Raw genomic sequence first — 57671 nt, 5'->3', positions numbered from 1 at the left:
CCCCGAAATAGATATGTTGATTTTTATATAAATATACTTGTTATCGAATCAACAATCCAAATTATTAACAATTAAAAAAATTGCTGGCCATTGTTAAGAATTTAACTGGTCATAGTTAGGATTTAGTTTTTTTTTCCTCATTTTTTTGGATCTGATTCCTCTTTTCAGATTACAGGGCTGCAGAAAAAAACCAGAAATACGGTTTGATATTTGAAAAATTACACCGAATTGTGTAACAGGCAATAAAAAATAATTTTACTGAAATAAAAGTTAAAGTAGAACATAGGCAAAATCAGAGTATGTTTAGAACTCAGTTGCGGAAATAGAAATGGAAATAGAGATAGAAATGGAAATAGAAATAGAAATGGAAATAGAAATAGAAATGGAAATAGAAATAGAAATAGAAATGGAAATAGAAATGGAAATAGAAAAAGGAAAGGAAATAGAAAAAGGAAAGGAAAAGGAAAAATATCCTTTACCCTCAGATAGGTACTGAGCTGTGCAACTTTATTTCGGTCTCACAGATTTCTTTTGTGTCCCTTGCAATGGTCAGTTCTTCGTTGGTCGGGATAACAAGCACCCTTATTTTTGCATCTGGAGTACTGATGTCGATTTCCTGACCCCTGATCTTGTTCTTTTCTTCATCGATCTCTATGCCGAGACCATCAAGGTTGGAAAGGATTCTCTTCCTGATGCTTGCGCTGTTTTCCCCGATACCCGCAGTAAAGACTATTGCATCTGCACCATTGAGCACGGCTATATACTCACCGATGACCTTCTTAATCTTGTATGCAAAGATTTCAAGGGCGAGTTCGGCTCTCTGGTTGCCTTTGGAAGCTGCTTCATCGAGATCCCTGAAGTCGTTGCTGAGCCCGGAAACTCCAAGCACACCTGACTTCTTGTTCATGAGGGTATCGATTTCTCGGGTTGTAAGGCCTTCTTTTTCCATAACGAAGGGGACTACTGCCGGGTCAATCGAACCGCACCTGGTACCCATTGCAACTCCTTCGAGCGGGGTAAAGCCCATTGTGGTCTCAACGGATTTTCCGCCCTTAACGGCCGTAATGCTTGAGCCGTTCCCGAGGTGGCAGGTGACGACCTTGACTTCTTCTTCGGGTTTTCCGAGCATAGCGGCAGCCCTTCTGGCAACGTAAAAGTGAGAAGTGCCGTGGAAGCCGTATTTTCTGATCCCATACTTTTCGTACAGTGCGTACGGCAGAGCATACATGTAGGCATAGGCCGGGATTGTCTGGTGGAATGCTGTATCAAAGACAGCAACCATCGGGACACCTGGCATGATTTCCTGACAGGCAGTAATTCCCATCATGTTCGGAGGGTTGTGAAGAGGAGCCAGTTCAAAGCAGTCCTTGATTGCCTGTTCTACGCCTTCGTCAATCAAAGCCGAGGAAGTGAACTTTTCTCCACCGTGCACAACTCTGTGCCCGACTGAATTGATTTCGTCCATACTACTGATGACACCGAACTCGGAATCCGTGAGAGCCTTGACGACTTCCTCAAGGGCAACCTTGTGGTTAGGAAGGTCGGTCTGCTTTTCCAGTTTCTTGCCGTCAGACCTCTTCTGGGTAATGATCGAGTTGTCGATGCCTATCCTCTCACAGAGCCCTACTGCAAGAGGGGACTCGTTTGTCATATCAATTAATTGATATTTGAGAGAAGAACTCCCTGCGTTTATAACCAGTACTTTCATGTGTAAACCCCAGTTCAATCCATTGTTTTCCAATCACATTTAGAGTTTCCGGATAGAATTATTATGTATGAAAGTTAATAAAACGCTTCCGAAACGTTTTCGATTATTTGTCCTGGGCTGCGGCCTGGACACAGGTAATCGCAACAGCACCGACAATATCTTCGTCGCTGCATCCTCTGGACAGGTCATTAATCGGCTTTGCCAGTCCCTGGGTGATAGGACCGTATGCTTCAGCCTTGGCAAGCCTCTGGGCGATCTTGTATGCGATGTTTCCAACGTTCAGATCCGGGAAGATAAAGACGTTGGCTTTACCTGCGACAGGGCTTCCGGGAGCCTTTGAAGCTGCAACTTTGGGGACAATTGCTGCGTCAACCTGAAGTTCTCCATCGATTGCTACATCAGGGGCGAGTTCCTGTGCAAGCTTTGTGGCAGCGACTGTTGCCTCGGTCAGTTTGCTGTGTGCACTTCCTTTGGTGGAGTAGGAAAGCATTGCAACATATGGAGTGTCCTGAACCAGCAGTTCGAAGGTCTTTGCAGAAATAACTGCAATGTTTGCAACATCCTCTACACTTGGCATTTCAACCATACCCGAGTCGGCAAAGAGGAATGTCCCATCGGATCCGTATTCGCAGTCAGGTACGGCAATGATGAAGAAAGCGGATGCAAGTGCTGCGCCTGGAGCAGTCTTAACTATCTGGACAGCAGGTCTCAGGGTGTCTGAAGAAGAGTGGGCAGCGCCTGATACTACTCCGTCTACTTCTCCGAGTTTGGCCATCATAACGGCGAAGTAAACGTAATCGCTCATAATTTCAGCTGCACTTTCGGGGGTGACGCCTTTGTGCTTTCTCAGCTCATAGAAAGTGTTAATGTATTCGTCTTTTTTCTCATAGGTTTTCGGATTTACAATTTTTGCTTTCGAGAGATCAAGATCTCCTGCGAGCGCCTTAATGTCGGCTTCATCACCGACAAGGACAACTTTTGCAATACCTCTTTCAAGGATCTTGGCAGCTGCCTGGAGGGTTCTTATATCTTCAGTTTCAGGTAAAGCGATTGTCTTGTTGAGTTTTTTTGCTCTTTCACTGATCTTCTCTAAAAATGTTACCAATCAACCAACCTCCTATATAATTAGAGTAATTTAAGTTAGCTGGGTCTTGATATATAAATTTACGTAAAAAGCATAGGCGAATATATAAAAATAAGAAATATATATTTCAAACACCCAGTATATATTTCGAATTAGATATTAATTCCCAAAATATATAAATATTTGAGATAAGTGTTACGCCAAAGGTGTAGAATTAAAACAATTGTTATGAATATAAATGACAAATTGATATAAAAGAATTCCGGAATGATACGAATGAAAATATTAGGGATTTCAGGCAGCCCGAGAAGGGGTCAGAACTGTGAGAAAATGATTGGAGTTGCTCTCGAGCTTGCAAAAGAAAGGGGTTTTGATACCGATATCGTTTTACTCTCAAACGAGGATATTGCCCCCTGCAAAGCGTGCGGAGCCTGCAGAGAAAAGGATTTCTGCGTGATCGATGACGATATGGGGGCAGTTTATGAAAAGATGAGGGCAGCCGACGGCATAATTGTTGCAGCCCCAGTATATATGGGAAATTACCCTGCCCAGCTCAAAGCTCTTTTTGACAGGAGTGTCCTGCTTCGCCGCAAAGACTTTGCACTCAAAAATAAAGTTGGAGCAGCTCTTTCAGTTGGAGGCTCAAGAAACGGAGGACAGGAAAAAACCATTCAATCCATCCACGACTGGATGCACATTCACGGGATGATTGTGGTCGGAGACAACGCCCACTTCGGCGGAATTACCTGGAACCCGGCAGAGGAAGATGCCGTAGGGATGCAGACTGTTTCCGAAACTGCAAAAAAAATCTGTGATGTGCTGGAACTTATTCGGAAAAATAGATAAATAACAATAGCTATAAATTCAATAAGTCGAAAAAGAATAAAAGAAAAAATATGATTTTCAGAGGAAGGAACTGGTCAAATAAACAAATTTATATATTTTTAAAAGATACATTTAAATAAATGCTCGAAATCTTCTGGGGCAGAAAAAAATTTTCAGGAAAATAAAATTCAGAGCCCTGAAGATTTGTTTTTGCAAAGAGAGTTTCAAGCACAAAAAATTCCCTCGAGGCGCGAACATTTGGAAGTTGATCCAGAGTCCAGATTCAGATTCCACAGCATAAGAGAATACCCAAGGCTAATGGAGTATATCACCCGATTTGATACCGAAGCTACAAGGGTTAACTCAATTGCAATTCTAATCGGACTCCTGACAGGCCTCGTAATAGGAGTTTATGACCGCACCCTCCAGTACAGTAATACTCTTTTCGGGATGCAGCAGGGATCCTCTTTACACGAGTTCCCATACTATTATGTAATATTAATGCCTGCCCTCGGAGGGCTGCTGGTAGGGTTAATCTCCCACTTCCTTATAAAAAAGAGATATGGCGTTGAAGGGCTTATAGAAACCGTAACCCTCCGAGGAGCAAGGATTAAGCTAAGGGATGCTTTTCTGGAAGTCTTTGCTTCAATAATCACTATCAGCTCGGGAGGCGCTCTGGGAAAAGAAGCCCCGGGAGTCCTTGCCGGGGCCGGGACAGGTGCTCTTGTGGGGAGAATCCTGAAGAGCCCGGAAAGACAGCTCCAGACTCTTCTCGGTTGCGGGGCTGCCGGCGGGATTGCAGCCGCATTCAACGCTCCGCTTGCAGGTGTGGTTTTTGTAGTAGAGGTAATTTACGGAGAACTTGAAACCAGGACTTTTATTCCGATAGTAATCTCCTCGGTCTTTGCAACCCTGGTCTCAAGCACGCTTTTCGGGATAAAACCTATCCAGATCTCCCCCTATCAGCTGGTCAGCCCCTACAAAGAACTCGGGCTCTACCTTGTCCTTGGCCTCCTTGCAGGGCTTGTCTCGATATTGCTGATCCGGACACTCTATTACACAAAAGATCTCTTTTCGGAAATCCCCCTCCATCCGGTCTTCAAACCTGCTCTGGGAGGGCTTGCAGTAGGGGTAATCGGCTTTTTTTACCCCAGAGTCCTGGGAATGGGCTATAATGTAATAATGGATGCCCTGAACAACGAGTTTACCTTCCAGCTCCTGCTTGTCCTGCTCTTCCTCAAGATCATTGCCTTTTCCCTGAGCCTGGGCTCGGGAGGTTCGGGAGGAACGATTGTCCCCTCCCTTTTCGCTGGTGCGATGTTAGGAGGAGCTTTCGGGACAGCCGCAAATGTACTGTTCCCGGGGACAATAGCAGAATCGGGGGCCTATGCAATGGTCGGGATGGGTGCAGTCTTTGCCGGGACTGCCCGGGCTCCTCTTACCGCTATCCTGATCCTTTTTGAGATTACCAGGGACTATAGTCTCATCCTCCCCCTCATGTTTGCCTGCGTGCTGAGTAACGTGATGTCAAATGCCATTTATTCCGAGTCCATTTTCACGGAAGGGCTCCGCAGGAGAGGGTTTAAGATAAGGAAAGGCCGGGAAGTCGACATCATGGTCTCCATGCTTGTAAAAGATGCCATGGTCACACATGTCCAGACCGTCTCCGAAGAAAAGAATGTGGGCACCCTTATCGCCCTCATGCAGGCAAGCCGTCACGCAGGTTTTCCTGTCCTTGACTCCAAAGGCAAACTCTCGGGGATAGTTACACTCTCAGACCTCCGGAGCAAAGTAAAGTACGGAGAAGTCGACAAAAAGATAGGGGAGATAGCCACTCACGATGTGGAAATCGCCTATCCAGACGAAACCCTTGAAGCCGTCCTCAAACGCCTTGGCTCAAAGCAAATAGGCAGGCTCCCGGTAGTGGACCGCCTGGATAAAACTAAACTCCTCGGCCTCATCACCCGGAGTGACATTGTAAATTCGTATAACAAGAAAGTCGTGGAAAAAGTCCGGGACACCGACTGAAAACAACAGCCTGGAAAAGCCCCGGACAAAAAAACGCTTCGATTATATTCGCTTGATATTTTTAGCCGCATGTTGTTAGTTGCCTTTATAACCAGGCTCTTCACAGGCTGCTAACAGGCATTTCTGACCTCTTCAAGGTATTTCTGGACCTCTTTGAGGCGTTCTTCTTCTCCCAACATAGTAGCTTTTTTGTAGGACGCTGTTTATAATTATGAAGGGGATAGGATACAGAGTAGACTATATAACGTATTATCGGATGGCCTGGAAAAGGGAATTAAGTTTTCATACATAGGTCTGGTTACTGGAAAATACTCTGGTCTGGCCCTTCAATGAATCACGAGAGTCGGGGGGAAAGCATGGACCTACCTGAATGTGGAAAGTGCTAGCTTGCGAAAAAAAATCTTTTTTGGAGAATTCATCATGACAAAGAATGCGACTGATGAAAGGAACAAGGAAGTTGCAAGCAACTATGCTTGCGTTAATGGTCTCAATATGTACTACGAACTGCACGGAACCGGCAGACCGCTTATCCTGCTTCATGGCGGCGTCGGTGCGAGCGAAATGTTTGGCCCGATCCTGCCAAAACTTGCTGAAAACAGGCAGGTCGTCGCAGTCCATTTACAGGCCCACGGGAGGACAACCGACATCGACCGACCTCTAAGCTTTGAGTTAATGGCCGATGACATTGCGGCACTGGTGAAACACCTGGGAAGTGAAAAGGCCGATATCATGGGCTACTCTCTCGGCGCTGGCGTTGCCCTGCAGACCGCCATCAGGCACCCGGATCTGGTCCGCAAGCTCGTGGTCGTCTCAGCTCCCGTCAAGCGGGACGGATGGCACCCCGAGGTTATGGAAGGCATGGCACGGATGGGCCCGGAGACTGTAAAAGCCATAAAGCAGAGCCCACTCTACCAGCTCTATCCCGAAACCGACTGGGAAGTGCTCTTCACCAAACTTGTCGACTTGCTCGGGAAGGACTATGACTGGTCGAAAGACGTGGCTGCGATTAAGTCCCCCACGAGGATCATCTTCGCGGATGCGGATGCTGTACGTATGGCACACATAATGGAGTTCTTCGCACTATTTGAAGGCGGACAGCGGGATGCCGGCATGGACGGTTCCTACCGGCCGATGGCACAGCTTGCTATTCTGCCGGGTGTGACTCATTATAATGTCTTATCTTTCCCCTCAATGACCGCCCTCATAACAAAATTCCTCGACGAGCCCGCGCCTGAGGTCGAACGAGTATGAACTTACAGGTTGCCTGAACGAACCAGGAAACTAAGGGGAAAAAAGAAGAATAAATTCATTGACGGTCAGTAGGTCACGAACTCATGGTTTTCGGAGCACAGTAGTAGATAGAAAGGAAGGAGGAATGTAGAAAGGAAGGAGGAATGATTATTTCAGACAACAATACGCAACTCCAACAGCAACCTGAACCTGATCCCGCACTCAAGCGCCTGGAAGGATTTGTCGGCACGTGGAGTATAAAAGGTCGTACGCTCGACTCTAAGGTCGATAACGTATCTGGGCGGACTACTTTTGAGTGGCTACCGGGACGATTCTTTCTAAAACAGAGCTTCGAGGCTGACTTCATGGGTATGAAAATCCAGAGCCTGGAACTCATCGGCTACGACCCGGCGAGCGATACATTCCCTTCACTTGTCTATTCCAACCTGGCAGGGGTTCCGATTCCATATAGATATGACGTTAAAGGCAAAAGTGTAACAATCACTACGGATCTCGGGGGAGGGGCAAGGATGACAGGTAAAATCAGTGAGGACGGCAGTACGTTCTCTGGCGGCTGGAGACCTAACCCGGGAAAGGGAGACCCCGGAAATGTAGCATACGACTTTGTCGGAACCCGGATAAAATGAATATCGTAGGGCAGGATTTGGCACATTCCGGCAGTTAATCCTGTAAAAACCAATAAATTCATAGAAAAAAATTCGCCGCCAAAAAGGAACTCCATATGAACAAAGACGAACAGAAAGCTATTGTCCTTCAATTTAATGAGTATATTAATAAGCAAAAAATAGATGAGCTAGCAACGTTAATGACAGATGACCATACATTCATTGATTCTGCCAATAACATTATTCATGGTAAAGAAAAGACACTGGAAGCCTGGGGAAGATTCTTTGCGTTTTTTCCCGATTATCGAAACATCTTTGAGGACTTCCAGCTCCGAAATGGTTTTGTCGTGATAATCGGACACTCGATCTGCTCTGATAAACGACTGGATGGACCAGTTCTCTGGAAAGCCAGAGTAAAAGGCAATAAAGTTGCAGAGTGGCATGTTTACGATTGCACATCTGAAAACCGAAAACAGCTGGATATTAGGTAAGAAATATTATTTATTGACAAAAATATTAATAAAAACTTAAATTTTCGCTAAAAAGTAAAATTATTTTTGATTTTGAGAGCTGGTTTGGCTCGCTAAAAACTTGAAAATGGCAAGATTTGGAAAGCACCAGATTTCAAACAGTGATGAATAATGATTGAAGACTATCATTATTTTAGTATCGCAGAAGCAAGCGAACCGATACGCCGGAAAAAAATATCGCCTGCAGAACTCGTTACAGGATGTTTGAAACGAATAGAGCAACTCAATTCGGTGCTTAATGCTTTTATCACGATGACGGCCGACCAGGCGTTGCAAGAAGCAAAAAAAGCCGAACAGGAAATAGAAAATGGCCAGTGGAAAGGCCAGTTGCACGGCATTCCTACTGGCATCACAGGCGAAAAAAGGGTTCTGGATATAACGTGTGTATTTCAGCAATCGACAGACTGGCATCTGAAACACCAATTGACTAATAATCCAGATTAAAAGGAAATGAACGCTTCAGAAGTTATCAAACTGCGTCTTCATAACACCGGTTTAAGTCATTCTCCGTTTAAAAGTGTAGCTGATGCTGTTTCACATCTGGGTGCGGTTCAGGCACAGAATTTTGCCGCTGCCAAATGGGCGCTCGGGCTCCGTATTAAAAATTCGACCGATGAAGACATTGAAAAAGCTTTCAACGAAGGTACAATCCTGCGCACTCATGTGATGCGGCCTACCTGGCATTTTGTCGTGCCAGAGGATATCCGCTGGATGCTTGAGTTAACGGCCCCGCGAGTGAAAGCACTTCTTGCGCATTACAATCGGAAAATCGAACTCGATGACGCTTTGCTTGCCAGAAGCAATGCAGCAGTTGCCAGGGCACTGCAGGGCCATACATATCTCACCCGGCAAGAGCTTAAAACGGTGTTAACGAATACGGGCATCGAAACCGACGTTCAACGCCTGGCCCACATCATCATGTGGGCGGAACTGGACGGATTGATTTGCAGCGGACCGAGGCGTGGGAAACAATTTACCTATGCACTTCTGGAAGAACGCGTGGGGGAAGAAAAAAAACTGAGTAGAGAACAGGCTCTTGCCAGACTGGCGCTAAACTATTTTACAGGTCACGGACCAGCTCAGCTGAAGGACTTTTCCTGGTGGTCGGGACTTGCTGTTAAAGACGCAAAAGTTGCCCTCGATTTAATCGAATCAGAGTTAAAGCAAGCAACGTTTGACGGCAAGACATATTATTGGTCCTCTACTCAAACAGGAGCAGCAACACCGAAGATGCCATCCGCATTTTTACTCTCGATTTATGACGAATACACGATTGCCTATAAAGACAGAAGCGATATCAGTGAAGCGCGAGACATTGAGAAAATGATCTCAATGGGTAACGCTTTAACTGCAGTTATCATCTTAAACGGCAAAGTGGCAGGTACCTGGGATAAAACTTCGAAGAAAAATATAATTGAAATCAGGCTAAATCCGTTTCGGAAATTGAAAAAAGATGAACAAGAGGCATTGGAATCCGAGGTTGCTCGATATGGAAAGTTTGTGGGAATCCCTGCAGTTCTCGTTAAATAACTGACAGAATACGTAACTTATGATAAAATATGCAGCCAATGACAGAATATGTAGCCTTTTTGCGAGGCGTTAATAGTGGCAAGAATCCAGCGGTAAAAATGGAGGTTTTACGAAAGGCCTTTGAAGCTCCTGGTTTCAAGAATATCAGGACGATACTTGCCAGCGGGAATGTACTCTTTGAAACCGATTACACAGATGAGAATATACTGGAACAAAAAATAGAAAAAATGCTTCAAGAGACGATTGGTTTTAATAGCGACGTCATCGTCCGTACAATTGATGACCTTCACAAACTCGCTCTTTTAAACCCGTTCAAAACTACTGAAGTAACCCAACACACCAGATCCTGTGTAACGTTCGTAAAAGGGAGACCAGAGACAAGTCTTAGATTTCCGGCGAGAGGAAAAGGCTATACGATTTTGGGGATTTTTAATGGCGTTGTGTGCAGCGTTGTGGATCTTTCGGAAGTAAAAACGCCCTCTTTAATGCAAATACTTGATAAAGAATTCGGAAAAGGTATTACCACAAGAAACTGGAACACAGTGGAGAGAATATTGAAAGTCAGTTAAAAGTTCATGTTAATCTTTGACCGACGTAATATTTGACCAACGCCTCAGCTCACTGGTACGAGCCCACTATCCTGCGGCTGAGCCGTACCTATAGTGAGGCCGATATTCTCCGTATATTTCGTTATCTTTTTCTTAGTGTCTGTCTTTTGACAGTGATTAAGCACCTTGTCGTTCCGGATGCCTGAAGACCATCAGCTCGCCATGGACATACTTCATTGATTCCCATCCCCGGTCCGAAGCGCCAGTGTGATTACTCCGGTAACGCCCGGAACCTGTGCAAAATCGAGGAGGGCATTTCCAAGGTCAACAGGAGAATTCGCAGCAATATGCAGAATCACGCCGAATCCGGGCGCATTTCCTATCACCAGTTGTTTAGCGTTCCCCAGAGAAAGGCTTTTGAGAGCTTCTTCACTCACTTCTTGTCCTTCGATCAAAACCAAACTTAGTATCATGTTATTTCCTCCCAACAGTTAGTTTCGACAGCCGCAGCTTAACGTCAAAGTTCAGCGGCTGGCCGTTTATCGGCATCTGCTGGAGCGTCCTGTTATGGATATTTTTCAGCTACCAGGCCGATTATTACTATTTTTATTATTACTTTGGCCTTTTTGGTGCAAGAATCTTAGATTGAGAATTTCTCCAATTTTACTCAACCGATTTTGATTCGAGAATCCCAGGGTTCTAGCGCTTAACAGTAATCCCGGAATTCACCATAAAAAATAGGATTTTCGCATGCTCATGTAAAACACGACAGATATTAGACGACAGATATTAGTCATCAATACGAAAATAATCAGTATTGAATGTAGCAGAAAAATAATTCAGGATTAAAGGTATCCAAATAATTAAAACTCCCGATTATCAATTAGCCCTGATAAGAAAGGAGAAATCACCGTGACAGAGGACAAGATAGCAAATGCCGACGAGAGTGGTTACGCGTTGGTAAATGATCTCAATATGTATTACGAAATTCACGGCACCGGCAAGCCGCTCGTCTTATTTCACGGCGCTTTGTCAGCAACTGACACCTCTTTTGGAAAGCTTCTGCCGTCCCTTGCCAGGACGCGGCAGGTCATCGTTATCGAGCAGGCTCATGGGCATACGGCTGGTGCCGGTCGCCCGCTAACCATAAAACAAATGGCAGACGATACGGTCTCTCTTCTCAGGCAGCTCAATATTGAGAATGCCGATTTCTTCGGCTACAGCCTGGGAGCCGGAATCGCTCTGTATATAGCCATCCGGTACCCGGATCTGGTGCGAAAGCTCGTGGTCGCTTCGGTTACCTACAACAATAGCGGATTCCGCCCCGGGCTCCTTGCAGGAATGGAGAAACTGAAACCCGAAAATTTGGCTGGTACCCCATGGCAGGAGGAATACGCCAGCATAGCTCCGAATCCGGAAGATTGGCCCACGCTGGTCGAAAAAGTGAAACAACTGGATCTGCATATTCCGGACTTGCCGGCTGAGGGGGGTCAGTCGATAAAGGCACCCACCCTGGTGATAGTCGGGGATTCCGATATCGTACTCCCCGAGCACGCCGTAGAGATGTTTCGCCTGCTCGGTGGCGTCCCGGAAGACATCGATAGCATTCCATACTCCCAGCTTGCAGTGCTCCCGGGTACGGCTCACGTTACATTAATGGAACACTCCGATTGGCTGCTTTCAATGATCGGAAGGTTTCTTGACTCGACAGTGCCGGATATGAAGTGATCGACTATTCCGGAAGGCTAAAGATAAATCGTAGTTCATAAACGAAGAAAAGTCCCCTGACAAAAGAATAGAAATGGAAAAACGAGAATATTCTTTATAAAATTGGGAGGGCTTTATGCGGGAGGCTGAAAGAAATTTAAGCGGGGAAGCGGAAGAATATATGAAAAACATAATACTTGAAGCCGCAGATGAAATGCCTGATTTCTACATTGAAATGTCTGCCAGAGAAATACTACCTGTCACACGCCGGATTTTTGAAGAAAACACTTTTCTCGCCCATGAATTTAAAATTTCCCAGCTTGTAGAAAAAGAAAAGCGCCTGATAATTTACGGAGAGGCAGGTTCGGGAAAAACAAGTACTCTCAAGTGGTTGAATGCCACCTGTGCCAGAGAATGCCTCGAGAAAAAAGAAGAATACGTCCCTATTTATGCAGCCCTTGATTCTTATGTTAAAGGTTCTTTTTATGCTTATTTGAAAGCAAAAGCAGAACAAAAAGGGATTTTGGAACCTGATTTCAGGGAATTACTTGAAGGAAAAGCCCTGCTGCTTTTAGACGGGCTTGGCATGCTCACATCTTCCGAGAACTTTTCTCCCCTTGATGAACTCTCCGATTTCATTTCCGATCATGAAGACTGCAGATACGTTATTGCCTCAAGACACGGCCCTACCGGGAGCATAAAAAGTACGTTTGCAGTTTGCGAACTCGAGAAATTCTCAGATGAGAAGATCAGGCTCTTTATAGAGAGTTCCGTCCCTAACCGGAGACAGGCAAAACTTCTGAAAACCGGAAGCCTGAATGAAATCGATTCACATCCTTTTCTCCGAAATCCCCTGCTGCTCAAACTCTGGATTAAAGTTTCAATCGCCGGAATGGGGACAACGGGAAAAAAGAAACTTAATCACGAACTTATTTCTTTTGATCCTGATTTTATCCCCTCCAATCGGGCAGAACTTTACCTGGCTTTTATTTCAGAGCTTTTCAGGAATTCCGGGATAAAAGAAGATCTCTTCAGTGCCGAAAGGATACTTTCCCCGAAAAAAAGCAAGGATCTGGAAAATTGCGATCCTGGAAGCGAAGAGTCAAGAAGCCCTGAAAAGCCGCCTGCTAAAAGTGCTCAGAGAACAGGTTCGGAAAAAATAGATTTCGAAAGGGCAGAGATTGAAAGGTTTCTGATGGATCTGGCATTCAGACTCCAGTGCGAGCACAGGATTTCATGCAAGTACGGCTACGCCCTTGGGATCGCAGAAAAGTACGCAAAACAAAATCCTGCAAAACAAAATTCATCTGGGAAAACAGAATCTAAAAAAACAGAAGCCAGAAAGCTTCTCAAGGCCTGCTTCGGGTTAGGACTCCTTACCAGAAACCGTTCTGAAGTAAGGTTCGGGATAAACCTTGACCTTCAGGAATACTTTGCAGCTTTAAAACTGAAGACATACCTTGAGCACGGAATGGAGACCTCAGAAGCATTCGGGCACCCGGGATGGGAAAACGTTGTAATATTTATCTCGGAGATGGTCGAGTCGGGAGAGGAATTGGTAAACTCCATTATTTTGAACGAAAACCCGGACCTTGCTTCAAAATGTGCCGGGAAAATCAGCCTCGAAACAAAAGAAAAATTATGTTCATTACTTGCCGGAAAACTCGACAGCAGGTACGCGCTGGAAAAAATGAGGGCAATCCAGAGCCTTGGGAGGCTTGGAGATTGCGGAATTGAAGCCATTTCAGGAGTACTTGAACACGGAGACACGGGAGTGAAAAGAGAAGCTGTAAGGGTTCTCGGGGAGACAAGATCGGAAATGGCCCTTGTCCCTCTAACAGCTGCATCCGGAGATGAGGATTACTCTGTGAGGATCGAAACCGTAAAGGCTCTCAGTATGATCGGGTCTGAAAAAGCTGTCAAGCTGCTGAAGAACGTACTGGCGGATAAGAACAGGGCTGTCCGCCTGGAAGCAACCAATGCGCTGATGCAGATAGGATCGGAAAAGGCTCTTGAAGTCCTTGTTTCCGCACTTGGAGATAAAGACGATTTTGTCCGTTTTGGGGCTATGGGAGCTCTTGGCAGGGCAAACCCGCAAAAAGCTGCAACCCTTCTCATAAAAGCATTTAAGGAAGAAAATAAACTTGTTCGGCTGGGAGCTGCCGAGGCCCTGGGACAGATGAGATCGGAAAGAGCTGTTGATCCGTTCATAAACGCCCTGCAGGATGAGGACGAATTTGTACGATGGATAGCTATAAAGGCACTCGGGAAAATAAAATCGGATAAGACTCCTGATACCTTTACCTGTACACTTGGCGATAAAAGCCATTTCGTCCGAAGAGAAGCAGCAAAGGCACTCGGAATGGTAGGTTCGGAGAAAACACTTGATCTCCTTGTTTCCGCGCTTTCGGACGAGAACGAATTCGTAAGAAAGGCAGCTGCTGAAGCCCTCGGGGAGAGAGGGACCGAAATTGCAGGCTCAAAAACAGCTGCTGACGCACTTGTAAAGAGGCTCGGTGATGAAAGCCATTTAGTCAGGCTGGAAGCGGCAAAGGCACTGGGAATGGCAAGGTCCAGGGAAACTGTTGCCCCTCTTCTTCTGGTACTGGGGGATGAAAACCGGTTTGTCCGAAAAGAAGCAGCAAAAGCACTCGGGCAGCTGGAACCCGAAAAAGTCCCTGAACTGCTTATTCATGCGTTTGAGTCAGGTAACCATCTTATGAGACAGGGGGTAGTAAGAGCCCTGGGACAGATGAGTTCTGATGAGACCCGGAGCCAGGTATCGGATGAAGTCTTCGACATTCTTGATAATGCTTTTCAGGATGAAGATAAGTTTGTACGGAGGGAAGCAGCCAGAGCTCTGGAAAATATATCCAGAAACAGGCCTGAAAGAGCCTTTCAGGCCCTGATTAATGCGCTTGACGATGAAGACGAGGAGGTCAGGAGGCTGCTGGCCGGGGTACTGGGGTGCCTGGGTTCTGAGACAGCTGTTCCCCGGTTAATCGGTGCTCTCAAGTCCGGAGACGAAAACGTGCGACGGTTTGCAGCTGAAGCCCTCGGGCAGATAAGGTCCGAAAAAGCCCTGAAGCCCCTGATAGATACCATGCTTTTCGATGCATCTGGAGTTGTGAAAGGAGAAACGGCCAGAGCCCTTGGAAAAGTAAAATCCAGAAAAGCCATAGAACCGCTTATTGATGCACTCCTTGATGAAAACAATGAAGGCAGATGGGGAGCTGCCGAAGCCCTTGGAAGGATTAAAGCTGAAACTGCAGTTGGCCCCCTTATTCTCGCTCTTGCCGATAGAGACGACTTTACACGGTTTGCTGCGGCAAAAGCTCTTGGCAGAATAAGACCCAAAGAAGCTATCGAACCTTTGATAAACGCACTCTATGACCGGAACCGTTTTGTAAAAGCAGAAGCTACCGGAGCCCTCATTAAAACCTGTACGAAAGAAGACAAAGAGCGGATGCAGGTTTTACTTACTTCAGAAAATGAGCTTGCGGCAAATCTCGCGTTCGAAATCCTGGAAGAAATTGAAATGCAGGAAGTATCAAATACCAGACTATTTCCGGACTTGCAGTAAATCCAGTATCGATTAAAACAATTGGTTAAAAAAGCATTGGAGCCAGAAAAATGGAAAGAAATCTCAGGAAAAATTTTCTTAACGCTCTTCGCGGAAATCCCGTTGACAGGATCCCTGCCCTTTCTGTCACCCAGACCGGAACTGTTGAGCTTATGGACCTGACCGGCGCCGCCTGGCCGGAAGCTCATTCCGACCCGGAAAAGCTGGCAGCCCTCGCCCTTGCGGGCCACGAAATTGCGTACCTTGAAGCCGTGCGCTACCCCTACTGCCTGACAGTGCTTGCCGAAACCATGGGTTGCAGCGTGCGGATGGGCACAAAAGATATCCAGCCCTCAGTCCTGTCCCATCCCTTTTCCAAAGGGCCGGAAAAACTGAAAGTCCCTGAAGACCTGCTCGAAAAAGGAAGAATTCCCACAGTCCTTAAAGCAACGGAAATCATTGCAGCCCGGGCCGGCGGAGAAAACGGGAAAGAAGAAGTTCCTGTCATCGCAGGCATGGAAGGCCCTCTTACTGTTTTTACCCATCTTGCAGAAGTCAAAAACTACCTGATCTGGACCATCAGAAAACCTGATTATGTCAATGCCTTCATGGAGACCTGCACCGAGATCTGCATCGAGTACGCAAACGCCCTCTTCGACTGCGGCGCAGATGTCCTCTCTATGCCCGACGGCGGGATAGTCGGCTCAAGAATGATGCCTCCCTCTGTCCTTGAAGATTCGGTCAAACCCTTCTACAAACGCCTCTGCAAAAAAGTAAAAGGCCCTGCAATCCTGCACATCTGCGGCGATGTCGGCGATTCCCTGGGTACTCTTTCGGAATGTGGTTTCGAAGCCATCAGCATCGAAGAAAAAGTAAGCATAAAAGCCGCAAAAGAAGCTATCGGAGGCAGGGCAAGGTTAATCGGAAATGTCTCCCCCTCAAAAACCCTGCTCTTCGGGACCCCGGAGGCTGTGAAAGCAGAAACAAAACAGTGCCTCTCAGCCGGCGTGGACGTCCTTGCCCCGGGCTGTGGGATTGCCCCGAGGACTCCGCTTGCAAATATCAGGGCGCTTGTGGGAGCAAGGGATGAGTGGTATGAGGAACAGGAATGAAGAACAGATGAGGGGAAAAAGTAAGGAGAAAATTCAGACCGGCTTTTTAGCTGTCTCCAGCCAGTTACGTAGTGCACATATTAAACGGACTCCTGTTCCATTAAGCAGCATGAAACTCTTCAATGTTCACAGTTCATGACCATTAAGCAGCATGAAACTCCTCAATGTTCACAGTTCTTGAACATTACGTAGCATGAAACTCCTCAATGTTCATAGTTCTTGACCATTACGTAGCATAAAACTCCTCAATGTTCACAGTTCGTGAAGCTCTTATACCTGCCGAAATACCCTAAAAGTCTTTTTTAAGACCTCCATTTAACCAAAAAAGTTGTGACTAAGAGGAATAAGGCATATAAAGACTCATTCATCTTTTATTATTAAAATTAGTTAATTTTAAGTCTATTCATGATATTATATACATAGTTAATTATGAAATTACAGAAGTCATAAAAGAAATTAGAAATAGTAAACAGTTTTTAGTCAAGTTTCATAATAAAAATTTGTAAATTATTCAAAATTAGTAAGTGCATCAGGGGGGGAATTATGACAGAGAATGAGTACTTGAAAAGATGTAGCAGGTGTATCCTGCCCGAAACAACACCGAATATTACTTTTGATAAAGATGGTGTTTGTAATTTTTGCCATTCTCACATGAAAGTCCAGTATGAAGGGGAATCAAAACTTAGAGAATTGTTGTACTCGCATCGCAAAGATAGCAACAAATATGATTGCGTTGTAGGAATCAGTGGTGGGAGGGATAGTAGTTACACGCTCCTCAAACTTGCAAAAGATTATAACCTGAAAGTTCTGGCAGTTAACTATGAAAATCCATTTACCGATCCCCAGGCTAAAGCCAATATTGAAAATGCCGTAGACGCGTTAAATGTCGACGTTGTTAGTTTCAAATTGAAGAATAATATTCATGAAAAAACATTTAAACATAATTTTACGTCATGGCTTCAGAAACCATCTCCTGCAGCTATACCAATGATGTGTATTGCCTGTAAATTGATTCTTCCGAATGTAATTAAATATGCAAAAAAGTATGATGTAAAATGTGTAGTTACAGGTGCCAATCCATATGAATACATATCTTTTAAAAGGGAATTACTAAACATTTCAACAGATGAAAATTACATGAATATCCTGACAAAAAGTTTTGGCATAAAAGGGTTCGGAGGAATTGCGAATGAAGTATTAAAAAATCCTCTTTATTGCCATCCGATGTGCATTCCCACAATGATAACAGGATTTTTGTATGGAAATCCTTACAGCTTCGGACCCAGATTTTTGTCCCCGAATATTGAGTTTATAGACATATTTCACTACATTCCCTGGCAAGAAGAGGAAGTTTTGTCAAGAATCAGGCAGGAATTGAACTGGGAAAGCCCGCGCAGGTTCAGTTCATCCTGGAGATTTGACTGCACTGTAAGTCATTTAAAAGATTTTATGTACATGAAAACCCTCAACCTGACCGAAAAAGATGACTTTTATTCAAAAATGGTGAGAGAAGGTCTAATTACTCGTGAGGAAGCGCTCATCAGGCTAAAAGATGAAAATAAACTTCATATGGATGAAATACGAAAATTACTTGATAGTACCGGAATCACCGATATTCCCTACTTAAAAAAGGATAAAGAGGAGGTAATTCGGAAAGAATTACTGGCTGAATAAGACGGATATTTTTATCTTTAAGAGCTTCAAAAACGACCATGTTTAAGAGCCAATAAACCTTATTTAAGAGCCAATAAACCTTGTTTTGAAGATTAAATATGCACCAGTGGTTCACACTGGTGCTTCTCCAATAAAATTATGGATAAGCTCCCTCGTTCAATACAGAATTTTCCAAAGACTGCAACAGGAACGATTGTATGACTGATTTCAAGGGCGCTGGCTTCAAATTCTATGCTGGCAGGGGAGAGAGTGTATTTATTGTCAAAGTCGGAAATGCCGTCCCGGTCAATGTCTGCAGAGAGAGGATTCGTGTCAAGATCAGTTCTTCTAAGTCGAAAAGAGTAGCACGTAAATGAATAAAAAATATATTTTACAGGAATTTTACAGGAACCAAAAATTGGCTGCCTCAAAAAGATGAAAAAAGCGGAACTGAGATTTGTCAGGTCACACTTGTAGAGATTATCTGGTATATCCCTGAAGCCACAAAATGCCCTCAATATCGTCCCCTACTGAAGGAACGTAGCCTTTTGTCGCGCTCGCAAGTGCAAAAATAAAGATATCAATATCCTCGTCATTCAACCGAAAAAGAGGAGTTTTTATTCGATAGATAGTTCTATTTCCGAATTCAGATTCCAAGACTTCCTTAACTGGAGCCTGAAATACAAAATCATCGATATCTCCTTTTTCAAAAGGGGAAAAAGCAGCCACCCCTTTTGTGGAAAATTCCCTTCCTTCCCTGTCTTTCAGAGTTTTTGGCTCGGCTTTTGTCAGAGAATAAGCCAGCGCGGATAACAGGAAATTATATTTTTTCCCCTGCTCATAGATACATTTGTTCTTGAAATACATTATATCGAAAAATGCAAGAGAAGCGTCTCCCAAAGAACAGCGAATTTGGGCTTCCCGCTCATTTATCCATTCCTCAATACTGTCTATTTTAATTTCATGTGCTATTCCAGCCGCAGCAAAAGGATAAGCTGTCCAGAGTTGATTGTTAACGGTTATGGTACATATTTTTAGCATTTCACCCTGCGAGAAATAGGCGTTGATTTTGTTGCTGTTTTGATTGAGAGGCTCCAAAAACTCCGGATTTTCGATAGATTCGATTACAGAGGACGGAATCTCATCGTCAGATTCTAAAGCTGTCAGCCAGTGCTCTCCATGCCCACCGGCTTTCTTTGGCTTTATTTCTTCCTCAGCCTTCTTTATGAAGCAACTTAATATTCCCATTGAGTGACCCCGTAATTTTTTGATATATGTACAAACGCCGAGTAAGGTTAAAAACTTATTGATAAAAATGGTATTGTTCAGAATATAGATATGGAATACTGATTAGCAGAGCCACATTATTGCCAATAACTACTTTTATTATTTAGTCGGAAGTAGAAAAGTAGAGAAAAATCAGACCACCCAGACTTACAAGTTTTATTCCTACTGTTCTTACCCCGCTCACAGGTGGGCGGTCTTTCCGTGAAAACAGAAAAGACAGTTTTAATGTCAACAAACCCGGCAAGGATCCAGCCTTCAATCCCGTGTTCCCCAAAGAATGCACCAGGAACGATTGCACGACCGATTTTAAGGAGACGAATTGCAAAGTGAAAGTGATTGTGAAGACGAGAGACGAGTGGCATGAGGAGACTAATTGAAAAAAGAAAATGGGATATGAGTTAAAAATTGAAAAATACGCCAGTTTTTGTGAAAGAGACAAATAAAATAGTTGATTGTATGGCTGTTATGAACGGGAAGGGAAGAGACAATAATTTGAAGAAAAATTAGAATGTTTTGCATTTAAAGAACAAACTATTAGGAATAGTAAAAAACATAAAATAGTGGAGCAAGAATATACAGCATTGCTCCCAGCATAAATGTTTCACTAAAGTTGTTAAGATTGAAAGAGGCAATATATGACAAACATCCCCACCCTTGGCGGACTTTTATTACTTTTGTTTATTCCAATTTTTATTCCATTTTTAACTGCCTTTGTTATATCCTATGTGATGTATAGACGATTGAAAATCGGTCTACTGGGAGGATTAACCGGAATTGTTTCTTTTGTCCTTATATCAAGCCTGCTGGATTCTGTTTTATGGATACGCGGGATAATTGCAGGAATATTTGGAGGCGCGATTCTGGTCATAGCGCTTTCAAGATATTATAAGCTTCATAGTTTTAATTTTAAAGTTGATAAAAGAACGATTGTTTCCATACTGGTAATAGCTGGGCTAATTTTATCAATTTCTTTATATTATCTATCTGAAAAAACTAATATGGAATTCTGTATAGACGACCCTTCAGGGGATGTCAGTTACTCTGGTTATACAGAACCTAAAATAAGTGGACACGACAACATTGACATATTAAGGTTCGAATCTCTCGTTGTCGGAGACTCTGTGATTCTGGAGATGGAGCTTGCGGGAGATATTGATGAGAATAGTGCTGCAGAATATATTTTTTATATTGACACTCAGGGACGGAGTCTCTGGACTCTCACTATAGATGAAAAAGATATGGAAAAGGAAGGTAACATTCTTCGAGCATACGTTCCAGTCGAATCCCTAAAAAACCGAAAAAGCTTTCATGTACTTGCCGTTGCATCTGAATATGATATGTCTACTGATTTAAATCTGCATGATAGTTGTTCTAACCGGGGAGACTTTTGGGGAATTCTGGGGATATTGACCTCTTAATTCGACTTTGTAGAAATTCTAATATATTCAATCCGCAAATCCCAGTTCTAATTTTCTTCATTCCAGTACAATCCAGCAATCTGTTTTTACATCTCAAAGAACTCCTTCATGTATCAAATCTCCCATTTTAAGTTACAATCACTCCATCAATTCCGTATCCTCATGCGAATATGCCGGCGCACAGCAACAGAGAATTTTCAGCTCCTTTTCGCCGGGATTTCTGACCCTGTGCGGAGTTCCGGGAGCAATACGGATGGAATCCCCTTTTCTGACCTCAAATTCTTCCGAACCGAGGGTCATTATCCCGCTACCTTCCGTGATGTGATAGATTTCTTCGGTCAGCCGGTGTCTGTGAAGAAGCGTTTCCCCTCCGACAGGCACGATGGCTTCGGCAAGGCTCTGATTTGAGTTGCCGTGGACTGCCGGGTGCATGAGTTCGCGGATGATTGACCCGTCTTTTGTAATGTAGGGTTCTACCATTTCATATCTTGTTTTTGGCTGCATTCAGAACTACTGACACTGACAACTATATAAAGATTTTTGGTTTAAAGAGATTGAGATACCTCGTCTTCCTGTAAAAGCTCTGAAAAAAACGTAGGGCAGTCCGGGATCATTCTGACATCTATCAGGATCAAATTGAGGTAGAAAAGTCCTCCGATTTTGATATCCACAGGAGATAGATCCAGGAATTCCATTATGTCGGCGGGATGCTCAAGAAAAAACTTCTCAAGCTCCGGGCGGTTTAAGTTTCCTTTACAGGGGAAACCTACGGCATAGATTGTGGAATCCAAAAGTTTTCTGGCTCCTGCGTCCAGAATAAGGGCAAAAAAGGAATATAGCCCGTGCGGAAGATCAATCATATACCTGGTGTCTGCATCAAGCTCGGATAATAAAAGGTTCCGGGTCTTTTTCCTGTACACCATCAAAAGCAGTACTTTATCTTCGGAAAGGAGTTCCTGGACAGTATCCGGCAGGAAAAAGCTCCCGAAGACGAACTCGCACACTTCATAAGCCGAAACCGCAAAATCGTTTCTGACAAACAGCATACCGTCCTGGTCCGAAAGTGAATACCCCATATTGCCCTGAAGATCGATTATAGGGTATTTTCCCGCAGCGGTATCTTTCCAGAACCTGTCAAGAGCTTTGTCCTCTATTCGGGACACCAGATGTATACATTTTCCAACAGCGATACTTTCCAATAGTAACTCCTCCCACTGATTCCAGGGCTCATTTCCAGCCCGATTTTCCCGATCAAAAACCCCTTTTGTAGAATTAAAAAGGTCCCAGGAGATTAATCGCAATATAAAATATAAGCGTCATAATATAAATGTCTGGACATGAAAACAGATCCAATAATTCGGAATTTAAGATAAAAATCCAGAAAATAGATCCAAAAAACGTACATGAAATTCTTTGAATACAGGCACAAAAAATGAAAGTGTGAAAAGCACTTTCATGTCAAATCAAATTGCGTGCGGCCACCCCACCCTAAAGGATGGGGTATGCTTCGGGCCGCACGCCCGGTTACTCAGAAAGATTTACAGTGTTCTTTAACAAGGTTTCCTTGATCCAAGTTATTGAAACTCTGCTATAGAGACCCTGTTCGATTTCCGATCATTTTACAAAGAAGCAACGATGAAGATATTTAAATCGAAAACAAAAAGAGGCGAGGGTTCACTTCATCCCCGACCTGAAGGGCGGGGTATTCGTGACCCTCCGCGCTCCCTTTGTAATAAATCAGGAAAAATTATCGAAAAAAAGAAAGAACCTTGAATTTCAAGGTATATGAAGAAAATCAGATTTTACTCGATTTTTTCTATTTTCTCTTTCTTGACAAAGGGTTTACTGATTTTCGCTGGCATCCATTCAGGCCTGTTTTTTGGAGCTGCGACAGTTTGCTTCCATGCCTTGAAAACGTGAACTTTCTTTGTCCCGCGTTCCCTGAGTCGGATAATATCCGGTTTTGATTTGGTTCCGGCGCCCCTGTTTGCAGCTTTAAGGGCGGCCTGCCGAGGCTGTTTCCCAGTGAAAACTCCGTGCTCATTGCCATCTGCGTCCCGTAAAACAAAATTTCTTGTGTCAGACATAAGGATCATCTCCTGAAATATGTTATTAAAGACTAATAAAATTGAAAGTATATATAATTTTCTTTGGATGTCGTCGATAGTTAGTGGTTTACACAGAATTTTCTTCAATTTATTAATTGTATATACATTCAATTTGGAACTGGTCATCCCAGGAAAAAACAACATCAATAGACGTATTCATTAAGATTAGATGGGCAAATTTCAATGAGATGGCTTTCTTTAATTCTTGATTATTGGTCAATTTTTTTTCTTTGTCAACCAGTTAGCGATCAAGAGTACATGTTGCGCCAAAATCAACTTTATACGAGTTACGAAGAACCCATTAAAATACGGATAAAAATTCAGATAGAAAAAGAGATGACAAATTCGATAACAGAATTATAGCGGAGGAGGAAATTGGAATCCGAATATAAACCAGCTATTATAAACCCGTTTTATACTTATTTAGACCCATTTATGACAGTTTATAACAGTTTATAATAGGTTATAACAGTTTATACCAGACCATACCTATTATTATAGGTTAAGAATTTTGAAATTCATTTTACCTTTTCCGCCCTTTTTTTAAGGGCGCTGTTCATATCCCCGAAACTGCGTGTAGTACCTTTCTCTATAGACCATGAAACGCTGATAAAAGGAATTGCGATTCCACTAAATTTCTCTTTCTGGATAAAGCGTACCCTGTGGCCTGAAATTTCTTCCAGGATAAAGCTATGCTCCCCATCGAGCAACCCCGGGAAGAAGAAATTTCCCTTCCAGGTAAACTCTTTTTTTGGCTCCAGCCGGATGATTCTCGGGTGAAGGGTTACGCCTTTTTCCCACTCCGGTTTCATAAAGACTTTAATTTTGCTCCCCACCTGTGCATCCCCGCTGATTTCCCTTATGTAAGGGTTCCACTGTGGATAAGCGGCAAAATCCATAAGGATCTGCCAGACACGGTCCGCAGAAGCAAAGATCTCAATTTCTGTGCTGATTTCTTTTTTGAACCCGATAGTTGCAACTCCTCTTTCATTTTTTCTGATTTTTCTTAGTCTATCAAAGGCAAACTTATTAACTCTGCTTATTTGAACCGGGAGCAGGGAAGAGAAAGTATGAAAAAGGGCTCTGGCGATACGGTAAATTCTCGTTCAGTTAGCCAATTCAGTCAACTGCTAATTCAGTCAACCTTTTCGGTTAGTAATTCTTCAAAGCCCGGTAAGGAATCATAATTTTTGCTTAAAGGGTAAACTGTTTGCTTAAAGGGCATAAAGCCTGCTTAAGGACCATTTTACTAAAAAGCCTTTAAGACCTGCCGAAGAGTTTTTTCTTTAACTTTCGTTTCATGCTTCCTGACATCTGTTTCAGGATTATGGAAGTGGGGGTACTTTTCCCTGCAGGGGCGACTTTTCCGTCCCTGATTGCTCTGAGCACTGCCTCAACTGTGTTTTCGGAAGCCCCGATTTCAGTATATGCCTGCCCTACCATTTCAGGGATATGGGAGTCGCTCCCAGCAACGGCCGGGATTCCAAGCCTTTCTGCCTCGGCGAAGGCTTTCCTGTTGGCGCCGTTGAAAAGGCAGCGCGAATTGAAGACCTCAACAGCATCCGTATCAAGCCCTTCAAAACTCCCTATCCCGTGAGAACTGCTCTTGAAAGGATGGGGGATAATGACCGTGCCTCCGAGTTTTCTAGCCCTGCGGATAGTTTCTTCCGGACTTAGCCGGGACTCGATATCCTCTTTGATTCCCAGAACCAGGATATGCCCTTTTGAGGAGCTGACTTCCACACCGGGGATGACAGTGATTTCGAGGCCAAGTTCCAGGGCTTTTTTCGCACAGGCAAGCCCGCCTTCAACCGTATCATGGTCACAGATAGCAAAGCCGTCAAGACCCCTTTTGAGGGCATTCTCAAGGATATCCTCATGGCTTGACTCGCTATCTCTTGAATACTCGGAATGTACGTGGAGATCGAATTTCATGCTAATATAAAAATGCGAATTGAATTTATATAAATTTTGAAACGGACACGAAGAAAGAGAAAAGAGAAAAGAAGAAGGCACGTTACAGAAAAAAAAGTAGTGGAAAAAATCGGGAAAGAAAATATGAAAAAAATAATGGAAAAAAATAATGGAAAAAAATGACAGGTTTTGATCTGGAAGGAAGAGCTGCGGAACATCCCAGGAACGTTTCGGGAACTTTTCGGAAGCGTTTCGGGAACTTTTCGGAAGCGTTTCAGGAACAACCTTTACGAAGGGCCTTTTTAGCGAATTCTTTTGTGAGTTATACGAATCAACAAACATGAGTACAGGAATCAAAATACAAAAAGCAAGATCCTGTAAGCTGAGTTTGGAAAAGAGGATCAGGGCAGATGGAGCAGGACAAGCAAACTGAAATAAAACAAAAGGAGGAATCACGAACGGGCACATGCATATCAAAAAATCTGGTGTAGGGGTAGTTAAGGATATTAGGAGGGTTTGGTGTCTTCAGTAGACGCCCGTTCGCAAATAAACAAACAACTTCCGGGTATAAATGTCTTTCGTAGATATACGAACAATATTCAGGCTCTACAAAAAAATTTCCGAAAAGAAAGAAATTGGGAAACGTGTTTGTAATATACTAACGTTTTTATATAATTAGAAAAGCTTTTTATTCCCCCCCATCTAGGGAGAAGTCACCAAAAAACGTTATCCAGTGTCATTCCTTCTGATTAAGTTCCAGAGATTTTATTCTGTTGATGACCTCTGTTCGGGCTTCATAGTCCACTGAAATCCGTTCTCCGTACTCAACCCTGTGCACAATGCCTTCATCGTAGAGCCAGGAAAGGACTGACATCCCTTTTTCCGAGTTAGGCAGGGAAAAGGAATAAAAAGACCAGGCAGGCAGATGCTTGACGATCTCAGCTTTTAACTCCCACATTCCGTTCTTTTCTTTTGCGGAAACGAATACCGGATTGGGAGCCATATAGCCAATCTCCTCCATAACAGCTTCAAGTTCGGATTCCTCAAGCAGGTCTGTCTTGTTAAGCACGGTGATCACCGGGACTCCCTGGATGCGGTCCCAGAGAGTATCGTGGGAGGTGGAAAGTTTCTGAAGGATTATCTCGGGCTTTTCGCTTACATCGACAACAAGCAGGATAAGGTCGGAAAGAAAGATTTCATCGAGGGTCGATTTGAAGGCATCGACCAGCCAGTGCGGGAGCTCCTCTATGAACCCCACGGTATCGGTCAGAAGAGCCTTTCTTCCGCCCAGGTCAAGAGCCCGGGTGGTCGGCACGAGAGTTGTGAAGAGCTTATCCTGGGCTTCGACACCCTCATCGACAATCGCATTGAAGAGGGTGCTCTTTCCGGCATTAGTATACCCTGCAAGAGAGACCAGAGAAAAACCCTTCCTGTGCCGGAAAGCCCGCAGGGATTCATCGTCTTTTTCTGCAGACTCAAGCTCATTTTCAATCCTTGCTATCCTTTTCTTCAGATCCTGCTCATAGGCGTCCTCGTAGTCCCCGAGCCCCATGAAACCAGCCCTTTCTTCCTTTTTCACAAGAGAAACAATAGCTCTTGCCCTGGGGACCTCATACCTGAGCCTCGCAAGCTCGACCTGAAGCTTGGACCTGCGGGTAGTAGCCCTTTTTGCAAAGATCTCAAGGATAAGCTGAAACTTGTCTATTACCTGGCACCTGCAGATTTCCGAGATATTGAAAAGCTGAATTGTAGAAAGCCTGTTATAAAAAATGACCTTTGAAGCCCTCTTTATCCTCACAAGTTCGGCAAGCTCCTCTATCTTTCCCTTCCCAAGCTGGTACCTGGAATCCGGGAATCTTGTCTGCGTAAGCTCCCCGACAGGAATGTAGCCTGCAGTCCTTGCAAGCTCCCGGAGTTCCTCAAAGAGGTATTCCCCGCGTTCAGGGTCAGCCCGCGGATTGGTTCTTTTTACGAGAATTACCCTGTTTTCAGAATCTGTTTTTTCAGATGGAATTTTTACGCCTCAATATTAAGTTCTTTAATAAGTAGATTTCGAGCGCTCAGAGAGATATGATGAGCAAGCTCGATAGCCCTTCTCTCAGCCATGGATTCCTGGTATTTAAATGCCCTTGAAAACATACTTTCCGGCACCCAGAGGGGCTGGTTGTACATATCCCCTTTTTCGGCCACAATCGTCCCCTCAAAAGAAAGCTGGTTAGCCGTATCCTCAATCAGCTGCACGACGTCAAGCAAACCGGGGGCTCTTTTAAGCCAGAAAGGAAGGATTTTCACCTGCTTAACTTTCTCTATATGGTCAGCAGAAACAGTAAGGGCTGCAGCTGCACAGACCATATAGTAACCGCCTTTGATTCTGTGCCTGCCCGAAATGTCCACTGCAATAATATCCCACATTTATGCTTCACCTTCCTGTCTGGATAAATAAATTCGGTTTTTACGGACCTTCAAGAGAACGATGGATGTGTTTACTCAGGCAATAACCTGCCAGGCCAATTAATACTTACTCAAGTCTGTTCGAAGAATATATACATAATCTATAGAAACATGAAGTCGGATTTATAGAAACATGGAGTAGGATCTATAGAAACATGAAGTAGGATCTATAGAAACACAATCGGAATCATATTATGGAATTACATTTTGACTCTGCCGATGTCCAGATACTCGACTTCTTCCCCTTTCTCGACTGCAAAGAGCATTCGTTTGCGCACGCTGTTTGCAAGCCGGACAGCCCCGGACATAACCGGAAGCCTGAACTCGTAATCAGCGGGAATTACGTTTACAAGATACTCGGAATGGGGAATTTTTTCAATGGACTCGACTTTCCTGTAGACCCTGAAATGGGTCCCGAACTTAAAACCTGTCTTGACCACATGCCCGGAGTCTCGCAGAGCTTTATACGCGCTGTATTTCCGCAGAAAAGAACCCTCGATTTCCGAAGCTTTCTCAACAAACTCTTCGAATGAAAAAACCTTGCCTTTCCTGTCCCTGACGACTATGACCCCTCGCGAAAAGAGGTAGAGGGACTCAACAAGAGAGAGTTGCAGCCTTTCGGGGTCAAGCATTTTCCCGTAGAAGCCTCTGGCGTAAAGAGCCCCGGAAGCCTCAGCATCCCAGGCTATCACCCTGTCTTCGAGGAAAGTCGCATCGGTTTTGACTGCAGGGTAGGGCTCAGGCATCTCCCCTTGAGGGGCAGCGGTCTTAATCTCGTAGAAGGTGAGGTCACTTTCTTCGTCCACCACAGCCAGGATAAACTGCTTGTGCACGTTTTCTGCCGAGATTACCGAGTCTTGCAAAAGCTTTACGGGAAGAAGCTGCCTTTCGGACAGGACGTGGACAAAGATTTTTGCCGCACTTTTTCCGGGGTGACTGCCTCTCGGATATACCCTGAAGTCCGCAGCTGAAGGCTGGACATAATATCCCCTTTCTTTGAGGTCTTTATAGACGATATACTTCAGCTCGAAGTTCGGCTGCCTCAGAGAAGCCTGCTCGAAAAAAGCCCTGAAATCAAGCTTTCTTCCTTCAAGTTCTATCTCGAGTTTTCCCCTGAACTGGAGGTATGCGGCTTCCACGAGGGAGAGTTCAAGCCCGTCCGCCCTGGGCCGCCCGAAATAACCTGTTTTGTAAAGTTCAGCTACCGCTTCCTTTCCGGCAAGGACCCGGTCTCCTTTAAGTTGTGTTTTCAATAGGTTCACCTGAGAAGAAAATAGAATGAAAATAAGTTTTACAGGAATCTGTTTTGTAGGATTCCGAATTCTAACAGTCTGGTTTGCAACAATCTGGATTATCATTCTTACTTTAAATAATCCGACCTGTATAAGCCGATCTTTAACTGGTGTGTAATAATCTGGCTTAATATAATATTGTTTTTTCGACCAGCAGAAACAGAGCTGCAGGTTCAAGCTTTCGAGACAATCCTGAAAGAGCAAATTTGAGAGAGCAAATTTGAGAGAGCAAGTCTGAAAGAGCAAACCTGAAAGAGCAAGCCTGTGAAATCAGAATTGCAAGAACAAGCCTTCAAGAACAAGCTTTCAAGAACAAACTTTCAAGAACAAGCTTCCAAGGGTAAGCCTTCAAGAACAAACTTTCAAGAGTAAGCCTTCAAGAGTAAGTCTGTACAGCCATACTTTTACCGGGAAGCCCTGGAGACCCTGAACTGTCGGGCAGCCTCGACAAGCGAACCTGCAAGTTCCCTGTATGCGACTCCGTGCAGGTGGGCGTAAGAGCCAAGGGTGTTTCCGACAATAAGCCCGTCCATATCGCCTTTTATTCCGGTGCCCCGTGAAAGAGTTATTGCAAATTCCGCATCCTCGGGGATTTCCCGTATTTCGGAGTGATGGAATTCATGCCCCTTGAAGCTGTTGCCTTCCTTTCCGATAAGGCAGTCCCGATCAAGGGTCCCTATATTGTAACTGACTACTCTTGTCTGTCCCATGATCGTATGCCCGGAAAGCGCTCCAACCATTGCATAAGTGGACTCTGGCATCGAAGCATCGTGGTATGTGCCTTTTCCGGGGACTCCGGTACTGATTTTTTCCGTAAGGAACATAAGCCCCCCGCATTCGGCGTAGATGGGCATACCTGCAACTGAAGCTTCTTTAATGCTTCTTCGCATGGACTCGTTGGCTTCGAGTTCGGCGGCAAAAAGTTCGGGGTAGCCGCCTCCGATATATAGCCCGTCAACCTCAGGAAGCTCCAGGTCATTTACCGGGCTGAAGTAAACAATCTCTGCACCTGCAAGTTCAAGCAGATCGATATTGTCGCGGTAGTAAAAGTTGAAAGCCTCGTCAAGGGCAATACCTATCCTCGGCCTGGGAGAACCTGCACCGTCAGCAGGGGAAAAAATGCTGTTTTCGGGGCTGGTCAGGGGCTTTGAGCTCCCCGCGATTTCCAGGAAACGGTCCACATCAATCCCTTTATTGATGATCTCTTCAATACCCCGAAGCCTGTCCTCGAACCCTCCGTCTCCAAGCCGCCTCCTGCCTTCAAGCGCAGGCATGAGCCCGAGGTGGCGCATGGAAATCTGCATGGAGGGGTCTCTCGGGATGATTCCTATAACCGGCACGCCGGTATAGTGTTCTATTGCCTCTTTTGCTTTCTGTGCGTGGCGGCGGCCTCCGATATTATTCAGGATAACCCCTGCGATTTCCACGTCAGGGTCGAAATTCTTATAGCCGCTTATAAGGGCTGCCGCAGAGCGAGTAATGCTGCGGGCATTGATTACGAAAACCACAGGACATTTGAGGATTTTTGCAATCTGGGCGGTACTCCCGAGGTCGCTGAGGCTTTCAAAGCCTTCGTAAAGTCCCCGGACACCTTCGATAATTGCAATATCCGCCCCACCCCCGGTTTCACAGGCATGGGAGTAGACATCAAGAATCCCGTTCTCATCCATCAGGTATCCGTCAAGGTTCCGGCAGAACCGGCCCGTGATTTCGGTATGGTAACTGGGATCGATATAGTCAAGCGCGACCTTGAAGGGCTGGACTTTATACCCTCTTGAAACAAGGGCAGCCATAAGCCCCATGGAAATTGTGGTCTTGCCTGAAGAGGAACGGTCTGCAGAAATAAGGACTCTGGGAATGCTCCCCGCCTCTGCTCCGGATTGTTTGCTGTGGGTCATGCTTTCAATACCCTCTGGTCTGGCTTCTCCGTTTATTGCGGCACAGATAGTTTTTGCGGTTTACACCGATTTTCATAATTTATTTTTGATTTACCGGTTCTTTCCGGCTCTTTCCGGTTCACTTTGTCATTTCCCTTAACCGTTCATCGCTCAGATGGGATGCCATAACCTTCTTTTCGTTTGTAAGGATTGCTTTTCCGAGCTGGCGGTAGACCTCGGCAATGTCGGAGTCTGGAGCTTTCTCCATAACAGAGTAACCTTCCCTTTCGCAGTCCTGCACTTCCTGCCGCTTCGGGATGAAAGCCATCAGCTGGCTGCCGATTTCCTCGGAAAACTTCCTGACGATTTCCTCTTCCCGGCTTGCGTTTCTGGAATTGCAGATAACCCCGCTAAGCGGCATCCCGATCTTGGAAAGCCCTTTGCAGATGTTGTTTGCTGCATAGAGGGGCATGTACTCTCCGGAGGTAAGGACATAAGCCTCATTTACATAACCCTTCCTGACAGGGGCAACAAACCCGCCGCAGACAATGTCCCCCGGCACATCGTAGATTATAAGGTCCTGTTCTTTAAGGAGGTCTCCGGAAATACTCTTGAGTTTCTGGATTGCAACGATGATCCCGCGCCCTGCACAGCCTATCCCTGGCTCGGGACCTCCTGCTTCCACGCATTTAACGCCTGCATACCCTTCAAAGACCACGTCTTTTTCCTGTACATCCACCCCTTCCCTGAGGAGGTCGAGAATGGTAGGGATTCTTTTGCCTCTGAGAAGGGTTATCGACGAATCGCTTTTGGGGTCGCAGCCTATGATCATGACCTTCTTACCTGCTTCCGCACAGGCAGCTGCAACATTTGAGGCCGTACTTGACTTGCCTATGCCGCCTTTTCCGTAAATTGCAACGATCTTTTGTTTTTTCAAAGGATCTTCCTCCCGTTATCCGATTTATCCCGGATTTTATCCTTACTTTTGTCCAGGCTTTTAATCCTGGTTTTTATCCTTACTTTCATCCAGGCTTGTATCCAGACTTTTATTCTTACTTTTGCCCGGGCTTCTACCCGGACTTTTATCCAAACTTCTTTCCTGGTTTTTGCCCTGACCAGTTTCCGTTCAGGCTTCCTTTACAACTTCCCTTAATGTGGCTCCGAACTCGGATTCCACTATTTCGCTGACTCCAAGGGTCTTTGGGTGGAGGTCGATCTCAACAAGGACATGCTCGTGCCCCATCTCTTTTAAGGGCAGGACCTGCCTTGGCCCGTTCGTAATCGAGATCAGTTCCATGTGCTGCAGGCTCTCCATAGGGATTGCATGAGGGACACCTGTTATAACCGCGAAATCGTAATCGCCGTATTTTTCCATGATAAGTTCACTGACCTTTTCCCCCGCAACCGGGTACTCATCCATGCCGCCGATGATTTCATGGATCTCAACCCCGTGAGCTATGAAGTCCCGCATAATATATTGGGCATGCTGCCTGACCCTCGGAAGTCCCAGTTCGGGGTCGATGTTTGCCATATTGACCAGATTTTCCTTTTTCCCGAACATGGCTGCGACCTCGTTGACCGCAAGGGTGATGTCTGCAAACATGTAGCCGGTTTCTTTTTTGGCGTTCATTATGATGAGCCCTTTCTTGCCTTCCCTGAGGAGCTCAATCAGCCGCTTTGCAACCTTATATTTGAGGTCTCCCCTGGAAGGGGCAAGGTACTCTTTACTTGCAGCTCCGAACCTTTTTTCGACCTCTGTGGCTTTTATGAGAAGGTATTCCTGGCGTTCGAATTCTTTATGGTCAATTATCCCGGCATCAAGGGCTGATTCAAGGGCAAAAAGTACACCTTTTGTATTGTTGTGGTAGCCCGCGTGCACTTCGACTTCGATAACAGGGATATCCGGGTTTGCTTCGAGCACGGCTTCGTGCATTTCCTCCCCTATGATCATGCTGGCACAGGTGCCGACAACACCCAGGATTTTCGGGTTGAAGAGCTCGATGGACTTGTTGATAACCTGTACAAGCCGGTCGTGCCCTCCGAAAACAAAGCCGTTCTCGTCAAGCCCCGTGGTAACTACATGGATCCCGTCTTCTTCAAGCAGCCTTGCATGTTTGAAGGAGCAGCCGGGGGGGCCGTGCAGGATTGCAACATCGACGTTTAAGTCCCTGAGGGTATAAAGAGCCGCAACGATCGAACTCGGGCGGGGGTGAATAATTGAGATCTCTTTTTGAGTCATGACGAATCCTCTTTTTGATTATACGAATGTTGATATGGGTTTCACCCGGGAGATTCCGGAATTCCGCGGGACTGTAAACCCCGCTGAACAGGAAGAAGGTATCCGGAAGCAGGATAAGTTGAAAGTTAAACAAGTAATGGAAACGAATACAGATTGGAAGACCCTGTATAAAATTGTATCATAAATTTCCGGTAGAAAGCCTTCAGCCAGACCCGGAACTCCTGCCAGTTTTCCAGAGCCGGACGGAGGATTTTCGAAGGAACAACCTGCACGAAGCAGCACGAAGCAGCACGAAGCAGCCTTTATGAAACCACCTGAATGAAACCACCTGAATGAAACCACCCGAATGAAACCACCTGAATGAAAGATCATGTTGGGGACATTACTTAACGGAAACATTTCACTGATGAGAGAATTATATCTTCCGCACCTGCAAGTTCCGAAGCCTTCAGGAGCCCTTCCGAAAGGCTGCCCGCATAAGAGGCATTTTCAGCAGTTACTGCCTTCATTCTCTCACCCACAAGTATAATATGCCTGCACTTCGTACCGAACTTTTCTACAAACCCCTGCACTGAGCCCGGAGGCAAACCTTCACAGACCTGGGAGGCTTCTTCTCCGAGGATAAGGATTATACTTCCCTTTTTTTCGTCCTTTTTCTTCAGGAGAGCGTACTCAAGGGCTTTTTCTGCGGAAAGGATGTCCATTCCGGAGTTGGAGTTATCAACCAGGGCAACCCCGTTAAGCTCCTTTTCCTGCATCCTGCCTGAAAGTCCTCCGAATTCCTCGAGCACCGAAACAACAGCTTCCCGACCGACCCCGAGTTCAAGAGCGGCTGCAGAAGCTGCGACGAAGGCTGTCCTGTATGCCGAACTGTTATATCCCGGGCGCAGGGAAGCTGAAAAAAGTTCTTCCCCCCTGTAGAGAAAATGCAGGGTCGGGCCTGAAGCCTCGGGAGCAGTTGACGATTCATTGGGAACTGACAGTTCATTGGAAACTGACGGTTCTTTGGAAGACGAATGTTCTTTGGAAACTGACAGCTCTCCGGAAGCTGAGGATTTATCGGTCCCTGCTTCGGTTTCAAGAACAAAATCAGGAGCTTCAGATAGCTTCAGATTGGGCTCTGCATAAAATGGGTCCTTAAAAGTGAGAACCTTTGCAAGGCTCCCTTTTGCAGCTTCAAGGGCTTTTTCTGCCCCGGCGTTGAGAAGAAGGGTGCTTCCCGGTCTGGCGTTCAGGATAAGCTTGAGCTTTGCATCGCTTGCAAGGGAAGTATTGTTTGCAATTCCATAATCCGGGGAAAGGGTTGTCAGGATGCCGAGGTCTGCAGTACCCGTACCCCCGATCGAGATTTCAAAGATGAAGAATTCCGGCCGAATTCCGGCCTCAAGATTTTTTTCAACGGCTGTCAGGATACTTCCCGGAGTAATACTCAGGCCCTTGTGAATAAGAAAAGAGGTCCCTTCTTTCCAGGCTTCAAGCCCGCGCGAGGTATGGAGCACGACTTCGAACCTGCGGGAGAGCATGTCGGCGAGCAGGGACGCTGTACTTGTCTTTGCTTTTACGCCTGTTATCTCAACTATTTTGATTTCCGAAAGCCTGGGGTCGGCCTGCAGGATTTTTCCCACGACTTCATGGTGTGAGAGAACAGTTTTTCCTTCGGACCTGGCTTCCGTAAGCATGGGATAGGCAGGGTCCAGGTGTACGGGCGCTATCAGGAGATCGAATTCGGATACCGGGAGAGGAGCTTTTGAACAGCGTATGCCGTACTTTTCCTCAAGCTCCCCGAGCAGCGCCTGATCCACTGTTCCATAAACGTCTACTCCGGAAACGTCATTTCCCAGAGCTGCGAGTTTTTTTGCGATAGGAATCCCGCCGTGGGTCAGGTCAAGCACGGCGAGCTTCTTCCGGAACAGGTCCATGATAATACCGGACCCTGAGCCTTAAATTACAGGGCTTCCTGAACCCTCTTGAAAACGAGGTCTGCAATCAGTTCGTCGGCGCCGAGGGGTTTTGCATAGCAGAGGGGGACGTCCTTTCCATCAATATTAAGGGTTCCACAGCCTTTTTCGTCCAGACTCAGGATTCCGGGGATGTCCTTTGTGATGTGGACACCCGATGCCAGGAAGACCGGTACTGCTGCAATCTTTGTTACGCCTGTACCTGCAAAGCCTGCAATTGCTTCTTCCAGGGTCGGTTCACTGTTTTCCATAAACCCTGCTCTGACAACAACATCAGCGTGCTTCTGGGCGATGTAATCTGCGATCTGGCTGACTACTTCCTTGTTGTAAGGAAGCTTGCTCCCGTGGCCGATGGCCAGGATTCCGAGTTTCTCAGTCATTTTTGAAACCTCATTTTTGATCTAAACTTAAAGCGGTTATTCGGATTATGTTCATTCGGATTGTGTTTAACACAATTGTTCGAATTTGTAACATCAATGAGATTAACATAGTTAGGATTTATATGATATAACCTTTTTGAAAAAAAGAAACAACGGGAGAAAGTTTTGAGAGATAGGAAGAGAAAACATAGTTGCAGTAGTTATTCCAATGTTAGGCATCTACAATTAAGCTAACCCTTAATGTTTTGTTTTCAACCTAACTGATTTCAAAATCCCGAGTATTCATTTTTAGCCAAAAAAAGATACTTAACTTATCTCTATCGATATTGTTTCATAATTTTAAAAAATCAGATCTTGTGGATCTTAACTTATCTCTATCGATATTGTTTCATAATTTTAAAAAATCAGATCTTGTGGATCCGAATATTTTTGCATCAGGCCCGTCATTTTCGCCAGAGGTTTCAAGTTGTTATTTCAGTCTAATACCCATGCTTGCCAGAGATAGGGGCACACCACGCAAATTTAGTTTATTAATATTAAAGTTAATTTTCATACTTAGTATTAAATCACAACTGTTTTATGTTATCTAAATATATAGCTGTTAAAATATCAGGATTTAATTTATTTGGTAGATACAATGACGGAAAACGCTTATAAAAATTCAAAAGAAAAGAATATCCGGAGCCTTATTACCCGTTACCAGGATTTTTTACTTGATCCCGGAACGTTATTTACTATGGCAAGCGGGCTTATTCTGATAATAGCAGTAGTTGCTTATCCGCAAAATATGCTGTCAGACGGCAATGCTACGGATGAGGGTAACTGGTTATATCTATTATCCGCATTGATCGGATCATCATTTATATGGTGGTCTGCTTACCAGGGGATTAAAGAAAGAGATTTTACGGCTGATATCCCTGTTACCATCGCAACAATTGCTGCTATTGCCATCGGGCAGTATTCAGCCGCTGCTGTCGTAGCCGTGCTTTTGCTCCTGGGGGGTATGCTGGAGGAACTTGTTTCCGCGAGAGCGGGAAAGGCACTTGAATCTCTGGCAAAATTATTGCCTGATAGAGTCACTGTCAGGCGTGACGGACATGATATTGTAATTTCGCTTGAAGATGTTCAGGCCGGAGATACGATTCTGGTAAAGTCCGGGGAACGGATTGCTGTTGACGGAACCGTCCTTTCAGGTACTGCTTCGGTAAATCAGGCTGCTATTACCGGAGAAAGCCTGCCTGTTGACAAACAGTCCGGAGATACGGTTTTTGCAGGAACCCTTAACGAAACGGGAGCAATGGAAATACTGGCCACTAAAGTAGGAAAAGAAACGACCCTTGGACAAATCCACCGTTTGATTGAGGAAGCGCAGACTCAGAAGCCAAAAATAGAAAGGCTCCTGAATCGGCACGCTAAGGTTTACACCCCTACTGCAATTATCTTAGGTGGCCTGCTCTGGTGGTGGAGTGGGGATCTGACACGAGCAATAACCATGCTAATTGTCTTTTGCCCATGCGTAATGGTGCTCGCTACACCTACAGCACTGGTAGCTTCGGTTGGTAACGCAGCGCTAAGGGGCAATCTCATTAAAAAAGGAGCTACCGTAGAATCCATGGCCAGGATAGACACCGTTATTTTTGATAAAACAGGGACACTGACCCACGGGGAACCGAAGCTTTCCCGAATCATACCACTGAAAAACAACGATGAGAATGGCTTATTGTTATTAGCGGCTATCGCAGAAAAATTTAGCGAGCATCCGCTTGGAAAAGCTGTTGTAAGAGCCGCAGAAGAGAAGGGATTCTCGGTTCCGGACCCCGAATCTTTTGAATCCGTATCAGGGGTTGGCATAAAGGTTAAAACCAGCGGAAAAAACATCTTTATAGGCCGCCCTAAACAAGTATCCGGGTTGGATTTCGCGATTTCCGATGAGGTTGAAGAAAAAATTGAAAAGCAATCTCAATCGGGCCACAATACCGTTCTAATGGGGATCGACAATGAAATCGTTGGATTATTAACATTTGAAGATAAAATTAGATCGGAATCAAAAAAGGCTGTTAAGGATCTCCACAAACTGGGAATTAAGACGATAATGGTCACCGGTGATAGCAAAGCGGTTGCGGAACGGATAGCTAAAATCCTTGGTATAGACGAGGTACATGCTGAAGTAATGCCTCAAGAAAAGGTAGAAATCGTAAAAAGTCTACAGCTGGAAGGCCATAAAGTTATATTCGTAGGTGACGGGGTAAATGATGGTCCGGCACTTGTAACGGCTGACGTAGGGGTAGCCATGGGACTTACGGGGACAGATGTGGCAATAGAGACAGCAGAAGTTGGGCTGCTATCAGATGACCTCTTAAAAATTTCATATCTCATAAGCATATCAAGGAAGGCTATAAAGACTATCTGGCAAAACGTTGCCTTCTCACTTAGTGTCCTCTCTGTGGCAGTCGTATTAACTATACCGGGGATACTTACCCCGATAACCGGAGCATTATTACATGAACTATCCTCAATTCCGGTGATAATGAATTCAGCGAGGCTGATTACATACGAACCCAAAGATTGAGAAAGGATGAAAAACTTAAAAATATTTTTGGCTTTGTAGAAATTCTCCCTTAATGGACGGAGGTAGATTTTTATTGGACCACTAAAATCCACCTCTCTATTTTCAATCCAAAATAATTTAAATGCATTGAATAAACAGAACTTCTACAAAGCTGTATTTCACTAATGAAATGAAGTCAGAAAAAAGCCTTCACAAAATGTCCTCAATTCAGACCAAGTCTTTTATTGGCTCGGCATTATTTCCTCCGGGAACCATTCCTGGATATCCGCAGGCATGTTACTCTTTACGTCTCCGAGCTCACCTTCCCCCATGTGCCGATACATGACCCGCAAAACAGCCCTGATAACCGTTTCAGGATTCAGGTCGGGATCAAACTGGAGTTGCTCGTGAACCCTTCTTGCAAACTCCTCTTTTTTGAATTTCTCCGGCTTATCCACCGGGGTCCAGCCATCATAATATACCCCTTTGATTAAAAGAGGCAACTGGGATGCGAGGTGGGATGCCTCTACTACCTGGAGCCTGTCCCTGAGGACATGCAGTGTGCCCCGCAGCGCCTGGTATGCTCTGATCCTGTTCTGAAACTTCAACTGGTCCATAATATCTTTCAGCCAAACATTTGTCAAATCGATACTGCTGTCAAGATTGCTTACTCCCGTAGTCATTCATAACCCCCTATTAAGTTCAAAAATCAACATCATTCGGCAGAATCAGGTTAGGAGTTGTATTTATATAATTATTTCATAGAATAAAATTAGAAAAGGAAAAAATAGCTGAAACCCAGCCCTGAAAAAAGAGCTTGAGCAAGGGAATTTTCATCCGAATTACAGGGATGCGATTGCCGTTTTGAACAGCAAAAAAGGATTAAGCTCGCCAGCAATCTTACCAGTGACCTTAACCGGCAACTTTAACCGGCGATCTTAACCAGCAATCTTAACGGCAACTTTAACCGGCGATCTTAACCAGCAATCTTAACGGCAACTTTAACCAGCGATCTTAACCGCAATCTTAACCGCAATTTTAACCAGTAATCTTAAACACCTTCGCTGCTGCTGACAGCTTCCTTTGCACGGTTTATTTCACTTTCCTGAGAAGCTACTCTGTCAAAGTCCCCACGCAGAGCTTTCAGGGCATATTTTTCCACGTTGATTTCCTGTTTCGTACGGATCCCGAATTTTCTGAGCACAGGTACCGGAGGGCACCAGCCACGTATAGAATATTGAAGCAGGAAGGTTGCAGCAATTAGGGGCAGGATAAACCATTTCCTGCTCTTTTTTAAACCAAGCACTACCCCAATCATGGAAACTAAACCAGCACGAAATTCAATATAACGTCCGATATCCCACTCATTATCGAGCTCTTTGATCCTTTTTGAAATCTCGTAATGGGTCTTGTCCGCATAGAACCGGACTGTTGCTGCAATTTCGCGGTCGATTGCCTCATTAATTTCGGGGGAGGTGTGGGCTCTTACCCTATCTCCCCTGATAAACTCTCCAAAATCGGTTATCAATGCAAAATCCCCCCTCTGATAACACACTCGATTTTTTAACCCGATAAGAACAGCCTCTATTCAAGCCTGTTATTAAACGAGTGGAGGTATGACCATATAAAATTAATCATAAAAATTTATTCGATACTCATTATCCAGGTAAAAAAGTGAGTAAGAACGAGAATCGAAAAGATCAGGGCGACAGAAATGTACAGCTGAAAATTAAAATCGGTTTATGGGTTAGATAAAAATTTCTCTTGGACCGGGGAAGTTTTTCAGTGTTTTATCTCTCTCAATTGCGGTGTCGGTTTTTAGGTCGCTTTTCATCCGGCTGACGGCTGGCCCATTCCCTGTGCAGCGAAGGAAGAGGAAAAAATGAAAGATTTCCTCCAGGATTCCGAAAGAGATAAACAGTTAATCAGATGCCGCCAGGGGGTTAAGCAGAGAAAAAACTGCGTCTTTTCCTGCTTCAGAACTCGATCAGACCGTTCGGGTAGTATATAACACATGTCCCACGGAAGTATTCGCCTCCGGGATGTCTGTACCCGTTTGACCCGCTCCAGTCGAAGTTGAGCCAGTACTGCGTCGTCTGCCCGTCTTCAAGCACCCTTTCCGAGTACCAGACATTTTCGGCATAGGAGTATCGATCTGCGACATAGTCCAGTATGGCGTAAGCCGTCTCCCTGTCGTCCCCTATGTAAAGTTCGGGATAAGCATGCCCATAAGACTCGTTGTATGCCGTAACCACCCTTGTATTGAAGCCCATATTTTTCAAAAGGGCAGACATTACAATGGAGTAGTCGTCACAGTCTCCCGAATATCCGCTGTCGATCGTCTGTGAAGCCCCGAAGAAAAACTCGGCATTTTTGTCGTACCTGTATTCCCATCGCCTGTTTACGTAATTGTAAACGTCACATGCATCTTCCATATTATATCCTGAAGTTTTCCCTGTGATATTGAAGACCTCTTCTCCTATCCTTTCCTCTCCTGAGCCTATGGCTCTCTGAAAGTTCAGGGAGAATACCCTGTATTCTTTGGGATAAACGATGCTTGACTTATCTTCGGGATATGTGGGCACTTCAGGGATACCTGAAGGAGTAATACTTTCTGCATTTTCACTGCTGCCTGTAAGGTCTACATCTCCAGCGTTTAACTCATTTTCCGGGACCGTACCCTCAGGCAGCAGTTTATTCACTTCATCACTGACAAGCCCCCCATTAAGGCTGTCAGTATCCATACAACCTGCTACCAGGGAGACAAGAAAAATAAGAAATATAAATTTGAAAGCCTTCGCACAGGCCACAAAATCAGCTCCAGAAGTAATATAAGTTCTAGAGGGAAATAAACTTCTCTAAAGGTAATAAATTAATAAAGTGATACATTAATAAAATGATAAAGGAAGAAAGCAAATTCATTGATTCCAGCATTAACCGCGGGTTTCAATATAGTATTTATTCTTCCCGTTTTCGTTTCAAAAATATCCCACATTTGGGATAATCGAGCCCCTCACAGTATTTTCCCTTAGCCTGGAATTGGGAGCATGATGAAGAATATTTGCATTTAGGACGGAAGATGATAGATAAAATCCCCATATATGGACTCCTCTATATATTGAATATCAAATATGTCCATATATATCAAATGTTGCATTGTTCTCACATCAAGCCTGAATCGGCCCTGTTTCAGTTCCTGATAACCGTGCACTTTCTGAAGTAACCTCGGTTATTTTAAAGTACGGAAGCCCTTTAACTGCCAGTTGGGCCATAGAGTATTCGAGATCCTGAACAGGACTCTTAATTTTGGCAGGACTGGCTATGACGTTGAGCAGTTCCGCAAGGCTGGGACTGTTCGATTTCCATGTCCCGTCACTCTGTGTTTCAGCTGTAAAGATTTTCCATTCTATTTTCACGGACATTAATTTTCTCCCCCTTAAATATTCATTTTATTGAGCCGTATGCCCAAAAAATAAATCATTTTGTACTCTCATTTAAATATTTTTATATGTTTGGATCTATAACTTTATACTACCCATATAATTTTATTATCCCCCTTCCAAAGCCTGAAATTATTGCCCGAAAAAGAAGCTGCAGAACAGTATCAAAAGAGACTGGGCCCGCTGCAAGGAACTAAAAAAGTAAATTTTACCTGCCATTCTGAGGCCTCACAGTCGGCTCAGGAAATCCAACACAATCTTACTAAATTCAGCAGGTTTTTCCATATTTGGCAGATGAGCAGTATCGGGAATGACAACCTTTTTTGCCCCTTCAATCTTGTTAGTGAGCAGGGTGGCTGCGCGCAGAATTTCAGGATTATCAAGAGCTCCGGCCACGACCAGTACAGGAACACCTATATCTCCAAGCCGCCCTTCAGCCGGTGGGCTGAGAGGGGAAAGTGGATTTGAATCGGCTATGGCCCAGGTTCCATTCTCGACTGGAATCCGGTTCATTTCAGTTACCTGCTGACGAACGCGCGAGTCCACCTGCTCAGGCTGACGGAAACTGCCATCAACCCGGAGACGGATTTGCAGGTCACTTACGCGGACCAGATCCCCCTGTTCAAGAGCCTGCAGCATCTCCAGAAGCCGGGCTGGGGGCTCACCCCGCATTTCAAAACCGCCCGGGACCGTACCGACAACGATCAGCGAACGCACCATCTCAGGGTGCTTGAGAGTAAAGTCGATAGCTGTTTCTCCCCCCAGAGAGCAGCCCAATAGATGTGCGTGTTCTATCCCGAGTTCCTGAAGCAGGCGGTACAGACTGACGGCGGGAAACCGGGCCTGTTACAGGGTCGGATTTCCCTAACCCGCGCATATCAAAACGAAGCGCCCTGTAATGCTGAGTAAAGGCTTCCCATTGCCCGTCCCACATGCGGCTGTCAACAAAGCCCGCATGGATAAACACGAGAACCTCACCGTTTCCCTCTATTTCGTAGTAGAGCCTCCCATCTCCAAAGTCAGCGTATCCGGCAGTCATTCCTTATGTCCCCCTGTAATTTCAGCCCGGACCTGATATTAAGCCTTATCTTTCTCCTTCCGGACCCTTTCATAGACCTTCCGGGCATATTTTTTTAGCAGGTAATTCAGACTTTCTTTTGATATCGGTTTCGATTTTTTAACTATCATTACCGGCTTTCGGGAATGCCTTGCAATCCTCTGCGAGAGCGGCCCGAGTAGAGAAATCTTAAATCTCTCGCTCGAATCGCCAATGATTATCAGGTCGTAGCCGTTTGAAACTTCCAGGATGGCATCTTCGACAGAGTACCTTTCAAGCAGTTTGTAGCTTGCAGGTATGGAAGTTATCTTTTTGACCAGTCCTTCAAGTTCTTCGATAAGTTTTTGCTTCTTTTCCGGATCTTCATCGGGGCTTATAATACTGAAGATTCTGATTGAAGCCCCGGTGTTTGAAGCAATCTTTTTTGCCAGATAAAGGCCGTGTACCGAGTTTTCTTTACCGTTATATGCTACGAGGATTTTCTTGATGCTGTCAGGCAAATTGCCCTTTAAAAGAGCGATCTGGCTTTTTGAGGAAAGGAGAACATCATTAGTTACGTCTCCGAGGGAGTACTTGAACCGCTTTGATTCGTGCCAGCCCATGATAATCATGTCAGTGGCTTCGATTTCAGCCTGTTCAATAATCGAATTTGAGATTTTATGGTCAAAGGCAATGATATATTCCTTTTTGCTTCCGAATTTTGCAGGATAAAGCTCGAAATTTTCCTGGAAACGATAGTCCATCTCCATTTTTTCCCCGTGGTAGGCTTCCTGAGCAACCATTAAGGTTGTCTGGCGCGGAACTTCAATTACGTGCAGGCAAATTATCTCACTTCCCAGGAAATCTGCCAGTTTCAAAAGATCGCTCTCATGGCCCGGATTGGAAACCGGCACGAGTACCCGGCTAAGAGACGTCGGCTCAACGCTCACCCTTTCAACATTGTTTTCCAGGAGGTCAAACAGGTTATATGCAGGCATAGCTTTGCCCTTTCCGTAGAACATGTACCAGCCGGCTCCGGCAAATATCATCAGTACGGAAAACAATAGAGGCAGACCTCCAAGAAGAGGCAGCAATAAGAGACTCCCTACCACTCCGAAGATTTGCGTGAAGGGAAAGAAAGGGTCCCGGAATGTCGGATCATATCCGGGCAAAGTCCTGTTTCTGAGGATGATTACTGCCATATTGAGCAGGATGAATATCAAAATGTTAAAAGCCCCGCCAAGCCTTGCCAGCTCCTCGATGTCGAACATAAACAGGAGCACAACCATTACAGTCCCGGTGACCAGAATAGCATTGTGAGGAGTCTCATACTTTTTATGGATCAGGACAAACCATTCCGGCATAAGGGCATCTCTGCTCATCGCAAAAGGAAACCTTGAAGAGGACAGTATGGCGCCGTTGGCTGTGGAAAGAGTTGCAAGCAGGGCGGCAATGGCAAGGAAAAATTTCCCGGTATCTCCTGCGATCAGGCCAGCTATATCTGCCAGCGGAGTGACCGTTGTTACAGTCCCTTCAGGACCTGAAAATCCTACAACTACTGCCATTATACCTGCATAGAAAAGGGTTACTACAACCGCGGAAGCGATAAATGCCCTCGGAAGGTTCTTTGACGGATTTTTAACTTCCTCGGAAACCGCAGCAGCTTCTGCAAGCCCGAGATACGAGATGAAAACAATCCCTGTTGTTATGAAGATTGACATTAACCCGTGTGAAGCTACCGGAACAAAATTATCCGGCTTAACCAGGAAAGACACTTTTCCGATGAATAACACAAGTATTACCAGCAGAATAACTACAATAATATTCTGCAGGGAACCACTGCTTTTTGCCCCGCGGTAATTAATTACTAACAGGAGCACCCCTGTTATAGCTGCTACCAGATAGAGCGGAAGAGGATAAAAGACCTGAAAATACTCTGCAAGCCCTATGAGAGCAAACGTGCCTTTAAATACAAGGGCCAGCCAGGAACCCAGCCCGATTACTGCTCCAAATGCAGCCCCCATTGTCCTGCTGATATAGTAATAACTCCCACCTGCCACAGGCATGCCTGTTGACAGTTCTGCCATGCTGATTGCCGTAGCTATTGTAATGAGCCCACCCAGCAGAAATGAGATTATCGCTCCCGAACCTGCATTTGCCACGGCTATTCCCGGAAGAATGAAGATCCCTGCTCCGATCATCGTCCCGGTGGCTATTGCAAATGTTGAGAAAAAACCCAGGCTGCGCCCCAGCCTTTCCGTTGTTTCAACCGGTGCCATCTATATCTCCGTCTTTCCAGGGCTCTCAAACCGATAAATCAAGCCCCGGGTAAACCCTCATATTAGAATTATTAATGTAATGTTGATCGTATTTCTCCGCACCATGCATCAGGGCAGGCAACAGGAACTTAAAACCCTGCCTGATGGAGCCTGCTTTCGAATAAGAATCTCCGGAAAACGTCATTTTCCTCCGCAGTACGGTTTCAATCCATTTTTTTAGCGGGCCTTGCTTTGGGATTTTAGAGGAAGAAGGCAACCTATTACTGGTTAAAAAGTTTCAATTCTGTTTTAATGCTCCTTGTTTCCGGATAGTACATATAACTATCCGTCAGGTGTATATTTAAGTGCCAATCCCATTTAACGGACATTACTTTCGAATCAGTTGTTTTCGGGTTTTTGATTTATTGTTTTTACCAGCCTGTTCCTGATGGTTCGGAGGCCGGTACCGGCTCGCACGAGTCTTTCCACCCCTTATCCTTTAATCCCATACTATAAACCCATATTATACCCATGTCATAAAACCCTTTATTATAAAATAAGAGTTATTCTTGCGAATAATTGCAATAGAACCGGCCTGATTAAAACCGAGGATATTGAAAACTGGATGTTATTAGATTGAATGATAGCAAATGGAATAACGGGAAACGGAATACCATTAAAAATTAGATTTTTATAGTTCTAATCATGGAGTTAATCAAGGTTATAGTATTCTTTTACACATTCCTTGAATAATTCTTTGGATTTTTTGAACCCTTCATATATCCCTTCTAAATGGTCCTGAGAATAATTGGGTTTTTTATGAACCACAATCGTATCTATGATCAGGTTAAATCGGTCCTGCAGGCTCTGCATCTTTGCAGTTAGATCTTCACCTGAAGCGGGTGAAATAAATTTCTCCGCATTCTCCTCGAAAGTATCTTTGGCTATCTCCAGACCTTCATTTATTCCTTCTTTATAATCCGAATAAGCCCGAGCATCCTTATTCCTCTCGATCAGGTCACTGAATCTTCTAACTGTCTTGTTAATTAGTCGTTGATCCAAGTTTTACCTCCTCCCTGCAAAAACATAAAAAGACCGTTTAAGCTGCAACAAAAGGGTCGGATCCTTATTTTAGCAGATCTTGCTTTTGAGTAAAGAATTTATCTTTTATTATTTATAAGTACTTTCACACTAATCCATTAAAGAGTAGCTTGATAGCTAATTTTCGATTCCGCCTTTGGGAGGTCAGCGTTGAGCGTCGTAGAAAAAATTAGAGTAAAAGGGACTGAACAGGGAGAAAGGGGGCCGAATCGAGAACTGATCTTCAGAATAATTTCCCTGATTTTATGCTTCGGATTCAATTCATATATAAAGGAAAGCGAGGAAGGCTTACTTATTCAGGAAATCTTCAATGAGTTTTACTCTATCCATCCTTTCCCTTCTTTTGTTTACATTTAGCTGCAGTTCCAGAGGCAGAACCTGAATTTCATATCCGTTCCACTTAATGGTCTCAAGGTTCTGTCTTGCATGAGGACCGCAGTCCACTGGCTCGGGAATGCCCGGGATTTCCTGAGGATCGGGTGCTATGTCTATTCTTGCATGTAAAAAATCACCCCGAATCCTTAGTTAACCAACCGTTTGTATCAACGACAGGCTCGATCAGGCAGTCGGAGAAAACATCAGTTATTTCATTAACGCCCCCGAAATCGATCACAATATCCATATCGTGAGGATTCATTTTTATTCCACGAATACAGGCTGCACAACTTCCGGTCAGCCACCGGGCGATATTTGTTCCTCGAGTCTCCTTGAAAAATTCGGTTAAGGCTTTTTCCCACGGAGCAGGAGCAAAATAACCAAGCTTGTCAAGCATCAGCATTCGATTATTATTGAGCAACTGATTTTTACTGACAATACATGCATTCTCAGAGGCTTATTCCTATATTCCTGTAAATCTTTTGTAGATGCTTGCTATTTAATGCTGGAATGATCTCAAAACCTACTGTTCTTTGTCATGTGGATCTTTTATATCAAACTCCAAATTGTCTACTGGGAAGTGACAAAAATCCAGGATTGTCTCTAAAACAGACAGTTCACAGGTCAAAAATCTAAAGATAAAGCTAACTGAGAATTAAACTGGAAATCAGAAACTAAAAAAGAGAGTTTAAGAAAAAAGAGCTTAAAAAAGAGAGTTTAAGAGAAGAGAGTCTAAGAAAAGAGAGTTCAAGCTAGACCAATATTATAAAAATTAGAGAGGCTCTTCATTAATTCTCTATAGGAAAAGCCTCTTGTATGAAGTCTCCAAATATTCTTTTGGACCTTTCAAACCCGCTGTATATTCCATCCAAACGCTCTTCAGAGCGATTTGGGTTTTTTGTAAGGTTAATCCCGTCTAAAAGCTGATTAAAGTCTTCCTGTAAGCTCTCTACCTTTACGGTACTATTTTCATCAGAGTTAGGTAAGGAAAACTTTTCTGCGTTTTCTTCGAAGGTGTATCTGGCTATATCCAGGCCTTTGTTCATTCCTTCTTTAAAGTCTGAATAAGCCTGATGATCCTTGTTCATTTCAATAAAATTGTTAAATTTTCTGACCATGTTTTTGATTTTTTGTGTAGCCAAAACAACTCGCTTCCTTTTTTTAATCGACTTTAATATCTAGAATGTATTTCTTCAGGTAATAAGTATCAAGATTTAGACTTTTTAGAGATATTAAATTTTCAGTTGCCATAAAAAACTTTAAGCTAAACGTTTATTGACTTCCGGTCATAAAATATCATGGGATTAAAATAAGTCCCAATAAATAAAAATACTATTTGCAAGTATTTAAACTTATCGAAGTAAAACTAAAGGAAATTGAAGTTTTCAGACAGGGGGCTTTATTTTGCAGACCTTAAAACCGGGTTCCTGTTCGTACCTGTAAGTGCTGTATTCTCTAACTGAAACAGAAAAGAAACTTATGCTCCAATTGCTGCTTTAAAGGAACAGGCTCACTACTTTTATTTGAATATTTTATTGTATATTGTAAAGATAGAGCTCGAAAGGTATCCTTGCTTCAGATGTCCGGCACCGGCGGGTCTGCGAGAATTAACCAGCCGGTTGTAAAAAGCCTTTGATAATTCTACACCCGCCGTATCTACATACTTATAAAAGAGATAGCTCAACGGGAATATTAAAAATAAAGACAGGAAGCACGAAATAAAAAAAGCTGTTCCGTACGATAATATCGGGTACAGGGTAAGGAAAAGGGCACAGGTGAAACTACTTGCCACCAGGAAATGTACCAGGTACAGGGAGTAGGATATTTTTCCGAGGAACACAGGCACGGGGAAGGAGAAAACACTCTGCAACCCCCGGCTGTTCAATAAAACATACATTATCATGCCTGCGCCTAAAATATGATAAGCCGCCTCTGGAGTTTCGAAGAAGCCGTTATTGAGAAACGCGTATAGTGAATCGCTTGTAAGAGGGCTTATAGGGTACGATCCGAGAAACATGCCGGAAATCAATATAATAGACAATATTATTTTATTATTCGTTTTAAATATCGGTGTCTTTCCGTTGAACGCATCAGCGAGTACCATTCCTATTACGAAAGCCAGATAGTAGTAGTTGAGGAAAAGCACGACTGCAGCAAGGTAGAATGTCCAGCGGTTTCTCAGCGACCCGAAAAGTAACGCCATCGTGAAAACAAGCATCGAACCGTAAAATTCTATTGTCATCGTCCATAAGACCGGGTTGTAGTAGATGTCACCACCTAAAAAAAACGAGTTCCACCCAGCCTGTTTAACTGCATCGAGGATATCCGGCGTAAAGGCCCAGTAGTTGCGGTAATTGCTACCTGCGGAAACCTCCATAGTTTCAAAAAAATACCTGTATAACCCGGCTGATGCCAGCAAGTAAGAGAGTATTACTGCCGCGAATACCGGAACAAACAATCTCAGATATCGGCGCACTGCACTGCTTATAATTACGCCGTTGTCCTTCGTTTTAAAATACTTCTGGGTTAATACATAGCCGCTCAGAACAAAGAAGATGCACACTGAAAAATTGCCAGCGCCGATTAATCCCAGAGGCGTACTCGAAAAAAGCAGGTCAAAGCTTCCGAAATGCGAGGGAAGTTCGCTGCCATAGACCATAGCCGGAGCTAATATGACAAAGAAATGCATTATCATAACATTGACCGCAGCTATACCGCGCAGCCCGTCAAGATAGGTGATCTTCCCGGTCACATTATCGCTCAGAGATTATTTTAATAGAACTTTATTTAAACCGCTTCTATAAGATTTCTTCAGGCTCATAACATACGAGTCGAGGACCCGGTTGACTGCCTCCGCTTCGGCTTATCATCGCTGTCTTCTGCTCAGTCCCTGTTGAATTGATCTTGTTCTCGGGTATGAAATAGATTTCTATTTGTTCACACATTTTCCGATCCAATCCCTATTTTAGCGGATCTTGTCCCGAATCAAAGTGAGGATTCAAGAATAACCCGTAAAATAACCCGTAAAATATATGAATGAACTCCGGATCAACGTTTGCCGATTAGAAAAAGTCCTGTAGCTACTGGATTTGTACTCTGACTAAAATGAGGTATTGTGGGAATACAGAAAACTATGTTTTTCCAACTAGACTAAAAAATTCCTGAATTTGATTATTCTGAGATTTGACTATTCTGAGATTTGACTATTCTGAGATTTGACTATTCTGAGATTTGACTATTCTGAGATTTGATTATTCTAAATACTGACAGTTTCAATTCCTCAAATGCCTGATTTTTGAGGACTTCGATAAACCCCAATTTTTAGTTAGTTGTTTATAAAGAGTATATAAGCGATTTGTTGAAATAGAAGGTTTTTCAAAATTCTCTTTTATCATTAAGGAAAATAATGAAAGAAATTTTGGGATCAGTTCCTGTTCCTCTAAAATCTGGTGTTAACTTTCAGTTTTCTTTTTCGGTCTTTTTTCTCATTTCTTTTCATCATCTTTCAGATATACTCCCACCATCACTGTTAGCTATGAACACTCCATTATCAAGAATACCGCCCGGAACATGCATAATTCTGTCCTCCATCCAGATTCTGCAATTCTCAGAAATTAAACAGCCTTCTTCTTTCTGGAATATGGAAATGTGTTCGAAATAGTTTAATATCACAGTATCAGGAGTTTCCTCGTAAAGTCCGCATTCTTTAAATTTTTTATCTATATAAACATCGAATGTACCGTCGTCATGGAGGATAAAATGGGTTGTTTTGTTGGTGTATTTTCTGGGCATGTTGGATCACACATTTTATTTTTTAAATAGTTACACGATTTGCATTTTTAACTTCGTGCACAAGATTTATTCATAAGGCTTTGTTTTTTAGGACTTAGTTAATAGGGTTTTGTTAATAGGGCTTCGTTAATAGGGTTTTGTTAATAGGGTTTTGTTAATAGGGTTTTGTTAATAGGGTTTTTATCTTCAATGTTGTTTTAATTCAAATATATATATTACTTCCTGTTTTTATAATCCTTACAGCATTTAAAAGATCAACAGGAAAAAATAACATAGATTTCAAGTTCTCGTATCTGATTTTAGCCGCCTGTTGTATTAACTTATTATTATATCGACAAAAAGGCTCTATGTATGCATACCGTACTTTCGAAAGACGGTACCATGATTGCTTGCTGAAAGAGCGTTCGGAACAGCCGCTGGTTTTAATCACGGCAGCACCGTCGATCACGCTCGCTGGAACCCGATTCTTCCGAAACTTGAGCAAAGGTTCGCTGTGTATGCCGTCGACCACAGGGGGCGCGGTAAAAGTACCGATGCCGGGGATATGCTGTTGAACGCGAATTCGAAGATATTGTAGCGGCTGTGGCTGCAATCAGCCAAACGGTAAATCTGCCCGGTCATTCATTCGGGGTATCCTTTGTTCTTGAAGCGGCACTGTTCACGAAGAACATCAACAAACTAAGCCTTTATGAACCGCAGATTCAGGGCGCGAAACTTATGTCGCCGGATGTGGAGAACAAAATACAGCAACTGTTGGACACGGGGGGGACGTGGCAAGACCTTCATATATATGCTTGAAGCAGGCAGACTAAAACCCGATGAATTCGAGATACTGTGTTTATTGCCTGCCTGATATGGACGGGAAGCAGCGGCGTACACAGTACTGGGGGAGGAACTGAAGGTTAGAGAACTTCCCTCGTTGTGATGCCCGGGAAGCAGCATATTACAATGAATACCGCGCAAGAACTGTTCGTTGCATAAATAGTGAGTTTTCTCGCCAAGCGGCATATCGAGGCAGAATGAGGGCAGGGAGGGAATTTTTCGTAAGATATCACTCCTGGATTGATTGACGCAGCCCGAAAATTCATCACTCAAGAATGAATCGATAGTCAGATCATTACCAAATCAACGACGTTTACTGCCTTGAATTTATGTTCCAACCTTTTTTTAGAGGACATTGTTCGCAAATAATTCTATATACGATTAACCGTATATGAGAAAATATGAAAGGATTTTCTATTAATATCGAAGAAGCGACTCTGGAAAACAACAATTTCCGCAAGGTACTGTACACCTCAAAGCACAGCCAGCTGGTACTTATGAGCCTCAGGCCCATGGAAGAAATCGGGATGGAAGTGCACGAGGAAAACGACCAGTTTTTCCGTTTCGAGAAGGGGCAGGGGAAGTGCATAATTGACGGCAACGAATATGTAGTAGGTGACGGATTTGCAATAGTAGTGCCCGCCGGCGCACAGCACAACGTAATTAATACTTCGGCAACCGAAGACCTGAAACTCTACACTATCTATTCCCCGGCACACCACAAGGACGGAATAGTGCGCGTCACGAAGGAAGAAGCCGAAGCAAATGAAGCGGAATTCGACGGCGTGACAACGGAATAAGATTATTAGAAATAGGATTTGTTAAGCATTAAAAAATGTAAAATAAAAACGCTTTCTGAAAATAAAGCGTTTTTACTTTTTTATCTTTAGACATCTTTATCTTTAGACATCTCATCTTTAGACATTCTTATCTTTTGAAGTGAAAGGTCGGAATTTGTTCGCATGCCTGCGGACACTGTTGAGTTTATATCCCGATTGTTTCAATTCCTGTTTTAGTTGATCCTGTTTACGAAAATCCTCTTAATCAACCCCGTCATCGGAAAGATGACAAGGCAAAAACTGCAGGATGCCATGAAATTAAAAGACAGTGAACACTTTAGAAAGAGATAGCTTTTATCTGCTGCGGAAACCGGATTCATCGAAATTATAATTCAGGACAAACACAGAAGTAGCAAGCAAAAGTATAGATTTACGGAAAAATACCGCCTGTTCCAGGCAAAAGATAAATGAAATTTTCATTATCAACTCCCCCCAGCATGAGCTTTCAGGCCAGTATTTTGTTAGATTCAGTGCTTTGCTGACATTTTGCTAGCGCTTTGTCAATTCTTTATTTCATGACACATTTCATATATAGATTATTTAATTTAAGGAGGTTTTATTTTTAATCTATAGTTTTATTCAATAAATATATGATAAATAGCAAAACAACCTGATAATAAAAACATATCGAATATCTATTTATATTTTCTCGATGTCTGTTACGATACTATAAAAGGAGATTTATTCTATGGTTACAAGACATCTCACTAAAATCGGTGTATTATCACTTGGAAAGATCTTGGGAACGGTTTACGCAATAATGGGCCTTATATTCGGAGCTATACTAACTCTCATGTCCCTGGGTATGGGTTCCGTAATGGGGAATGAGGGAGCATTCGCAGGTCTGCTGTTCGGGGCAGGAGCTATCATAGCATTACCCGTCTTCTATGGAATTATGGGTTTCGTTGGCGGTATAATCACAGCATTTGTATATAATGTAGCAACTGGATTCATTGGTGGCCTGGAAATAGAACTGGAATAAAACGAGAAAGATTCGATCCCGTTTTAGTGGATCTTGCTTTCGAATATTAAAAAGACTCAAAAGATTCCAAAATAAATTCCTTATTTAGTGGGAAATTCGTGATCGCTGGAGAGATTCAAACGTCAAATTTTTGTGAACGTACTTCGGAATCGCAGTACTGGAAGTTATTATAGGCGTCTCCTTGAAAAACACAATAGGAATTACGGGCAGTCCATGTTATTTGCCAAACTTCAGAAATTGAATAATAATGTAATAAAATATTTTAAATGATATCCGGAATTAAATTATGAATATGCTCATAGAAAAAATAATTTCAATTTTCCTATGCGGCGATGTTATGCCTGGAAGGGGGATTGACCAGATTCTGCCTCATCCGGGCGATCCGGAGATTTATGAACCGTGCATGAAGTCTGCAAAATGGTATGTGGATATTGCGGAAGCCAAAAACGGCGAGATTGACAAAACTGTGGATTATTCATATGTCTGGGGAGACGCATTAAAAGAGTTTGACAATAAAAAACCGGATTTAAAGATTATAAACCTTGAAACAAGCATAACATCAAGCAGGGATTACTGGAAACATAAGGAAGTTCATTATAAGTTAAATCCTCAAAATATTGACGTAATAAAAAATGCGGGGATTGATTTTACTTCTCTTGCCAATAATCATATCCTGGACTGGGGATATAAGGGGCTTGATGAAACCGTTAAAACACTCAACGATGCAAAAATAAAATTTGCAGGCGCAGGAATCGATAAGTCTTTAGCTGAAAAAATTGCCGTATTTGATTTAAAGGGGAAAGGGAGAGTTTTAATATATTCCTGCGGCTCAATTACAAGCGGCATACCGTATGAATGGAGCGCTGAAAACAACAAAGCCGGGGTAAATCTTATTCCCGATTATTCAATAGATACGGTCAGGAATATAAAGGAAAAATTCGACGCAATAAGAGACAAGAATGATATTTCGATAGTATCAATCCACTGGGGCGGCAACTGGGGCTACAGAATACCCAGGGCTCATATGGAATTTGCGCATAACCTTGTCGATCTGGCAGGGGTAAACATAGTGCACGGCCATTCATCGCATCATCCGATAGGCATTGAGGTTTATAAAAATAGATTAATATTATACGGATGCGGTGATTTTATAAATGATTATGAAGGGATAACAGGCTGTGAAATGGACAGGGAAGACCTCGCCCTAATGTATTTTGCCGGCTTCGACACTGATACGGGAAATATCAGCAAATTAAAAATCGTCCCCATGCAGATAAAAAATTTTAAATTAAACTACGCAGACTGTAATTACGCGGAATGGATAAAAAACATTCTAAACAGGGAAGGAAAGGCATTTGATATGAAATTTAAATTGCTTAGTGATAATTCTGTTGAACTTATAATAAGTTAATTTTTAGTAAATAAAATATACAACTTTTAGCTTGAGTTTTCAAAGAATTTTATTAAATTAAGTTTCAATCATTGTTTTAGCGGATCTTACTCTCGAATCTCGCTGCATATAATAGGCTTTTTCCGGATTCCGAGTTTCAATCCTTGTTTTAGTGGATCTTTCATTTTCGGTTTTTTGTAGTTCAGTTTGCATATTCGCTTAAAAAGAAGTGTAATTGAGTTAGTTTTTATACGATTGAAGATTGCCATAACTTCGTATAATATGCAATATTTGATTTTAATCATGAAGACACTCCGCATAAAAAAGAGTTGAGTGATATAAATCTGGAGCCCCTAAGATTCAATAGATTTAGATGCAATGAATAATAAATTAATGTAATATGATTATATCACAATTTTACATAATAACATCAATCGTTATCTTAGCTATCGTCGCCTTGCTTGTGTTTTTTGTAAAGAAAAATAAGAAAGAAAGAAAACTCACACCTTTAGCAGGTTTGGCCTTTGGATTTGTTTTAGCCGGGATTATTTTTGGCGATGACAGACTAATTGGTTATAGTTTAATGGGGTTTGGAATAATTCTTGCTGTGATTGATATTATTAAAAAGTCTAAAGAGAAATAAAGACTCCAGATTTACTCAAGCCCCGCTGCGCTCTCACCCCCACTTCGTTCCGTTCGGATCACTTAAGTTTCAATCCTTGTTTTAATGGATCTTGATCTCGAATAGGTAGTTCGGGAAGCCATCCAGCAGGCTTTTGGGGCGTTTTTCGGGGCGTATGCAAGAAACGATATAGTGCAGAGAATCGTTTATGTTACCGAAGAGGACAGCACCATGATTGATTTTCCGGTGCTGAGCTTCAACCTCTCGGAAACTAAGAAATTGATACTTGAAGAGATCCAGAAAGGAAATTCTGCAGTTACTCAAATTGCGTCAACTGCCGGGATTTCAAAAGGGATGACTTATAACCACCTCAGGGAACTGAAAAACATGGGGTATATTGCAGACGGGGATAGCGGGTACGTAATAACCGATGCAGGAAAAATTGCCTCGATTTAACCGCCGGGATAGAAATACAGAAATTAAATCAGAAAGTTTTGAGGGAGTTGAGAAAACAAGACCTCCCCCCATCACCCCCCTAACTTCTCAAATGTTCACATCTTCACATTGAGTCTCACTAAATAAAAACAGAAAGTTGCCATCGCATTACGCTATCCGGAGGAGCATAGAAGAAGTGAAGGTTGAGTAAATTTTCCCATCAAAACTTCAGAAATATTAAATCGTTATCATTGATGGGTAAATAGAAAAAAATACTTGTGAAGACATGGAGGTAATTGGCAGACAGACAAAGCTTGCATAATGGACCCGCCTGCAGACCAGACTGCGGGGAAAATATGTATGGGAAATAAAACTGGGGAATATTGGGAGAAGGAGCTCAGAGATGTGGTATGGGGGTACTGCATCGAAAAAACTCCCTGCTCCCTTCAATTCTCTTCCCTGTAAATTTAAATCGCCTTTTTTTAGTCTCCAATCCTCTTTTCTGTAAATTTTAAGCCTCAATTCCTAACCTTCAATCTTCGATTCCCTAGTTCCCAATCTTCGATTCTTTAATCCCGACCTCGATTCTTTAATCCCCGATCTCGATTCTTTAATCTTCAAACCCTGGAATTTCAGGCTTATTTTTCCATAGCCTTAGCTCTGAGGTCTGCAGGGAACTTTTCGATTGCGTACCTGAGGGAGGTTCGAGGCATTTCTTTTTTGTTTTTCATGACGTAGTCGAAGACTTCTTGCAGGTGGGGTTTGCTGGCTTCTTTTAACATCCAGCCGTAGCCCTTCCGGACGAGGTCGTCTTTATCCGTGAGGAGGAGGTCTGAGATTTCGAAGATCTCGGGCAGGAAAAGGCCTTTTCTTGCGGGCAGGATGAGGGTTACTGCAGAAGCCCGCCTGAGCCAGCGGTTGTCCGACTGCGCCCAGAGCTTGAGGTTTTCAATGTAAGAAGGGAATTTTTCGATAAAAGAGCCGACCGCGTGATTGCAGAGGGTGTCGCACTTCGCCCAGTTGTTGACGTAATTTTCGACCCAGTGCTCAAAAACGAAGAAATCGGCTTCGGTGTATTCGGCTCTTACCATGTATGCCCATTCGAAGGCGACAAAGGCTTCCTCGCAGTAGTCCGACTGCAGAAGTTCTTCCCCGAGGGCAAATATATTTTCCTTATCCGCCTGCCCTGCTGATTTCAGTTCCTTAAAATAGTCCTTTGCGAGTTTTCCGACAACGGCTGACTTTACCCCGTGGCATTTCACTTCCTCTTTAAAAAAGCGGGAATAGCTGTTTTTCGTCTTTTCTTCAACACTACCGGTTAAGTCCGCTCTGACTCTGGATACGATATCTGTATGCACAGTTCATTATTTAATCAAAGGTGTTACTTATATCTTTTTTTCAGGCAAAAGAAAAATCGGGGAGGCATCGGGGAGGCGTCAAAAACATTTTTCATGAGGAAAGCTTATTTTCCATCATGCCTCAAGTAAAGATTCGTCTCCAGGAACTTTCCGACGCCGAACGTTTTTTTGAAATCTTCACACAAACGGACTTTGAGTATATAGAAGTCCCGGTAGAGACCCTTGAGGACGAAAAACGTTTCCTGAATCTGAATGAGGTAAAAAGGAAAACCAATTTTGAACACAACTATTCGATTCTTCTTGACGGAAAACTTGTGGGAGCCTGCGGGATCAGGATCGACCAGCACAGGCCGTGGGTTGGAGAAATCGGGTATCTTGTGGATAAGGACTACTGCGGGCAGGGAATTGCAACCGAAGCCGTAAGGAAGCTTGAGAAAATAGGTTTTGGCGAACTGAAGTTACAGAGGATCGCCATCCTGATGGATATCCGAAATCTGGCAAGCGAGCAGGTTGCCCTCAAGTGCGGGTACGAAAAAGAAGGAATAGCAAAAAAAATCCACAGGATAGGAAAAGAGTATTACGACTGCTTCGTATATGCCAAAACCAGGTGAGATACAGAAACCAGGGAAGCAACGGGACAGAAAAGAGTAGCAGCAGGGCAGAAAAGGGTAGTAACGGGACAGAAACAGGACAGCAGCAAAAATGGAATATTGAACAACCGAAATGGAATCTGGAACAACCGGTGAGAAAAAAATAGAAAAGGCGGAAACAAAGCCCGGACAAGGGGGTCTGCAAGAACTCAGACCAGCCCCAGAGTCTCTACAAGGCTGATTCCGTACCAGATTACCATAAGGTTATTTGCGGTTACCAGGACACCTACGGATTCTATTATGTGTTTTGTGAGATTCCATCGTTCCTTTGAAGTTTTTATCACCGGAGCTACGTAAAAGAGCAAAAGGATGAATGCAATTTTTATAAGCAGAAGGTGATAAATTCCATACTTTTCCAGGATCATGGCAGGAACAGGGTTATATTCTGTGCCGAAGGGCAGTGCGTAAAAGGTAGAAGCCCAGTCCCCTATCACATAGAAAAGGATGATAAAGCGGATATCGTACAGATAAGACCCGAACGAACTCCGAACATAGCCTACTTCCAAGAAAAAACCCCCTTGATTACTTCTTTGTTTTTCAATTAAAGCGACTTTATTTTAGAGGATTATATAAACGTAAGAAACTAAGATAGAGGTTTACAAATTTTAGTAAGGGGGCCGTAACTGGTTTTAATAATATTTCAGGTGTTTATGGGCACCCGAATACGGAACAAAGGTTCAAACGAGCTTATATAAGCTCAAAAACAATAAAATATATATTTAACAGGATTTTTTTCAGAAATAAAATAAAAAAGGAAGCCTAAAGGCTTCTGAAGCCGTTTTGGGGTATATTTTGAAGAATATGTCTAATTGATGCCCGGTACTACCAAGATATGAAGTGAATGAATATTTTTAGCCCTATTTATAATAAAGTGAAGAAGTGTCCTGCAAGCATGGAAAAGGTTTAAAAAGGAGAATTTCAACTAAGAGAAAAGTTCCGACAACAGATAATTTCAT

The 57671-nt window shown here is 43.7% G+C and carries 55 protein-coding genes; 21 read left to right on the top strand and 34 right to left on the bottom strand.

Annotation, left to right across the window (positions count from 1 at the left end; genetic code table 11):
- Nucleotides 1-328: 328 nt before the first annotated feature.
- On the top strand, nucleotides 329-496 hold the full coding sequence (locus ACSAZL_RS03565) for a hypothetical protein (RefSeq protein ID WP_440947366.1): 168 nt from the start codon (nucleotides 329-331) through the stop codon (nucleotides 494-496).
- Here the strand turns inward: ACSAZL_RS03565 and ACSAZL_RS03560 are convergent.
- Both ACSAZL_RS03560 and pta read right to left on the bottom strand, forming a co-directional pair.
- The gene (locus ACSAZL_RS03560) at nucleotides 482-1708 is read right to left on the bottom strand and encodes an acetate kinase (protein WP_440947365.1); all 1227 of its coding nucleotides are present in this window, start codon (nucleotides 1706-1708) and stop codon (nucleotides 482-484) included. The two genes, ACSAZL_RS03565 and ACSAZL_RS03560, sit on opposite strands and share 15 nt — an antisense overlap.
- Before the next feature lie 103 nt (nucleotides 1709-1811).
- Nucleotides 1812-2813, bottom strand: a complete 1002-nt coding sequence (pta, locus tag ACSAZL_RS03555; RefSeq protein WP_440947364.1) for a phosphate acetyltransferase — start codon at nucleotides 2811-2813, stop codon at nucleotides 1812-1814.
- Between the two features lie 255 nt (nucleotides 2814-3068).
- On the opposite strand from pta, the gene ACSAZL_RS03550 reads away from it, so the two are divergent.
- The 8 genes from ACSAZL_RS03550 (at nucleotide 3069) to ACSAZL_RS03515 (ending at nucleotide 10130) form a co-directional block, all read left to right on the top strand.
- On the top strand, nucleotides 3069-3638 hold the full coding sequence (locus ACSAZL_RS03550) for a flavodoxin family protein (protein ID WP_440947363.1): 570 nt from the start codon (nucleotides 3069-3071) through the stop codon (nucleotides 3636-3638).
- Between the two features lie 237 nt (nucleotides 3639-3875).
- Nucleotides 3876-5645 (top strand): chloride channel protein, encoded by a 1770-nt coding sequence (locus ACSAZL_RS03545; RefSeq protein WP_440947362.1) that lies wholly within the window; start codon nucleotides 3876-3878, stop codon nucleotides 5643-5645.
- Nucleotides 5646-6065: 420 nt separating this feature from the next.
- Nucleotides 6066-6896, top strand: a complete 831-nt coding sequence (locus ACSAZL_RS03540; RefSeq protein WP_440947361.1) for an alpha/beta fold hydrolase — start codon at nucleotides 6066-6068, stop codon at nucleotides 6894-6896.
- Nucleotides 6897-7039: 143 nt separating this feature from the next.
- The gene (locus ACSAZL_RS03535) at nucleotides 7040-7522 is read left to right on the top strand and encodes a DUF1579 family protein (RefSeq protein WP_440947360.1); all 483 of its coding nucleotides are present in this window, start codon (nucleotides 7040-7042) and stop codon (nucleotides 7520-7522) included.
- A 95-nt stretch (nucleotides 7523-7617) separates the two neighbouring features.
- Nucleotides 7618-7992: a nuclear transport factor 2 family protein gene (locus ACSAZL_RS03530; protein WP_440947359.1), complete on the top strand. Its 375-nt coding sequence runs from the start codon at nucleotides 7618-7620 to the stop codon at nucleotides 7990-7992.
- 150 nt (nucleotides 7993-8142) lie between these two features.
- A complete protein-coding gene (locus tag ACSAZL_RS03525) occupies nucleotides 8143-8475 on the top strand; it encodes an amidase family protein (RefSeq protein ID WP_440947358.1) in 333 nt (110 codons plus the stop codon).
- A 6-nt stretch (nucleotides 8476-8481) separates the two neighbouring features.
- Nucleotides 8482-9561: a winged helix DNA-binding domain-containing protein gene (locus tag ACSAZL_RS03520; protein ID WP_440947357.1), complete on the top strand. Its 1080-nt coding sequence runs from the start codon at nucleotides 8482-8484 to the stop codon at nucleotides 9559-9561.
- 38 nt (nucleotides 9562-9599) lie between these two features.
- Entirely contained in the window at nucleotides 9600-10130 is a 531-nt protein-coding gene (locus ACSAZL_RS03515; protein WP_440947356.1) for a DUF1697 domain-containing protein, read from the top strand.
- Nucleotides 10131-10342: 212 nt separating this feature from the next.
- Here the strand turns inward: ACSAZL_RS03515 and ACSAZL_RS03510 are convergent, their stop codons facing one another.
- On the bottom strand, nucleotides 10343-10582 hold the full coding sequence (locus tag ACSAZL_RS03510) for a hypothetical protein (protein ID WP_440947355.1): 240 nt from the start codon (nucleotides 10580-10582) through the stop codon (nucleotides 10343-10345).
- 439 nt (nucleotides 10583-11021) lie between these two features.
- Here ACSAZL_RS03510 and ACSAZL_RS03505 point away from each other — a divergent pair, with 439 nt between their 5' ends.
- The 4 genes from ACSAZL_RS03505 (at nucleotide 11022) to ACSAZL_RS03490 (ending at nucleotide 18164) form a co-directional block, all read left to right on the top strand.
- Nucleotides 11022-11837 (top strand): alpha/beta fold hydrolase, encoded by an 816-nt coding sequence (locus ACSAZL_RS03505; RefSeq protein ID WP_440947354.1) that lies wholly within the window; start codon nucleotides 11022-11024, stop codon nucleotides 11835-11837.
- 115 nt (nucleotides 11838-11952) lie between these two features.
- Nucleotides 11953-15399 (top strand): HEAT repeat domain-containing protein, encoded by a 3447-nt coding sequence (locus ACSAZL_RS03500; protein ID WP_440947353.1) that lies wholly within the window; start codon nucleotides 11953-11955, stop codon nucleotides 15397-15399.
- Nucleotides 15400-15449: 50 nt separating this feature from the next.
- A complete protein-coding gene (gene mtaA / locus ACSAZL_RS03495) occupies nucleotides 15450-16490 on the top strand; it encodes a methylcobamide:CoM methyltransferase MtaA (RefSeq protein WP_440947352.1) in 1041 nt (346 codons plus the stop codon).
- Between the two features lie 543 nt (nucleotides 16491-17033).
- On the top strand, nucleotides 17034-18164 hold the full coding sequence (locus tag ACSAZL_RS03490; protein ID WP_440947351.1) for an ATPase: 1131 nt from the start codon (nucleotides 17034-17036) through the stop codon (nucleotides 18162-18164).
- A gap of 459 nt (nucleotides 18165-18623) precedes the next feature.
- Here the strand turns inward: ACSAZL_RS03490 and ACSAZL_RS03485 are convergent, their stop codons facing one another.
- A complete protein-coding gene (locus ACSAZL_RS03485) occupies nucleotides 18624-19391 on the bottom strand; it encodes a hypothetical protein (protein WP_440947350.1) in 768 nt (255 codons plus the stop codon).
- Between the two features lie 674 nt (nucleotides 19392-20065).
- Here ACSAZL_RS03485 and ACSAZL_RS03480 point away from each other — a divergent pair.
- Nucleotides 20066-20848, top strand: coding sequence for a hypothetical protein (locus ACSAZL_RS03480; RefSeq protein WP_440947349.1), 783 nt, complete (start codon nucleotides 20066-20068; stop codon nucleotides 20846-20848).
- 138 nt (nucleotides 20849-20986) lie between these two features.
- Here the strand turns inward: ACSAZL_RS03480 and ACSAZL_RS03475 are convergent, their stop codons facing one another.
- The 13 genes from ACSAZL_RS03475 to cfbA all read right to left on the bottom strand — a co-directional run bounded on the left by ACSAZL_RS03475 (nucleotide 20987) and on the right by cfbA (nucleotide 35067).
- Nucleotides 20987-21352, bottom strand: coding sequence for a cupin domain-containing protein (locus tag ACSAZL_RS03475; RefSeq protein ID WP_440947348.1), 366 nt, complete (start codon nucleotides 21350-21352; stop codon nucleotides 20987-20989).
- A 41-nt stretch (nucleotides 21353-21393) separates the two neighbouring features.
- Entirely contained in the window at nucleotides 21394-22047 is a 654-nt protein-coding gene (locus ACSAZL_RS03470) for a hypothetical protein (RefSeq protein WP_440947347.1), read from the bottom strand.
- 603 nt (nucleotides 22048-22650) lie between these two features.
- On the bottom strand, nucleotides 22651-22935 hold the full coding sequence (locus ACSAZL_RS03465) for a non-histone chromosomal MC1 family protein (protein ID WP_440947346.1): 285 nt from the start codon (nucleotides 22933-22935) through the stop codon (nucleotides 22651-22653).
- Between the two features lie 539 nt (nucleotides 22936-23474).
- On the bottom strand, nucleotides 23475-23855 hold the full coding sequence (locus ACSAZL_RS03460) for a hypothetical protein (protein WP_440947345.1): 381 nt from the start codon (nucleotides 23853-23855) through the stop codon (nucleotides 23475-23477).
- A 361-nt stretch (nucleotides 23856-24216) separates the two neighbouring features.
- The gene (locus tag ACSAZL_RS03455) at nucleotides 24217-24891 is read right to left on the bottom strand and encodes a PHP domain-containing protein (protein WP_440947344.1); all 675 of its coding nucleotides are present in this window, start codon (nucleotides 24889-24891) and stop codon (nucleotides 24217-24219) included.
- A gap of 715 nt (nucleotides 24892-25606) precedes the next feature.
- Nucleotides 25607-26884 (bottom strand): GTPase HflX, encoded by a 1278-nt coding sequence (hflX, locus tag ACSAZL_RS03450; protein WP_440948774.1) that lies wholly within the window; start codon nucleotides 26882-26884, stop codon nucleotides 25607-25609.
- A gap of 2 nt (nucleotides 26885-26886) precedes the next feature.
- Complete coding sequence (locus ACSAZL_RS03445) at nucleotides 26887-27282, bottom strand: DUF2209 domain-containing protein (protein ID WP_440947343.1); 396 nt, start codon at nucleotides 27280-27282, stop codon at nucleotides 26887-26889.
- A 239-nt stretch (nucleotides 27283-27521) separates the two neighbouring features.
- On the bottom strand, nucleotides 27522-28574 hold the full coding sequence (gene endA, locus ACSAZL_RS03440; RefSeq protein ID WP_440947342.1) for a tRNA-intron lyase: 1053 nt from the start codon (nucleotides 28572-28574) through the stop codon (nucleotides 27522-27524).
- Nucleotides 28575-29017: 443 nt separating this feature from the next.
- Complete coding sequence (cfbB, locus tag ACSAZL_RS03435; protein WP_440947341.1) at nucleotides 29018-30511, bottom strand: Ni-sirohydrochlorin a,c-diamide synthase; 1494 nt, start codon at nucleotides 30509-30511, stop codon at nucleotides 29018-29020.
- 118 nt (nucleotides 30512-30629) lie between these two features.
- A complete protein-coding gene (gene cfbC, locus ACSAZL_RS03430) occupies nucleotides 30630-31427 on the bottom strand; it encodes a Ni-sirohydrochlorin a,c-diamide reductive cyclase ATP-dependent reductase subunit (protein WP_440947340.1) in 798 nt (265 codons plus the stop codon).
- 189 nt (nucleotides 31428-31616) lie between these two features.
- Nucleotides 31617-32729, bottom strand: a complete 1113-nt coding sequence (gene cfbD, locus ACSAZL_RS03425) for a Ni-sirohydrochlorin a,c-diamide reductive cyclase catalytic subunit (RefSeq protein WP_440947339.1) — start codon at nucleotides 32727-32729, stop codon at nucleotides 31617-31619.
- A 386-nt stretch (nucleotides 32730-33115) separates the two neighbouring features.
- Entirely contained in the window at nucleotides 33116-34648 is a 1533-nt protein-coding gene (gene cfbE / locus ACSAZL_RS03420; protein ID WP_440947338.1) for a coenzyme F430 synthase, read from the bottom strand.
- 26 nt (nucleotides 34649-34674) lie between these two features.
- The gene (gene cfbA / locus ACSAZL_RS03415; RefSeq protein ID WP_440947337.1) at nucleotides 34675-35067 is read right to left on the bottom strand and encodes a sirohydrochlorin nickelochelatase; all 393 of its coding nucleotides are present in this window, start codon (nucleotides 35065-35067) and stop codon (nucleotides 34675-34677) included.
- A gap of 625 nt (nucleotides 35068-35692) precedes the next feature.
- On the opposite strand from cfbA, the gene ACSAZL_RS03410 reads away from it, so the two are divergent.
- Nucleotides 35693-37636 carry a heavy metal translocating P-type ATPase gene (locus ACSAZL_RS03410; RefSeq protein ID WP_440947336.1) on the top strand — a complete coding sequence of 648 codons (1944 nt, stop codon included), beginning with the start codon at nucleotides 35693-35695 and terminating at the stop codon, nucleotides 37634-37636.
- 221 nt (nucleotides 37637-37857) lie between these two features.
- Here ACSAZL_RS03410 and ACSAZL_RS03405 read toward each other — a convergent pair whose 3' ends face one another.
- From ACSAZL_RS03405 to ACSAZL_RS03340, 14 genes are all read right to left on the bottom strand, one after another.
- Entirely contained in the window at nucleotides 37858-38298 is a 441-nt protein-coding gene (locus ACSAZL_RS03405) for a DUF2267 domain-containing protein (RefSeq protein WP_440947335.1), read from the bottom strand.
- 368 nt (nucleotides 38299-38666) lie between these two features.
- The gene (locus ACSAZL_RS03400; protein WP_440947334.1) at nucleotides 38667-39143 is read right to left on the bottom strand and encodes a hypothetical protein; all 477 of its coding nucleotides are present in this window, start codon (nucleotides 39141-39143) and stop codon (nucleotides 38667-38669) included.
- A 448-nt stretch (nucleotides 39144-39591) separates the two neighbouring features.
- Nucleotides 39592-40359: a transglutaminase-like domain-containing protein gene (locus ACSAZL_RS03395; protein ID WP_440947333.1), complete on the bottom strand. Its 768-nt coding sequence runs from the start codon at nucleotides 40357-40359 to the stop codon at nucleotides 39592-39594.
- Nucleotides 40360-40782: 423 nt separating this feature from the next.
- Nucleotides 40783-41037, bottom strand: a complete 255-nt coding sequence (locus tag ACSAZL_RS03390; protein ID WP_440947332.1) for a hypothetical protein — start codon at nucleotides 41035-41037, stop codon at nucleotides 40783-40785.
- Between the two features lie 246 nt (nucleotides 41038-41283).
- Entirely contained in the window at nucleotides 41284-41832 is a 549-nt protein-coding gene (locus ACSAZL_RS03385; RefSeq protein ID WP_440947331.1) for an alpha/beta fold hydrolase, read from the bottom strand.
- Nucleotides 41777-42094: an alpha/beta fold hydrolase gene (locus tag ACSAZL_RS03380; protein WP_440947330.1), complete on the bottom strand. Its 318-nt coding sequence runs from the start codon at nucleotides 42092-42094 to the stop codon at nucleotides 41777-41779. The genes ACSAZL_RS03385 and ACSAZL_RS03380 overlap by 56 nt, the downstream gene beginning before the upstream one ends.
- Before the next feature lie 38 nt (nucleotides 42095-42132).
- Nucleotides 42133-44370, bottom strand: coding sequence for an amino acid permease (locus tag ACSAZL_RS03375; protein ID WP_440947329.1), 2238 nt, complete (start codon nucleotides 44368-44370; stop codon nucleotides 42133-42135).
- Nucleotides 44371-44395: 25 nt separating this feature from the next.
- Nucleotides 44396-44554: a hypothetical protein gene (locus ACSAZL_RS03370; RefSeq protein WP_440947328.1), complete on the bottom strand. Its 159-nt coding sequence runs from the start codon at nucleotides 44552-44554 to the stop codon at nucleotides 44396-44398.
- Between the two features lie 506 nt (nucleotides 44555-45060).
- On the bottom strand, nucleotides 45061-45411 hold the full coding sequence (locus ACSAZL_RS03365; protein WP_440947327.1) for a hypothetical protein: 351 nt from the start codon (nucleotides 45409-45411) through the stop codon (nucleotides 45061-45063).
- A gap of 327 nt (nucleotides 45412-45738) precedes the next feature.
- Nucleotides 45739-45894 (bottom strand): hypothetical protein, encoded by a 156-nt coding sequence (locus ACSAZL_RS03360; RefSeq protein WP_440947326.1) that lies wholly within the window; start codon nucleotides 45892-45894, stop codon nucleotides 45739-45741.
- A 64-nt stretch (nucleotides 45895-45958) separates the two neighbouring features.
- Nucleotides 45959-46222, bottom strand: coding sequence for a hypothetical protein (locus ACSAZL_RS03355; RefSeq protein ID WP_440947325.1), 264 nt, complete (start codon nucleotides 46220-46222; stop codon nucleotides 45959-45961).
- A gap of 391 nt (nucleotides 46223-46613) precedes the next feature.
- A complete protein-coding gene (locus tag ACSAZL_RS03350) occupies nucleotides 46614-46967 on the bottom strand; it encodes a hypothetical protein (RefSeq protein WP_440947324.1) in 354 nt (117 codons plus the stop codon).
- 377 nt (nucleotides 46968-47344) lie between these two features.
- On the bottom strand, nucleotides 47345-48577 hold the full coding sequence (locus tag ACSAZL_RS03345; RefSeq protein ID WP_440947323.1) for an acyltransferase family protein: 1233 nt from the start codon (nucleotides 48575-48577) through the stop codon (nucleotides 47345-47347).
- A gap of 746 nt (nucleotides 48578-49323) precedes the next feature.
- Nucleotides 49324-49617, bottom strand: a complete 294-nt coding sequence (locus ACSAZL_RS03340) for a hypothetical protein (RefSeq protein ID WP_440947322.1) — start codon at nucleotides 49615-49617, stop codon at nucleotides 49324-49326.
- A gap of 1223 nt (nucleotides 49618-50840) precedes the next feature.
- On the opposite strand from ACSAZL_RS03340, the gene ACSAZL_RS03335 reads away from it, so the two are divergent.
- From ACSAZL_RS03335 to ACSAZL_RS03315, 5 genes are all read left to right on the top strand, one after another.
- A complete protein-coding gene (locus tag ACSAZL_RS03335; RefSeq protein WP_440947321.1) occupies nucleotides 50841-51239 on the top strand; it encodes a cupin domain-containing protein in 399 nt (132 codons plus the stop codon).
- Nucleotides 51240-51966: 727 nt separating this feature from the next.
- Nucleotides 51967-52260: a hypothetical protein gene (locus ACSAZL_RS03330; protein WP_440947320.1), complete on the top strand. Its 294-nt coding sequence runs from the start codon at nucleotides 51967-51969 to the stop codon at nucleotides 52258-52260.
- A gap of 292 nt (nucleotides 52261-52552) precedes the next feature.
- Nucleotides 52553-53671 (top strand): CapA family protein, encoded by a 1119-nt coding sequence (locus tag ACSAZL_RS03325; RefSeq protein WP_440947319.1) that lies wholly within the window; start codon nucleotides 52553-52555, stop codon nucleotides 53669-53671.
- 379 nt (nucleotides 53672-54050) lie between these two features.
- A complete protein-coding gene (locus ACSAZL_RS03320) occupies nucleotides 54051-54293 on the top strand; it encodes a hypothetical protein (RefSeq protein ID WP_440947318.1) in 243 nt (80 codons plus the stop codon).
- 171 nt (nucleotides 54294-54464) lie between these two features.
- Nucleotides 54465-54728 (top strand): ArsR family transcriptional regulator, encoded by a 264-nt coding sequence (locus ACSAZL_RS03315; protein ID WP_440947317.1) that lies wholly within the window; start codon nucleotides 54465-54467, stop codon nucleotides 54726-54728.
- Nucleotides 54729-54944: 216 nt separating this feature from the next.
- Here ACSAZL_RS03315 and ACSAZL_RS03310 read toward each other — a convergent pair whose 3' ends face one another.
- Both ACSAZL_RS03310 and ACSAZL_RS03305 read right to left on the bottom strand, forming a co-directional pair.
- Nucleotides 54945-55229 carry a hypothetical protein gene (locus ACSAZL_RS03310; RefSeq protein WP_440947316.1) on the bottom strand — a complete coding sequence of 95 codons (285 nt, stop codon included), beginning with the start codon at nucleotides 55227-55229 and terminating at the stop codon, nucleotides 54945-54947.
- A gap of 116 nt (nucleotides 55230-55345) precedes the next feature.
- Complete coding sequence (locus tag ACSAZL_RS03305) at nucleotides 55346-56065, bottom strand: DNA alkylation repair protein (RefSeq protein ID WP_440947315.1); 720 nt, start codon at nucleotides 56063-56065, stop codon at nucleotides 55346-55348.
- Nucleotides 56066-56181: 116 nt separating this feature from the next.
- On the opposite strand from ACSAZL_RS03305, the gene ACSAZL_RS03300 reads away from it, so the two are divergent.
- On the top strand, nucleotides 56182-56676 hold the full coding sequence (locus ACSAZL_RS03300) for a GNAT family N-acetyltransferase (RefSeq protein ID WP_440947314.1): 495 nt from the start codon (nucleotides 56182-56184) through the stop codon (nucleotides 56674-56676).
- Between the two features lie 188 nt (nucleotides 56677-56864).
- On the opposite strand, the gene ACSAZL_RS03295 is transcribed toward ACSAZL_RS03300, so the two are convergent.
- A complete protein-coding gene (locus ACSAZL_RS03295; protein ID WP_440947313.1) occupies nucleotides 56865-57221 on the bottom strand; it encodes a hypothetical protein in 357 nt (118 codons plus the stop codon).
- Nucleotides 57222-57671 lie beyond the last annotated feature (450 nt).

It is taken from the genome of Methanosarcina mangrovi (assembly GCF_052057765.1).
GTDB lineage: Archaea > Halobacteriota > Methanosarcinia > Methanosarcinales > Methanosarcinaceae > Methanosarcina.
The sequence above is the reverse complement of the archived record's forward strand: the minus strand, read 5'-3'. Positions and strand labels throughout refer to the sequence as shown.

Excerpts from the sequence above, each read along its gene's own strand:
- ACSAZL_RS03565 (WP_440947366.1), top strand. The coding sequence starts at position 329 with ATGGAAATAGAGATAGAAATGGAAATAGAAATAGAAATGGAAATAGAA.
- ACSAZL_RS03560 (WP_440947365.1), bottom strand. The coding sequence starts at position 1,708 with ATGAAAGTACTGGTTATAAACGCAGGGAGTTCTTCTCTCAAATATCAA.
- ACSAZL_RS03550 (WP_440947363.1), top strand. The coding sequence starts at position 3,069 with ATGAAAATATTAGGGATTTCAGGCAGCCCGAGAAGGGGTCAGAACTGT.
- ACSAZL_RS03540 (WP_440947361.1), top strand. The coding sequence starts at position 6,066 with ATGACAAAGAATGCGACTGATGAAAGGAACAAGGAAGTTGCAAGCAAC.
- ACSAZL_RS03535 (WP_440947360.1), top strand. The coding sequence starts at position 7,040 with ATGATTATTTCAGACAACAATACGCAACTCCAACAGCAACCTGAACCT.
- ACSAZL_RS03530 (WP_440947359.1), top strand. The coding sequence starts at position 7,618 with ATGAACAAAGACGAACAGAAAGCTATTGTCCTTCAATTTAATGAGTAT.
- ACSAZL_RS03525 (WP_440947358.1), top strand. The coding sequence starts at position 8,143 with ATGATTGAAGACTATCATTATTTTAGTATCGCAGAAGCAAGCGAACCG.
- ACSAZL_RS03520 (WP_440947357.1), top strand. The coding sequence starts at position 8,482 with ATGAACGCTTCAGAAGTTATCAAACTGCGTCTTCATAACACCGGTTTA.
- ACSAZL_RS03515 (WP_440947356.1), top strand. The coding sequence starts at position 9,600 with ATGACAGAATATGTAGCCTTTTTGCGAGGCGTTAATAGTGGCAAGAAT.
- ACSAZL_RS03510 (WP_440947355.1), bottom strand. The coding sequence starts at position 10,582 with ATGATACTAAGTTTGGTTTTGATCGAAGGACAAGAAGTGAGTGAAGAA.
- ACSAZL_RS03500 (WP_440947353.1), top strand. The coding sequence starts at position 11,953 with ATGCGGGAGGCTGAAAGAAATTTAAGCGGGGAAGCGGAAGAATATATG.
- mtaA (WP_440947352.1), top strand. The coding sequence starts at position 15,450 with ATGGAAAGAAATCTCAGGAAAAATTTTCTTAACGCTCTTCGCGGAAAT.
- ACSAZL_RS03490 (WP_440947351.1), top strand. The coding sequence starts at position 17,034 with ATGACAGAGAATGAGTACTTGAAAAGATGTAGCAGGTGTATCCTGCCC.
- ACSAZL_RS03485 (WP_440947350.1), bottom strand. The coding sequence starts at position 19,391 with ATGGGAATATTAAGTTGCTTCATAAAGAAGGCTGAGGAAGAAATAAAG.
- ACSAZL_RS03480 (WP_440947349.1), top strand. The coding sequence starts at position 20,066 with ATGACAAACATCCCCACCCTTGGCGGACTTTTATTACTTTTGTTTATT.
- ACSAZL_RS03475 (WP_440947348.1), bottom strand. The coding sequence starts at position 21,352 with ATGCAGCCAAAAACAAGATATGAAATGGTAGAACCCTACATTACAAAA.
- ACSAZL_RS03465 (WP_440947346.1), bottom strand. The coding sequence starts at position 22,935 with ATGTCTGACACAAGAAATTTTGTTTTACGGGACGCAGATGGCAATGAG.
- ACSAZL_RS03460 (WP_440947345.1), bottom strand. The coding sequence starts at position 23,855 with ATGGATTTTGCCGCTTATCCACAGTGGAACCCTTACATAAGGGAAATC.
- ACSAZL_RS03455 (WP_440947344.1), bottom strand. The coding sequence starts at position 24,891 with ATGAAATTCGATCTCCACGTACATTCCGAGTATTCAAGAGATAGCGAG.
- ACSAZL_RS03445 (WP_440947343.1), bottom strand. The coding sequence starts at position 27,282 with ATGTGGGATATTATTGCAGTGGACATTTCGGGCAGGCACAGAATCAAA.
- cfbB (WP_440947341.1), bottom strand. The coding sequence starts at position 30,511 with ATGACCCACAGCAAACAATCCGGAGCAGAGGCGGGGAGCATTCCCAGA.
- cfbD (WP_440947339.1), bottom strand. The coding sequence starts at position 32,729 with ATGACTCAAAAAGAGATCTCAATTATTCACCCCCGCCCGAGTTCGATC.
- cfbE (WP_440947338.1), bottom strand. The coding sequence starts at position 34,648 with ATGGACCTGTTCCGGAAGAAGCTCGCCGTGCTTGACCTGACCCACGGC.
- cfbA (WP_440947337.1), bottom strand. The coding sequence starts at position 35,067 with ATGACTGAGAAACTCGGAATCCTGGCCATCGGCCACGGGAGCAAGCTT.
- ACSAZL_RS03405 (WP_440947335.1), bottom strand. The coding sequence starts at position 38,298 with ATGACTACGGGAGTAAGCAATCTTGACAGCAGTATCGATTTGACAAAT.
- ACSAZL_RS03395 (WP_440947333.1), bottom strand. The coding sequence starts at position 40,359 with ATGGATACTGACAGCCTTAATGGGGGGCTTGTCAGTGATGAAGTGAAT.
- ACSAZL_RS03390 (WP_440947332.1), bottom strand. The coding sequence starts at position 41,037 with ATGTCCGTGAAAATAGAATGGAAAATCTTTACAGCTGAAACACAGAGT.
- ACSAZL_RS03380 (WP_440947330.1), bottom strand. The coding sequence starts at position 42,094 with ATGACTGCCGGATACGCTGACTTTGGAGATGGGAGGCTCTACTACGAA.
- ACSAZL_RS03375 (WP_440947329.1), bottom strand. The coding sequence starts at position 44,370 with ATGGCACCGGTTGAAACAACGGAAAGGCTGGGGCGCAGCCTGGGTTTT.
- ACSAZL_RS03370 (WP_440947328.1), bottom strand. The coding sequence starts at position 44,554 with ATGACGTTTTCCGGAGATTCTTATTCGAAAGCAGGCTCCATCAGGCAG.
- ACSAZL_RS03355 (WP_440947325.1), bottom strand. The coding sequence starts at position 46,222 with ATGCTTGACAAGCTTGGTTATTTTGCTCCTGCTCCGTGGGAAAAAGCC.
- ACSAZL_RS03340 (WP_440947322.1), bottom strand. The coding sequence starts at position 49,617 with ATGCCCAGAAAATACACCAACAAAACAACCCATTTTATCCTCCATGAC.
- ACSAZL_RS03335 (WP_440947321.1), top strand. The coding sequence starts at position 50,841 with ATGAAAGGATTTTCTATTAATATCGAAGAAGCGACTCTGGAAAACAAC.
- ACSAZL_RS03330 (WP_440947320.1), top strand. The coding sequence starts at position 51,967 with ATGGTTACAAGACATCTCACTAAAATCGGTGTATTATCACTTGGAAAG.
- ACSAZL_RS03325 (WP_440947319.1), top strand. The coding sequence starts at position 52,553 with ATGCTCATAGAAAAAATAATTTCAATTTTCCTATGCGGCGATGTTATG.
- ACSAZL_RS03320 (WP_440947318.1), top strand. The coding sequence starts at position 54,051 with ATGATTATATCACAATTTTACATAATAACATCAATCGTTATCTTAGCT.
- ACSAZL_RS03300 (WP_440947314.1), top strand. The coding sequence starts at position 56,182 with ATGCCTCAAGTAAAGATTCGTCTCCAGGAACTTTCCGACGCCGAACGT.